Here is a 57,671-nt window from a genome sequence, read left to right as displayed (position 1 = left end):
ATACGTCTTTCAGCATGTAAGCCGTTTCGATGTTGGCCATGTAACAGTCGTCAAACATGACATACTGCATTTTAGTACCCGTCTGGGCAATGCCCTCAGCCAGCACTTCGATGTCTGTCGCATAGTTTTCCAGGTCGCTCACGCTGCCAAAAAAGCGTGTCCGTTCCCATTTGGATGCGGGTTGTCGCATCATGAAGTGGTATCTCTTCGCCTGATATGGATAGTTCTTCCAGTTGGCCTTGTAAGTCCAACCCGTTCCGTGGCACCCAATAATCATGGCATAGTTCAAGGCTTCCGCAGCCGACTTCGTGTCGTTGATGATTTCTGCGATGCCGCTTGCTGTCGTGTATGGGTGTCCCGAATAGGTTTTGATGGGTTTGTGCACAAGCACGTTGTTCTCATACCTTACCTCGTACAATTTGGATTCAGTGGCCGATTTGCTGAGAAAAACCACCAGTCGTGAGCTTCTCAACCCTTTCTGGGCTTTTATTCCCGACTCAATGCTGTCCAGGTTTTCCTTGAAAAAGTTATACAGCCCGCTGAAATTCGAATCGCCTGACCAAGGCATGTAAACCAGTATGGTCTGCTTGTTGAAGTCCTCAACGTTTACAGGCTCATCCTCGTTGCACGAAGAGAGTATTATCGTGCAGGCCAGAATCACCCACCAAAACAATCGTTTCCTTCTGTTCATCATGATGTTTTATGCTTCAACTCTGTTATTGATTGCCGCAACGAGGCAATTTTCTCCTCCGAGTCGCTCTGTTTCTTGCGCTCCAGTGCCACGACAGCTTCCGGAGCATTGGCTACGAACTTCTCGTTAGCGAGCTTTTTCTTGATGCCAGCCAAGAATCCTTCAAGATGTTTGAGCTGGTCTTCCTGCTTCTTGAGTTCGGCTGCTACGTCAATCAAGTTGCCCACTGGCACGGCAAATTCATCGGTACCCACCATGAACAAGGCTGCGTCTGATGGCTTTTCTTCCGCCACCTCAATGTCTTTCAGGTTGGCCATCTTGGTGATGATGTCGTTATAAACCGCATGGTTGTTGTTGGAGATGGCAATAAGCTCCAGTTCGTCCTTTGGTGAAATGTTCTTTTGGTTGCGTACAGTGCGCACGCCACTCACGATTTGTTTTACCTTTTCAATGTCTTCTGTCAGCGTTCGATTAGCGTCCGTAGGCTCTGCGATGTCCAACTTCTCGCGCATAATCGATGCTCCTTCACCGCGTGTGTACAGGTGTTGCCACAGTTCTTCGGTGATGAATGGCATGAAAGGATGCAGCATCTTGAGCAATACATTAAAGTACTTCAAGGTAGCCTCGTAGGTTGTTCGGTCAATGGGGGATCCGTAGGCTGGCTTGACCATTTCCAAATACCAACTGGAAAACTCGTCCCAGAACAGGCGATACACCACCATGAGGGCTTCAGAGATACGATATTTGGCAAACAGGTCGTTCACTTCTTCGTTTGTGACGCGCAGTTTTGCCTCGAACCACGCTGTCGCCAGCTTGCAGGCGTTGGGCTGTTCGCCGTCAACCACTTCCCATCCTTTTACCAATCGGAAGGCATTCCAAATCTTGTTGTTGAAGTTGCGACCTTGCTCGCACAGGCTTTCATCAAAGAGGATGTCGTTGCCCGCCGGCGCACTGAGCATCATACCCATGCGCACACCGTCGGCACCGTATTGGTCTATCAGCGAGATGGGGTCGGGAGAGTTGCCGAGGCTCTTGCTCATCTTACGCCCCAATTTGTCACGAACAATGCCCGTGAAGTACACATGCTTGAAAGGCATCTGCCCTTTATACTCGTATCCGGCCATGATCATGCGTGCCACCCAGAAGAAGATGATGTCGGGACCGGTAATCAGGTCAGCCGTGGGGTAGTAGTAGTTGATTTCCTCGTTGTCGGGATGGTTGATGCCATCAAAGAGTGAGATTGGCCACAGCCATGAAGAGAACCAAGTGTCCAGACAGTCACTGTCTTGCTCCAGCTGCTCCATGGTCAGCGCATTGTCCTTCTTTCGGGCCAGCTCCAGTGCTTCCTCCGCACTCTTGGCCACCACAACCTCTTGCTTGCCGTCTACCGTGAAGTAGTAGGCTGGTATGCGGTGTCCCCACCACAGTTGCCTACTGATGCACCAATCCTTGATGTTCTCCAGCCAGTGGCGGTAGGTGTTCTTATACTTTGATGGGTAAAATTGTATGTCATCGTCCATCACTGGCTGCAAGGCCAGGTCGGCAAAGTGTTGCATTTTGAGGAACCACTGTGTGGATAGCTTCGGCTCAATGGGCACATGGGTGCGCTCGGAATAGCCCACCTTGTTGTCATAGTCTTCCACCTTTTCCATCAATCCCGCTTTCTCCAGGTCTTTGGCAATTTGCTTGCGCACTTCCATGCGGTCCATGCCCACATACAGCCCAGCCGCTTCGGAGAGGGTACCGTTGTCGTTGAAGATGTCAATGGTTTGCAGTCCGTGTTTCAAACCCAAGGCATGGTCGTTGATGTCGTGCGCCGGTGTCACTTTGAGACAGCCCGTTCCGAACTCGATATCCACGTAGTCGTCTTCTATAACTGGAATCTCCCTGCCTACGAGTGGCACGATGACGTGCTTACCCCTCAGCCATTGATTTTTGGGATCGTTGGGGTTGATGCACATGGCCGTGTCTCCCATGATGGTTTCCGGACGCGTGGTCGCCACAACGGCATACTTGCCGGGTTCTTCCACAACGTTGTAGCGCAGGTAATACAGTTTGGAATGTTCGTCCTTATAAATCACCTCCTCGTCACTGAGGGCCGTCTGAGCCTGTGGATCCCAATTCACCATGCGCACGCCGCGGTATATGAGTCCCTTGTTGTAGAGGTCACAGAACACCTTGATGACGCTCTCCGAACGCTTCTCGTCCATGGTGAACGCCGTGCGATCCCAGTCGCAAGAAGCACCGAGGCGACGCAGTTGCTTCAGGATGATGCCGCCGTGTTCGTGCGTCCAGTCCCAGGCATGCTTCAAAAACTCCTCTCTTGACAAGTCAGTCTTGTTGATGCCCTGTTCTTTCAGTCGTGCCACCACTTTGGCTTCCGTGGCAATCGATGCATGGTCTGTGCCCGGTACCCAGCAGGCATTCTTGCCTTCCATACGGGCGCGGCGCACCAATATATCTTGAATGGTATTGTTGAGCATGTGTCCCATGTGCAAAACGCCAGTGACGTTGGGTGGAGGTATGACAACCGTATAAGGTTCGCGTCCGTCAGGTTTTGAACTGAAAAGTTTGTGGTTCAGCCAATACTCATACCATTTTGATTCCACTTCTTTGGGATCATACTTACTTGCTAATTCCATTTGATGTATTTCTGCTTAAATAATAAATTCGTATAAATCGTTGCAAAATTACGAAAATTCAATTGAAAATGATTACTTTTGCCGTAATAAAAAACACCTATATGCACACGAAAGAAGAAAAGCTGGCGGCTTTTAGTCGTTTGCTCGATGTCCAAGAGCGATTGCGAAAAGAGTGTCCTTGGGACAGAAAGCAGACCAATGAGAGCCTCAGACCCAATACGATAGAAGAGGTTTACGAACTTTGCGACGCGCTTTTGAACGATGATAAGAAAAACATTTGCAAGGAGTTGGGCGATGTCATGGAGCATGTGCTGTTCTATTCCATCTTAGGAGAGGAAACACGCGACTTCGATTTGGCAGATGTATGCAACAAGCAGGCCGACAAGCTGATGTTTCGCCATCCGTTCATCGACTGGACAGGATGGGAGGGTGATCCCAAACAAGGAAGAACGGTCGAAGTTAACGCACCGACCGACAACCCTAAAACGGAGCAACAGGTGGAACAAACCTGGGAGCAGATTAAACAAAAGGAGAAAGATGGAAACAAAACAGTGCTCTCGGGTGTGCCTGATTCACTACCATCCCTTATCAAGGCTTACCGCATTCAGGACAAAGCCCGCAACGTAGGGTTCGACTGGAAACAGCGTGAAGACGTATGGGATAAGGTTCGTGAGGAGTTAAACGAGTTGGAGGTGGAATTGAATCAGCATAGTCAAGAGAAAGCAACGAGTGAACTCGGTGATTTTCTCTTCTCCGTCATTAACGCCGCACGCTTGTATCATCTGAATCCAGAGAATGCTTTGGAGATGACTAACCAAAAGTTTATCCGTCGTTTCAACTATGTAGAACAGCAAACGTTGAAGAAAGGCAAGCAACTGACTGATATGACGTTGAAGGAAATGGATAAACTATGGGTGGAAGCAAAGATGATGGAAAGGAAAGCAACTTACGCGACCAAAAATAATGCATGCGATGCGGCTTCAAATGAAAGTCATTGACTTTGCACTCCAAAGTCATTGAGTTTGGCCTTCAAAGTCATTGAGTTTGGTGGCCAATAGCATAGGAATTGCAATGTCGAAGAAATCACTTCTTTGTTAATTCGTACAACAGGTTGGAAATCAAAGAAATAGAAAATATTAAAACAGATTATCATGAAAAAGAGTATGAAAGGCTTAGTGGTTGTGGTTTTGACCACATTTTTAGTGATGGGATGTGTAGACCGCAAGCCCAAGCAAGTTGCAGATAATAACGATGCCACTGTGGAAGAAACCAATAACGATTCTACTGTTTATGGCGTATGCGGAGACGGTACGGCCATGCACACGCTGCAAATCATATCAGATGCTGGTGATACGCTGATGTATATGTTGAACTCAGATGGCGACGTTATCTCTGATGTTCAGGGAGGTTTGATGGTTGGCGACCGACTGGCCATCGTAGGTGTTCAGTCCAACGGTGAAAGAGTGGCGCAGAAAGTCATCAATCTCACCACGCTCTTGGGCAAGTGGTCGAGCTTGGACAAGAACTTTGAGATACAAGAGGGTGGAGGCGTGCAGTCGTTCGTCAAGGCCGAGAGCAATCCATGGACAACTTGGAAGATTCTCAACGGTAAGTTGTTGCTGAATAAAGACACCTTCAGCGTGAACACCTTGGGAGCCGACAGCCTTTATCTGGAGAACAATGAGGGCATCTTTGCCTTCAGAAGACAGCAATAATCAAAGACATTGGAACCCTTCAGAATACATATTTTAGGTTGTGGCAGTGCCTTGCCCACGCTCAAACACAACGCTTCTTCGCAAGTGGTCGACATACGCGGAAAGCTTTTCATGGTCGACTGTGGCGAAGGTACGCAAGTGCAGTTGCGCCGTTCCAGAGTGAGCTTCACCCGTATTCAAGCGGTTTTTATCAGTCACCTGCACGGCGATCATTGTCTGGGACTCATCGGTATGATTTCCACTTTCGGCATGTTGGGGCGTACGGCTACGCTGCATGTCTATGCGCCAGGCGAGTTTGAGCCGATGCTTCAGATGCAAATAGACATGTTTTGCAAGGGTCTTGAGTTTGAAGTGGTCTTCCATGCTGTTGACACAACCAAGCATCAGGTGATTTATGAGGATAAAAGTTTGACGGTAGCATCCATTCCTTTGGAGCATCGAGTGCCCTGTTGTGGGTTCCTGTTTAGGGAAAAACCACTCTTGCCGCACATCCGTCGGGATATGATTGATTGCTACCAAATCCCCATTTCGCAAATCAACAACATCAAGAATGGTGCCGATTGGACCACTGAGGAGGGCGAATTGGTGGAAAATAGCCGACTGACCTATCCGGCTGAGGCACCGCGTAGCTATGCTTATTGCAGTGACACGCGGTACATCCCCACGCTCCACCAGCTGGTAAAGGGCGTGGATGTGTTGTACCATGAGTCGACATACGATTCGGAACATGAAGCCCGCGCCAAGCTATATTATCACAGCACGGCGGCACAGGCTGCCCAGGTGGCTCTTGATGCGGGAGTGGGAAAATTACTGTTGGGGCATTATAGCGCGCGGTATGATGATGAGAGCGTGATTCTACGAGAAGCACAGAGAATATTTCCAAACAGCTTTTTGACAGCCGAAGAAATGATTTTTGATGTTAAATAGAGTTAAATGCACAATAATATTTTATCGTCATCCTTGAATATTACCTATAAATAACTATCTTTGCCTTGAAGTGAACACAAATGGTAGACATAATATGGTTAAAAAGATACTTTCTATAGCATTCGCTGCAGCATTGTTCATGGCGTATCCATTGTCGGTGCAAGCTGGTCAGTCAATGGAAATCATCGAGAATGATATTCAGAATGTTTCCATTTCTGTCTCTGGATCTGTTTTGCATGTCAGTGGTGCTAATGGACAAGTATTGCAGGTATATAATGTAACAGGAGTTTGCTTAATGAGTGTCAAGGTTGATAGTCAGGATAAGCGATACGAGCTCAATGTACCCAAGGGTTGTTACATTGTCAAGGTAGGTAAAACGGTTAGAAAGATTTCTATCAGATAGTTAGACTTTGAAAGTCTTCTTCAAATTTTCACTTCTCCTTCTTCTTATCTTCCAGTTGTGTTCATGCAAGAAGAAGGAGTTGAATCCAAACCAAGCACTTCAATTAGAGGCGTTTTCCAATTTGAGAACGTCATCTTATACCATTCATCCTGGTAAAATACGACAGCATCTTGATCGGTTGATGAAGGACGATGTCGACTCCATGCAGCCCGATTATCGAACCCGAAGTTATTATGGTCAGCATGGCAGCTTCTTGTGGATAGACAGGCTGGGCGTTGATGCGCGTGCAGACACGTTGTTGGCGTATCTGCGTACCGTTGATCAGGATGGGTTTTCACCTAAAAAGTTCTATGTCAAGGATATTGAGAATGATTTGAAACGGTTGCGCACACTCGACTTTGATACAGCCAACAACACCATCAGCCAAGTGATGGCTCGATTGGAATATCATCTCACCAAAGCTTATCTACGATACGTCAATGGGCAACAGTTTGGTTATACCAACCCATTCGCACTGTTTAACAAGCTGGATGTCAGAAAGCGCGATTCCATCAATGTGGGTTATCGTGAACTTTTTGATCTTCCCATGCAGCGACCCACCAAAAACTTTTGGACCGAGGCCTTGCAGAAGATACGGCACGACAGCGTGGGCATCTACCTACAAGCCATTCAACCGCATGGAAAGTTGTACGATGACTTGAAACAACGGTTGCCCAAAGCTGTAGGTACAGCGGCCAGGCGCAAGGTGATTTGCAATTTGGAGCGTGCCAGGTGGCGACTGGATGACGAGCCTGACAAGCATGACAAGTACGTTGTCATCAATTTGCCTTCCATGCATCTCATGGCAAGAGATCACGATAAGACGCTAAGCATGCGTATAGGCATAGGTGCTATGAGTACGAAGACACCACTCATCACCAGTAGAATCATACGTATGGACATCAATCCACAGTGGGTCATGCCCAGAAGCATCATCGAAAAAAGCGTTGTTCCACAGGCGGGGAACAAAGATTATTTTGATGCTCGGCGATATTTCATTCGCGAACGAAAGACCGGAAAACGAATGGATGTCACGCAGGTGTCTGCTGACATGCTGAAAAGTGGCAATTATTTTGTCATACAAGAAGGTGGAAAGGGCAATGCCATGGGGCGCATCGTGTTCCGCTTTAAGAACAAATTCGCTATCTATCTGCATGATACGTCATCGAAAGATGTTTTTGAAAAAGAAAACCGAGGGGTTTCGCATGGCTGTATTCGACTCGAAAAGCCATTCGATTTCGCCGTGTTCCTACTAGGTGACAAGGACGAAGAGACGATAGAAAGAATCAGGTATTCGATGGATGCAGACATTCATCCCACCTATATGGACGACAATCCATCATCTGACAAGAAACAAGCGGTGGAGGCCGACAGACTAAACAGGGCCAAGTTGATTAAGTCAGTTCAAGTAAAACCGACGGTTCCGCTGTTCATCACCTATTATACTTTGTACCCTAACGAGAACAATGTGATGACAGAATATCCCGATGTCTATGGATTTGATTCGGTGATATACCATCAACTCCTCAATTACTTGCCATAAGTGTGAATGGATAGACCATACAATGAACAGAACATAGCCGATCGCTTGGCCAAAAAGGGAACACAACGTCAGGCCTTCTCACAGGTTGTTTACCAATATAGTAAACCGCTGTATTGGAAGATTCGTCGTATCGTTCTGACCCATGAAGATGCCAATGACGTGTTGCAGAATGCCTTTCTCAAGGCTTGGAACAATTTGAATGATTTTCGAAGCAAATCAAAGATATCAACTTGGATCTACCGCATTGCCATCAATGAGGCGTTGGACTTCTTGAGAAAGAAAAGCAACAACAGGGCGGTCAGCACGGATAACAACCCTTCGGTGGCCAACATGCTGATGGCCGATGACTACTTTGATGGAGATGAGACACAAGCGCAGTTGCAAGAAGCAATAGCCCAGCTGCCGGAAGTGCAGCGTGTGGTGTTCAACCTGCGCTACTATGAGGAAATGAAATATGCCGAGATGAGTGAACTTCTCAACACGAGCGAAGGTGCGCTAAAAGCCAGTTATCATTTGGCAGTCAAGAAAATAACAGCCTATTTCCAGGATCTGGATTAAACCTTTTAGTGAATTTTGCGTCATATTAGTAAAGATAATAATTATGGTAAAAGAAGACAAATACATAGAGAACCGATTTGGAAAGGTACAACCTTTCAAGGCTCCACAGGGTTATTTGGATAACTTTGCCGATCAATTCATGGCTCAGTTGCCTGATCAAGCAGCCAAAACCGTGAAGACACACCACGCCGTTTGGTTCAGAATGCGTCCGGCAATGATTGCTGCAGCCAGCGTTTTGGCTGTTGCATTGACGGCTACTATTTATTTTGCAAAGCCTTCTGCGGGCCAACAGGAACAAGTGTTCACCACAGATCAGCAAACAGAAAGCAGCATGAGTGATGGCTCTGTTGAAGAAACAGCTTTTTACTCGATGATTGACAATGGCGATATCTACGCAATATTAGCTGATGAATAAGAAAGGAGCTGAACATGAAACACGTTTTATCCGTTATTTTTTTCACCTTCTGTTTGTTGGTATCTTCCGCGACAGCTCAACCACAACGTGAGCAAGGGAGGTTTAATCCTCAGAAATTTCAAGCCGAGCTGGAACAGTTCATCACCACGGAAGCCGGGCTGACCCCACAAGAATCGGCTGCGTTTTTCCCCGTGTATCGGGACATGAGGAAAAAACAGATGACCTATTTTGCAGAAGGCCGTCGCTTTAGGCATCTGAATATCACGGATGAAAAGGCCTGTGAAGAAGCCATTCGAAAAAATGCAGCCAACGAAGTTAAAAACAAGGAAATACAGCAGGAGTATCATCTTCAGTTCTTGACCATTCTACCTGCCTGCAAAGTGTTTAAGATTATCCGTGCCGAAGAGAAGTTTCATCGCCAAATGATGAGGCGGGTGGCTATGTTTCGACAGCAGCATCAAAAAAATAAAAAGTAAGCTTTTCATGCATCGGTATTTCATATGTTTCCGCTATGACGGAACAGCTTATCATGGATGGCAGGTGCAACCCAACGGGCATTCGGTGCAAGCTGAGTTGCAACAGGCCATGTCTGTCATTCTCAGAGAACCCATCGTGACTGTAGGGGCCGGCCGGACAGATGCCGGTGTGCATGCTCGAAAGATGTTTGCACATTTTGATTTCCATGCCGAGATAGACACCAAACAATTCACCTATAAGCTCAATCGCCTGCTGCCGCGGGACATTTCGGTGTTGAACGTTATTCCCGTCGACCAGGACATGCATGCGCGCTTCAGTGCCAAGTGGCGCACCTACCATTATTATATACACCTGTCGAAAAATCCATTTCTGCGCCATTATTCGTGTCAGTTGCCTTATCAGCTCGACTTTTCATTGATGAACGAAGCAGCTTCGCATCTTTTGGAGGTGGAAGATTTCGGCGCTTTCTGCAAAAGCAACACGAATGTGAAGACAACGTTGTGTCATGTGGTGCAGGCTGACTGGGTGGAAGTTGGCGAAGATGCTTGGTACTTTGTCATCAAAGCCAATCGCTTTTTGCGCAACATGGTACGCGCCGTGGTTGGCACCTTGATAGAAGTGGGCCGTCATCGCATGACCCTTGATGAGTTTGATGCCGTCGTACGGAGTGGAAACCGTACCAAAGCAGGCGAGAGCATGCCTGCCAATGCGTTGTTTTTAGAAGACGTTGAGTACTGATGGAGTGGTTGTTGCTTGCCTTCTTGTCGGCGTTATTGCTGGGCTTTTATGATGTTTTCAAGAAAAATGCCCTGTCAGGTAATTCCGTCATCCCTGTATTATTTCTGAACACACTATTCTGTTCGTGCATTTTTTTGCCATTCATCATCCTGTCAGCAACGACGAATGTGCTTGACAACACTATCTTCCATGTTTCCTCCGGAGGGTGGGAAGTCCACCGATACATCCTACTGAAGAGTTGTATCGTACTGTCTTCTTGGATATGTGGCTATTTTGCCATGAAGCATCTTCCGCTTACCATTGTTGGTCCCATCAATGCCACACGCCCCGTGATGGTACTTGTAGGTGCCATGTTGGTGTTTGGTGAAGAGTTGAACCTGTATCAGTGGGTTGGCGTTTTGCTGGCCATTACGTCGTTCTACCTGCTGAGTAGATCGGGCAAGAAAGAAGGAATAGACTTCAAGCACAATCGCTGGTTGTTCCTTTTGGTGCTTGCCGCGTTGTTGGGAGCGGTGAGTGGCTTGTACGACAAGTACCTCATGGCGCCGGTAACGGATGGTGGAGTAGGGTTGGACAAGATGATGGTACAGGGTTGGTATAATGTTTACCAGTGTTTCATGATGGGAGTGGTCTTGTTGTTGACATGGTATCCTGCCCGTTTTCATACCACATATTTTCATTGGTCGTGGTCGATAGTGGGCATCAGTGTTTTTCTTTGTATGGCAGACTTTGTCTATTTCTATGCCTTGAGTAAGCCAGAAGCCATGATTTCCATCGTTTCCATGGTGCGAAGAGGCAGTGTTTTGGTGAGCTTCTTGTTCGGGGCTTTTGTATTTCATGAGAAGAATCTCAAGGGAAAAGCGGTCGACTTGGCCTTGGTGTTGTTGAGCATGGTGTTCTTGTTCCTAGGTAGTAAGTCGTAAATAAAATGTATTTTTTCCATCTTATGATGAGCTTTATCGGCTAAAAGTACTATATTTGCAATTAAATCGTAAGATTAAAGGCATTTATGAGATATCACATTTTTCGAGGACTTGGTGTGGCTGTAGTGACCCCTTTTACGTTGGATGGCGCAGTAGATTATGCAGCGTTAAAGCGACTCATTCGTTATCAATTGAATAGTGGTGTTGATTTCCTATGCATCTTGGCGACGACTGGTGAGACACCGTGTCTGACGTTGGATGAGAAAAACAAGATCACAAGGTTGGTTAAAGAGGAGAACAAGGGGCAAGTTCCAATCTTAAAGTATTGTGGAGGTAACAATACGGCAGCAGTGATTGAAGAGATGAAAGCCACAGACTGGGCTGGAATCGACGGTATCTTGAGTATCTGTCCCTATTATAACAAACCCTCTCAAGAAGGATTGTATCAACATTTCAAGGCCATAGCTTCAGCCAGTCCGCTTCCTGTCGTGATGTACAATGTGCCGGGGCGCACGGGTGTCAACATGAAAGCCGAAACAACGGTTCGGTTGGCCCACGACTGTGAAAACATCGTAGGTATTAAAGAGGCAGCTGGAAGCCTCGAACAGGTGGACGAAATCATCAAGGGTAAACCCGATAGGTTTGACATTATCAGTGGGGACGACGCGCTGACGTTCTCCATGATAGCCAGTGGTGCGGCCGGTGTGATATCAGTTATTGGCAATGCTTTACCAAGAGAATTTTCCAGGATGATAAGGCTTGAGTTCCAGGGAGAATACGAACCCGCGCGGAAGATACACCACATGTTTACTGAGTTATACAGTCTTTTGTTCGTTGATGGTAACCCTGCCGGTGTCAAGGCTTTGCTCAACGACATGGGGTACATTGAGAATGTGTTGCGTTTGCCATTGGTACCTACAACGATTAAAACCAAAGAAAAGATGGCTGACATCCTAAAAGAGATAAGAATTTAAGGTATAGCTGGATTGTTGGATGAATGATTTGAATGCCAATTGATGGGTATGGAGGAGGAAACGTCCCTGACTGAAAGCATTCAAGATAAATGACAAGACTTTCGCACGTGCGAGTGAAGAGTAGAGTGGATGGATATCAATAAGATGAAAGGCGATTATGACCGCTATGAGGTGGCGCAAGCCGACACGCTGTTAAACTGGTTGCTGAATCATGTCACCAACCTAAGCAAGAGTAAAATCAAAGCGACGTTGGCTGGAAAAGGCATCATCGTAAATGGCAAATGCATCACGCAGTTTGATTTTCCGCTTGAGGCGGGAATGAAAATTGCGGTGAGTAAGTCTAAAAAAAACATCAACTTCAAAAACCGCTATTTGAAGATTGTCTACGAAGATCGTTATTTGGTTGTGATTGAAAAGCACGTTGGAATCCTGTCCATGGCTGCGGGTCATTCTTCATTAAACGTGAAAAGCGTTCTCGATGATTATTTTAGAAACAGCAAACAGAAATGCACGGCACATGTTGTGCATCGATTGGATCGTGAAACAAGTGGCCTGATGATTTACGCTAAGGATATGGCGACAGAACAAGAGTTGGAACACAACTGGCACGACATTGTGTACGATCGTCGTTATGTGGCGGTGGTATCCGGTGAAATGGAAGACGACGAAGGGGTTATTACGAGTTGGTTGAAAGATAACAAGGCGTATGTCACTTATTCCAGTCCGGTAGATAATGGCGGAAAGTTTGCCATTACCCATTTTCATACCTTAGACCGTACCACCGAACACTCGCTGGTAGAATATCGCTTGGAAACGGGACGAAAGAATCAGATACGCGTCCATTCTGCCGATATAGGGCATCCTGTGTGTGGAGATCTCAAGTATGGCAATGGCGACAATCCCCTTGGTCGGTTATGTCTGCATGCCTATATGCTCTGTTTTATCCATCCAGTAACTCGTCGACCCATGGAGTTTGAAACGCAGATTCCTCCAGCTTTCAGGAAGTTATTTAAATAATCGAATGAGTATTTGATGTTTGAAAATCTTGTAGCAAACACAAGTAGGAACATGTTTTTAGAGAAATTAATTCAATGAGTTCTAACTTTTCTTTGTATATCTTTTGCATAGTCATCATAGCTATGGCCATCTTTTTTATTAAAAAAGTGACCAGTTGCCTATTCAAAACTATCTTATTCTTGATTTTATTAGCTGTGCTGGTCTATATAGCGTTCACCCTTGGGGTGTTGTAGGCATTCCAAGTGAATTGTTGGTTCTTTGAACGACATCATACATGGACGTGGTTCTTTGGGATATCTTAATAAATCTTAAAGCTATTGACGTGTAAGATAATATTCTATATATTTGCAAAGTGAGTTAGATACTCATGCAAGTTGTTTTCCTGTTAGCCGATAGTTACGAATAAACTACTTTGCAAAACGCATAAAAAGCAATTTTGAAAGATTCGTGTAATCCTATTAATAACATATCATCTCGTTATGACAAATTGTGAATAGTGGTTTTTAGGAAATTTATTTTTTAATACTCTTTACCAGTTACGAAGAGTATTCTAAAATGTCAAGCGAGATACAAACTGACCTTATTCTTCAATAGGGTTTAACGGAGGGTCGGTGGAGTGGAGCTGATATCATATCAAGGCTCCACTTTTTGTGTCAAATAGGAATTGGTTAATTCTTGATACTTGTGTTGTAGTTAGGAAATATTTATTTTGCTGAATATTTTGCAATATTCAGTTTAAAATTTTATTTTTATTTGCATGATATTTTGGAAAAAATAGCTACTTTTGCAGACGATTTGAATAATTATATCAATTAACAACAACTTTTTTTTATTTATGAACACAAAATTACAATTATTTTGCGCTATCCTTCTATATTTTGCAATCAAATGGAATGCTGTATTTGCAGCAGGTCATGACATCGGCATACAAGAAGCAACAACCAAAGAGATAAAGTCTGATCTAAATATCGTTTACGATGCAGTGACTACCCGTTCGACAGAAAGTGGTAACGTGATACAACCAAACGATTTGATATTGCCAAAGTTGTTGCTGACTTTTAAGGGTGTAGGATACCCAAAGGCAAATGCTCAAAGTCGTATCGCCCTTAGAAAAATTTGTGATGCACCGAAAAACTATACCAAGGAAGAATTGGAAACAGCCAGACAGGCATATCTTGACGATGATGATGTAGAAAAGCCAGAGCATGGCAAACGCTACACCATTAAGTTTTTTGACCATAACCCCCAAAAGACTTTTTTGCTTGACTATTTGAATGGTAAGTTGGTTACCCATGAGGTAACAGCAAGGCAGTTGCCTGATGAGTCGGCCTGTTTCACGGCTCATGTCTTGAAGAATGGAAAAGTTGCTTTCAAGACTATCGATAACAAGTGGTTAAGTTACCCTGTCATGACACCCGCTCCCACTTGGCTTACCAACTTCTCCGTGAACGGTGTGACGGACGAATTGGATGAGTATGTCAACAGACTTGAGTTGCAAAAGGCACGCACTGGTGCAAAAGCCCAAACCACAAATGTACTTAATCTTTTTGGTAAATTCTTTATAAAATCCAAAAGAGGAACACATGCCAACTCTTATGCTGAGGTACTGGGCTATTGGTTGTTGAATACAAAGAACAATACCTTTGATGGGGCCGGTGATCCTTACTATGCCGAGGAACTCTCATCTGTAATTCTTATTGAATCAGTAACAAAAACAACAGGTATACAGCAGATAGAAACCACAGCGAAACGTACAAGCGAGAATAAAATCTACACGCTGTCAGGACAGCGTGTATTTGCAGAAAAACTCTCAGATCTGCCTCGAGGCATTTACATTGTAAACGGTAAAAAGCTATTGGTGCAATAGTATTTTGAAATTCTCCTCAAATAGTGTTATTGGGCATAGCCAAGTTTATTTGACACTATTTGAGGCAGGATATGATTGCTCGCAGCCTTCATTTTCTGTCTTCTTCCTTAATTCCTGCGTAGGGATTTTGCTCTGAATTTATTTGTGATAAAATGGGAAGAGGTAAATATTGTAAACTTTTATGCTTGTTTTTAAGCATCTTTCCCCTTGTTAAAGCATTGAGATAAATAAGAAAAATTAGTCCGAGTTTTCTTTGTTTTAGCATTTTTGAAGGTGTTAAGATAGTGAGTTACCACCTTATTTCTATGCTTTAATCATCATATCTGCATGCTTTAGTCGTGCTAAAAGATAGCTTTTGCACCCTTATAGCATGGTTCTAAGATGCCAATTTCGCCCTTTTTGATGCCTAAGGCATAGAGTTAACCTCTGTTCTTTCTGCTTTCAGGTTCGTAAGTCTATCTATATCAGCATTTTGTAAAATTCGCATATTTGCCGTCGACCATGAGGTTGATTGAAAATATCGCCAGGATTTTGCCCTAAAATCCGAGAGTTTTCTAATGCCTTGTGTTAAGAATTTTCAAATATTATATGCCTTCAAATACTATCAACTTTTTACTTTTATTTGTATGATGTTAGTGGAAGTTAAACAAGTGCATTGTTGCTCAGAAAATAAAACAATCACTCGAGAATCATATTTTGCAATCTGAAGTTAGCAATTTAATCTATTTTTTTTGTCATATCTTGTAAAAAATCTCAAAATAATGATTAACTTTGCATCGCATTAGTAAAAATGTATGTGTTTCGACAGAAAGCGAGAACAATTATAATTATAATACTTTTTATGAATTTTACTTTATTCGTTACCGTTTTGTTGACGGCCGTAACCTTGGTAGTGGCAGCTTATGTCATCGCAAAGTTAATTGGTCCGCGCTCGTATAATGCGGTAAAAGGCGAACCCTATGAGAGTGGTATCCCAACGAGAGGTTCTTCGTGGCTTCCCATGCACGTTGGTTATTACCTATTCGCTATCCTTTTCCTCATGTTCGATATCGAGACTGTACTGCTCTATCCATGGGCGGTAGTTGTGCGAGATTTTGGAGCTATGGCTTTGGTTAGCATCGGTTTCTTCCTCATGGTACTTGTCTTAGGCTTGGCGTATGCTTGGCGGAAAGGAGCTTTGGAATGGAAATAAAGAAACCGTATATCAAGAGTATTCCTTACGGGGAGTTTAAGGACAACGAATCGTTGGAACGCATTGTTGACGAACTCCATGAAGGAGGCGTGAACGTTGTCACTGGGTCGCTGGACCAATTGATTAACTGGGGACGTGCCAATTCGCTCTGGAGCTTGACCTTCGCCACCAGCTGTTGCGGTATTGAGTTTATGGCAGTGGGATGCGCTCGTTACGATTTCGCTCGTTTCGGATTTGAGGTGACGCGTAACTCTCCACGACAAGCCGATCTGATTATGTGTGCTGGAACCATTACTAACAAAATGGCACCTGCTTTTAGACGTCTATACGATGAAATGGCAGAACCCAAGTACGTTATTGCCGTGGGTGGATGTGCCATTTCTGGCGGTCCGTTCAAGAGCAGTTATCACGTGGTAAGAGGAATTGATGAGATTGTTCCTGTTGATGTCTTCATACCGGGATGTCCGCCACGTCCAGAGGCTATCATGTATGGCATGATGCAGTTGCAGCGCAAAATCAAAGTAGAAAAATTCTTCGGAGGTGTCAACCATAAGCAAGAGGCTCACCAACACGGATTGAGTAACGCAGAGGTGTACCAACAAAAACTGAAGGAAAACAAGCCTATCGTAGTGACTCATGTTCCCGAAGACTTTCATCCTCAAGAAGAGTTAGAACATCAACATTAAATAAGGTATATCGGATATGAAATTAGAAAATATAGAAATTGCATTCAGTAACTTGGCACAAGAGATGTCGAAACTGAAGAACGACAAGCATTTCGATTACCTTGTTACCATTGTTGGCGAAGACTTTGGCGAAGAAGGGTTAGGATGTATTTATATTTTAGAAAACACACAAACTCACGAACGTACATCGGTCAAGGCGATAGCGCAGCAAATAGGGGAGGAGTATGTACTCGATACTGTTTCCAACCTATGGAAGGCTGCCGATATCTTAGAGCGTGAAGTGTACGACTTCTTAGGTATTAAGTTCTTGGGGCATAAGGATATGCGCCGTCTTTATTTGCGCAATGATTTCAAGGGCTATCCACTTCGTAAGAACTTCGATGTCTCGCCCGAGAACAACCAGTACACTTTGGAAGAGGATGTGGAGTTGGATTACACGTTCCAATACTCACTCGACAAGAACGGTAACTTGGTAGAGACCCGCGTTCCGTTGTTTACAGACAACGATTTCGTGATCAACATTGGTCCTCAACACCCCAGTACGCACGGTGTACTTCGTTTGCAAAGTGTGTTAGACGGTGAAACCGTGAAGCACATCTATCCGCATTTTGGATATATCCACCGTGGAATGGAGAAGATGTGCGAGGCGTACACCTATCCTCAAACCTTGGCGTTGACCGACCGAATGGATTACCTCAGTGCCATGATGAACCGCCATGCGTTGGTGGGCGTCATTGAAGAGGCGATGGAGATAGAACTGACCGAGCGCATACAGTACATCCGTACCATCATGGACGAGTTGCAGCGTATTGACTCGCACTTGCTATATTTAGGTTGTTGCGCACAGGATTTGGGTGCTTTGACAGCCTTCTTGTACAGCATGCGCGACCGCGAACACGTGTTGAACGTCATGGAGGAGACTACGGGTGGACGACTCATCCAAAACTATTACCGCATTGGCGGTTGCCAGGATGATATCGATCCCAACTTTGTAGATAACACCAAGAAACTGTGTGCTTATCTCAAACCCATGTTACAAGAGTACATGGATGTGTTTGGAGATAACGTCATCATGCAACAACGCTTCAAGGGAATTGCGCCCATGAATCTTGAAAACATCATTAGTTATGGTGTAACAGGTGCTTCTGGACGTGCTTCTGGCTGGAAAAACGATGTGCGCAAGAATCATCCCTATGCCATGTACGACAAGGTGGAGTTTGATGAAGTTCTCAACGAGCATTGTGATTCGTTTGGTAGATACCTCAATCGTATTGAGGAAATCAAGCAAAGCATTCGCATCATCGAACAGCTCATTGATAATATTCCTGCAGGCGACTTCTATGTAAAGCAGAAGCCAATCATCAAAGTGCCTGAAGGACAATGGTATTTCTCATGCGAAGGCTCGCGTGGCGAAATAGGAGTTTACTTGGATTCTAAAGGAGACAAGATGCCTTACCGCTTGAAATTCCGCCCAATGGGCTTGAATCATGTTGCTGCGATGGATGAGATGCTACGAGGACAAAAGATAGCTGACCTTGTTACTGCAGGTGCGGCGCTCGACTTTGTCATTCCAGATATTGATAGATAGCAGGTATATATAAGTTGAAAACTTGTAGCAATGCTTTGCTCCATGATAGCAACTTGTTCAATATAAATAACTTAAATAGATCATGTTTGATTTTAGTATAGTAACCACATGGTTCGACACGCTACTTCGACAAACCTTAGGTTTGAACGATTTTTGGACGATATTCATTGAATGTGTTGTCGTTGGTGTCGCCATTCTCACTGCCTACGCCTTGTTGGCGATAGTGTTGATATTCATGGAACGTAAGGTGTGTGCCTACTTCCAATGTCGTCTCGGGCCTATGCGTGTGGGCTTTTGGGGAACGCTTCAGGTGTTTGCCGACGTGTTTAAGATGCTCATTAAAGAAATCTTTGCCGTTGACAAGGCCGACAAATTCTTGTATTATATTGCACCATTCTTTGTTGTGATTGCCTCAGTGGGTACTTTCTCGTTCCTTCCTTGGAATAAGGGAGCGCACATTCTCGATTTTAACGTGGGCATCTTCTTGGTGACTGCCATATCGAGCATTGGTGTGTTAGGCGTCTTTTTGGCAGGATGGGGATCAAATAACAAATATTCTGTTCTGTCTGCCATGCGTGGAGCGGTGCAGATGATTTCGTATGAAATGACCTTGGGACTGACTCTCATTGCGGCTGTTGCCTTGACGGGAACGATGCAAATGAGCGGAATTGTGGAAGCACAGACAGGACCATGGAACTGGTTAATTATTAAAGGACACCTTCCTGCTATCATTGCATTCTTGTTGTTCTTGGTAGCTGGCAATGCTGAAGCGAACCGTGGACCGTTCGACTTGGCAGAGGCAGAGAGCGAGTTGACTGCTGGATACCATACTGAGTATTCGGGTATGGGCTTTGGTTTCTACTATTTGGCAGAATACCTCAATCTATTTGTCATCGCAGGATTAGCAACTGCCGTGTTCTTAGGCGGTTGGGCACCTTTCAATATTGGTGTCGAAGGCTTCGATGCGGTGATGAATTATATTCCAGGCATTGTGTGGTTCTTAGGTAAGACTTTTGTTGTAGTTTGGCTTCTGATGTGGATTCGCTGGACGTTCCCACGTTTGAGAATTGACCAAATCTTAACTTTAGAGTGGAAGTATCTCATGCCATTGGCATTGGTAAATCTCATACTGATGACCATTTGTGTGGCTTTTGGTATCCACGGTTAAATCGTTTCATTTCTTGAAGATTCAGTAAGATGGAAAATAAACAATCATATTTTAGCGGAATCTGGTATGCTATCACGTCGCTCGTAACGGGTTTGAGGGTTACCTTGAAGGAATACTTCACCCCAAAGAGCACCGAACAATATCCAGAGAATCGCAAGACGACACTGCATGTGGCTCAACGTCACCGCGGACGCTTAGTGTTTAAGCGTAACGAAGACGGCACTCACAACTGTGTAGCGTGCACTATGTGCGAGAAAGCATGTCCCAATGAGACCATACTCATTAAGAGTGAAATGGTTGTCAACGAAGAGACGGGCAAGAAAAAGAAACAATTGGTAGACTATCAGTACAAATTAGGCGATTGTATGTTCTGCCAACTCTGTGTCAACTCTTGCAACTTCAACGCCATTGAGTTTACCAACGACTTTGAAAACAGTGTGTTCGAGCGAGATTCCTTGACCATGCACCTTGACAAGGAAGTGTATCAAGGCGGAAGTTTGCCAGGCTTGATAGACGGTGGGGCACCGCTGACCATTGGACAATTTAATACCAAAACCAAATAAAAGTAGTAACGTATATGGCTAATTTAATCATGTTTTGCATTTTGGCAGTCGTCATCTTGGGCTCTGCCATCATGTGTGTACTAACAAAAAGGATTATGCGGGCGGCTACCTTTCTGATATTTGTTTTATTTGGTGTTGCAGGTATCTATTTCCTTTTAGGATATACATATTTGGGAGCAGCACAGATTGCTATTTATGCAGGGGGCATCACGATACTCTATATCTTTGCAATACAGTTGGTATCCAAGCGTACGCTCCAAGGATTAGTAGAACATCTCAAAGGTTCACGCGTCATTCAGGGGGCTTTGCTCTCATTGATAGGACTGGCTACCGTGATAGGTGTCTTGGTGAAGAATCAGTTTATTCATCAAGCAACGCAGGTTGCCGATGCAGAAGTCCCGATGAATGTCATTGGACAAGCATTGGTAGGCTCTGAAAAATATCAGTATGTTTTGCCCTTTGAACTCATTTCTGTGTTCTTGTTGGCATGTATCATTGGCGGTTTGTTGATTGCCAGAAAGGAGGATGATAAATGATACCCGTTGAATGTTTGATAGGTCTGAGTGCGCTATTGTTTTTTATTGGCGTATTTGGCTTCGTTACTCGTCGAAATTTGTTGGCAATGTTAATCTCCGTAGAGTTGGTTCTTAACTCCGCAGACATCAACTTTGCTGTATTTAACCGCATCCTGTTCCCCGAACAGTTGGAGGGCTTTTTCTTCACGTTGTTCTCCATTGGCATCAGTGCTGCCGAGACAGCGGTGGCGATTGCCATTATTATAAACGTTTACCGAAACTTTGGTAGTGATCAGGTGAACAGTATTGAAAATATGAAATTATAAGATGATGGATTACAGTTATGTATATTTAATACTTCTTCTACCTGCACTCAGTTTCCTGATACTTGGACTGTTGGGTATGAAGATGAGTCATAAGGTGGCTGGACTCATTGGCACCGTGGTGCTTGGTACGGTGTTCTGTCTTTCTTGCTACACCGCTTATGAATATTTTATAGGCGTAGGGCGTGGCGTTGACGGATTATATCCCACCATTACACCTTTTAATATTACGTGGTTGAAGTTTACCGAACTGCTTACCTTTAACATCGGTTTTAGGTTGACACCTATTTCTGTGATGATGTTAGTGGTTATCTCTACGGTCAGTTTCATGGTGCACATCTATTCCTTTGGCTATATGCACGGAGAGAAAGGTTTTCAGCGTTATTATGCTTTCCTTTCGCTCTTCACCATGTCAATGTTGGGCTTGGTAGTGGCAACCAATATTTTCCAGATGTATTTGTTTTGGGAGTTGGTGGGCGTTAGCTCTTACCTGCTCATCGGTTTCTATTATCCCATGCACACAGCTGTGGCGGCTTCTAAGAAAGCTTTCATTGTGACACGCTTTGCCGATTTGTTCTTTTTAATCGGTATCCTGTTTTATAGCTTCTATGTAGGTACATTCAATTACGATTTAACTGCTACGCCAGAATTGGCAACTCATGCTGCTCATGCCGCTTGGGTGATGCCGTTAGCGCTGTTCCTGATGTTTATTGGTGGTGCAGGTAAATCAGCCATGTTCCCTTTACACATTTGGTTGCCTGATGCCATGGAAGGTCCAACTCCAGTTTCTGCATTGATTCACGCTGCTACGATGGTGGTGGCAGGTGTGTATTTGGTGGCAAGTATGTTCCCCTTGTTCGTGGAATATGCGCCCGAGCAGTTGCATTGGATTGCTTATATTGCTGCCTTTACCGCCTTTTATGCAGCTGCCGTGGCGTGCGCACAGAGTGACATCAAGCGTGTCTTGGCATTCTCAACCATTTCGCAGATAGGTTTTATGCTCGTTGCTTTGGGCGTTTGCTTACCCGATCCTACCACAGGTGCGGTAGCAATGACCGAAGAATATGCCGACGTACAAGGCTTAGGATATATGGCAAGCATGTTCCATCTGTTTACGCATGCCATGTTCAAGGCTTGTTTGTTCTTGGGTGCAGGATGTGTGATTCATGCCGTACACTCCAATGAGAAGTATTATATGGGAGGACTTCGCAAGTACATGCCCATCACCCACATTACGTTCTTGATTTCATGTCTTGCTATTTCGGGCATTCCACCTTTCTCTGGATTCTATTCAAAGGATGAGATATTGGTGGCTTGTTACAACTTTCACCCCGTCATGGGAATGGTGATGAGCGGTATTGCCATGATGACCGCCTTCTATATGTTCCGTTTGTATTACGTTATCTTCTGGGGCAAGAGCTATTACGAGTCACATCAGGGCGAACCCAACGTGCATGCGCCTCACGAAGCTCCTGCAGTAATGACCTTTCCGTTGATATTCTTGTCGCTCATCACTTGTACCGTCTTCCTTTGGGGGACACGTGCAGGACAGTTGGTGTCTGCCAACGGCATTGGGTTTAATACGCATACCAACTGGTCAGTGGCGATTACCAGTACCGTATTGGCATTGCTTGCCATCGGTCTTGCTACCTTTATGTATAAAGGAGAGAAAACGCCAGTGGCAGACAAGTTGGCAAGTACTTTCCCTACCTTGCACCGCGCTGCTTACAAACGTTTCTATATGGACGAGGTTTGGCAGTTTGTGACACACAAAATTATCTTCCGTTGTGTTAGTCGTCCCATTGCTTGGTTCGACCGTCATGTTATTGATGGCTTCTTTAACTTCTTGGCATGGGGTACTCAGGAGGCAGGCGAAAGCATCCGACCTTGGCAGAGTGGCGATGTGAGACAATATGCCATTTGGTTCCTTACAGGTAGTGTAGCATTGACGTTGGCATTGATCTGCTTGCTGTAATGCTTTAGTTAGAAAGATTTAATGAATAAAATACAAAAATGAGTATATTAACATTATTCGTCGTTATTCCCGTCTTGATGTTGTTCGGGCTTTGGTTGGCTCGCAACATCCGTCAAGTACGTGGTGTCATGGTGGCTGGCTCTACCGCTTTGCTGGCACTCTCTGTTTGGCTTACTATTGCATTTATCCAAATGCGTCAAGCAGGAAATACCGAAGCCATGCTGTTTATGTACAGTGCACCTTGGTTCAAACCGCTCAACATAGCCTACACGGTAGGAGTGGATGGTATCTCGGTTGTCATGTTGCTCTTATCGAGTATCATCGTCTTTACGGGTACCTTTGCCTCTTGGCAGCTCAAGCCCATGACTAAAGAATACTTCCTTTGGTTTACCTTGTTGAGCATTGGTGTGTTTGGCTTCTTTATCTCTATCGATTTATTTACCATGTTCATGTTCTACGAGGTGGCACTTATCCCGATGTATCTGCTTATAGGTGTATGGGGTAGTGGTCCTAAAGAATATGCCGCTATGAAGTTGACGTTGATGCTCATGGGCGGAAGTGCCTTGCTGATTATCGGTATCTTGGGCATTTATTTCTATAGTGGAGCCACCACGATGAACGTGCTTGAGATTGCTGCCCTGCACAATATCCCTGTTGATGTTCAGAAGATATTTTTCCCATTGATATTCATTGGCTTCGGTGTGTTAGGCGCTTTGTTTCCTTTCCACACATGGTCACCCGATGGACATGCTTCAGCACCCACCGCTGTTTCTATGCTCCATGCTGGTGTGTTGATGAAGTTGGGAGGCTACGGTTGTTTTCGCATCGCTATGTTCTTGTTGCCCGAGGCGGCACAAGAGTTGGCTTGGATCTTCCTTATCCTCACCACCATCTCTGTTGTCTATGGTGCTCTCTCGGCTTGTGTGCAAACCGACTTGAAATATATCAACGCCTATTCTTCGGTAAGTCACTGTGGTTTGGTGTTGTTCGCCCTGTTGATGATGACCAAAACCGCTTGTACGGGAGCCATTCTCCAAATGCTCTCGCACGGTTTGATGACCGCTTTGTTCTTTGCGCTCATTGGTATGATTTACGGACGTACGCATACTCGTGATGTTCGTCAGTTGGGCGGATTGATGAAAATCATGCCTTTCTTGGGTGTAGGTTATGTAGTGGCAGGTTTGGCGAACTTGGGATTACCTGGTTTCTCGGGCTTCGTTGCGGAGATGACTATCTTTGTAGGCTCGTTTGCCAATAACGACACCTTTCACCGCACCGCTACTATTATCGCTTGTACCTCCATTGTTGTCACCGCAGTTTATATCTTGCGTGTTGTTGGAAAGATACTTTATCAGAAGGTAGCCAATCCTCATTTTGAGCAACTCACTGATGCTACATGGGACGAACGTGTGGCTGTGATGTGTTTGATATTCTGTGTAGCTGGCTTAGGTATCGCACCTCTGTGGGCAAGCAATGTCATCAATGATGCCGTAGGACCTATCCTACTCAATATAATACACTAAAGTTTAGAAGAAGATGAATTACAGTCAATTCCTATATATGATGCCAGAGGTCACCTTAGTGGTGCTTTTGCTGGTTACGTTTGTTGTCGACTTTGCTACATCGCAGAAGATTAGGACGCTTGCGCCCACCGACAAGCGTCGCTCATGGTTCAATCCCATGATTTGTCTGCTTATGTTTGCGCACATCCTCATCAACCTGTTCCCTATAGAAACGCACACTGTTTTTGGAGGAATGTACATCGCTACGCCTGCCATTGGGGTGATCAAGACGATTTTGGCTTTTGGAACGCTCATCGTTCTCATTCAGTCCAAAGAATGGTTGTCGCGTCCCGATACCGCTTTTAAGGAGGGAGAGTTCTACTTATTGGTGATAGCAACGCTGTTGGGAATGAACATGATGGTAAGTGCCAACCATTTCTTGCTCTTTTTCTTGGGCTTGGAAATGGCGAGCGTACCTATGGCTTGCTTGGTTGCGTTTGACAAATATCGTCACGACTCAGCCGAAGCAGGAGCCAAATTCATATTGACAGCCACCTTCTCAAGTGGAGTGATGCTCTACGGTATCAGCTTTATCTATGGTGCGGTAGGCACGCTTTACTTTGAAGACATTGCCACTCAGCTCACTGCCACACCGTTTACCATTCTTGGCATGGTGTTCTTTTTCAGTGGATTGGGCTTTAAGATTAGCTTGGTGCCTTTCCATTTCTGGACAGCCGACTCGTACCAAGGTGCGCCAACCACCGTTACTGGCTATCTCTCGGTAGTGAGTAAAGGTGCAGCAGCTTTTGCCCTTTGCACTATCTTGATGAAAGTTTTTGCCCCCATGGTCATCTATTGGCAATATTTGTTGTACATCGTTATTGTGTTGTCAATCACGGTAGCCAACTTGTTCGCCATTCGTCAAACCAACCTGAAACGCTTCATGGCGTTCAGTTCTATCTCTCAGGCAGGTTATATTGTTTTGGCGATTGCTGGTAACTCGGCGTTGAGTGTCACTGCATTGAGCTTCTATGTGTTGATTTACGTGGTAGCCAACATGGCAGTGTTTACCATTATCAGTGCGGTAGAGGAACATAACAACGGTACGGTGATGATGGACAGTTACAATGGTTTTTACCAAACCAACCCCAAGCTGGCGTTCCTCATGACCTTGGCGTTGTTCTCGTTGGGCGGTATTCCACCATTTGCGGGAATGTTCTCTAAGTTCTTTATCTTTATGGCAGCCGTGCAGGATGCCGATTTAAGCACTTCAGTAGGGGCATGGGCGTACATTGTGTTGTTCATCGCGTTAATCAATACGGTCATCTCCTTGTATTATTATCTCTTGATAGTGAAGGCGATGTACATCAAGAAAAGTGAAAATCCGTTGCCCACGTTCAAGAGCCACGCCAATACCAAGTTGGCATTGGCTGTATGCACAGCCGGTGTAGTGTTGTTTGGCGTGTGCTACATGGTATTCGATTGGATACATGCGGCTTCGGTAGCCATTTCGTAGTTTTACGAATATATACATAAATAAAGTCCCTAACCTTTGGTATTTGAAATACCATCGGGTAGGGACTTTTTTCGTTGCGTGAACACCCTTAATAACAGGCATGTATTCTACCTCAGGTAAACTCATGCTAATTGGTATCCAAAGTCATACAGATTGAACGCTAAAGTCATGTAGATTGATGACCAAACTCATGGCTATTGAAAGGACGACAATATGAAGGCAGTAGATCGGTACTTGTGAAATCTCGAATACGAATAGTACACTGTCAGAATTAATATGTATTTACTCCAGCTAATTGATGCTTTTTTCTTTAAAAATTTTGAGTTAAAGAGTTGTTATATTGAATATTTAAAGCTAACTTTGTCCTAAGAGAATGCGTGTATAGCTATATTGCAAAGCACTTTTAATAAAAGTAAAATTTTAAACTTCTGTTGTTCTTTAAACATCTTAATAACCAGGGTATAATGAAATTGTACCTATTAAAAAATAAAACTATGGAACAAAATTCTATTCGTGAGGCATCGCCCAAGCTGTCGTTTACCGATGCCGTTCGTCAAGTTTTTAACAAGTATGCAACCTTTAAGGGGCGTGCGCGCCGGTCAGAGTATTGGTGGTTCGTGTTGTTTTACAGTTTGGTTTTAATTGCAGCTGCTGTATTGGATAGCCTTTTTGGCATCACCATTGAGTACGCCTTTTACGGAGCGATTTATTGTATTGCGGCACTCGTATTGTTCTTACCCAATTTAGCTGTTACAGTTCGTCGCTTGCATGACATTAACAAAAGCGGTTGGAATATTCTTTGGGGAATCATTCCGTTGATTGGAAGTATCTTATTGATTGTTTGGTGCTGCCAAGATTCAGATATAGAGGCCAATCAATACGGTGAGTCTCCAAAATATTTGTAATATTTAGGTATAATAAAATATGGAAGCGGGCACGTGCCTGCTTCCATGAAATTAGGCTGGCTCTCTCGGAAGAGGGGTTAGCCTTTAAGTTCTTGTTTTAAGAATTTTGGGGTGTGTCCTTTACGGCTTTTGGCCACTTCTTCAGGCGTTCCCGTGGTTAAAACCATGCCGCCGCCACGTCCACCCTCTGGTCCCATGTCAATGATGTAATCGGCCAACTTGATGACATCCAGGTTGTGTTCGATGATGATAACCGTGTTACCGCGATCAACCAATTGTTGAAGCACGTCCATCAAGATGCGGATGTCCTCGAAGTGCAGTCCTGTGGTTGGCTCATCAAGGATGTACAGCGTTTTTCCCGTGTCGCGTTTAGATAATTCGGTAGCCAACTTCACCCGCTGACTCTCACCGCCCGAAAGGGTAGTGGAGGGCTGTCCCAATTTGATGTAGCCTAAGCCAACATCCTGAATGGTTTTGATTTTGTGTAGAATGTTAGGCACGGCATCGAAAAATTCTACTGCCTGATTGATGGTCATATCCAGCACGTCGGCAATGCTTTTGCCCTTATATCTCACTTCAAGTGTCTCGCGGTTGTAGCGTTTGCCATGGCAAACCTCGCATGGCACCATCACATCGGGCAGAAAGTTCATTTCTATCGTCTTGTAACCATTGCCACCGCAGGCCTCACATCGTCCACCTTTCACGTTAAACGAAAAGCGTCCAGGTTTGTAACCACGTATTTTAGCCTCAGGTAGGTTGACGAAGAGCGACCGAATGTCACTGAACACGCCCGTATAGGTGGCTGGGTTGCTGCGAGGAGTTCGCCCTAACGGACTTTGATCTACATCCACCACCTTATCTATATAGTCGATGCCTTCTATCGAATCGTACGGCATAGGCTTTTTCAGCGAACGATAAAAATGCTTCGACAGTATGGGTTGCAGCGTTTCGTTGATGAGAGTGGACTTGCCAGAGCCAGACACACCCGTGACGACAATGAGTTTTCCAAGCGGAAACTCCACGTCAATGTCCTTCAGGTTGTTACCTTTTGCTCCCTTTACCCAAATGCTTTTGCCGTTGCCTTCGCGCCGTTTCGCGGGTAACTCAATGGCTCGTTTACCATTTAGATAATCGGCCGTGATGGTATGTTGCTGGAGCATTTGCTGCGGAGTGCCTTGAAAGACAACCTCACCTCCTTTGCGTCCAGCCTTTGGGCCAATGTCTATAATGTAATCGGCAGCCAACATCATGTCTTTATCGTGTTCCACGACAATGACAGAGTTGCCCATGTCGCGTAATTCTTTCAGTGAGTGGATGAGCCGTTCGTTATCTCTTTGGTGCAAACCAATGCTGGGTTCGTCGAGAATATACAGCACATTGACCAGTTGTGAGCCAATTTGAGTGGCCAGTCTGATGCGCTGGCTCTCGCCTCCGGACAAAGAGGCAGATGCGCGGTTGAGTGAAAGATAGTCGAGACCAACTTCCAGTAAGAAGCTCACGCGTGCTCTCAATTCCTTCACTATCTCTGTAGCAATGGCTCTTTGCTGTTTGTCCAGATGTTCCTCCACATGGTCGAGCCACTCTTTCAGTTCGGTGATGTCGAGGTTGGCAATCTCTGAAATGTTTCGGTTCCATATCTTGTACGACAACGATTCTCGCTTGAGCCTCATCCCGTTGCATTCAGGACAAGTGGTCGTGGCAAGAAACTGGTCTGCCCATTTTTGCCCGGCTGTCGAATCATCATTCTCCATGACCGTACGCAGGTATTTGATGATGCCTTCAAAAGTCACAAAATAGTCACTGCTGGTACGAACTAAGTCTTTGGAAATCTTGATGTTTTCAAGGCTTCCGTAAAGTATTTCGTCAACCACATCCTGCGGTATGTCTTTGAATGGAGTTTTGAGTGTCAGGTCGTATTTGTGCAAGATGGCATCGATTTGCCAGAATATCATCTGGTTCTTGTATTTACCCAATGGAACGATGGCACCATCATGTATGCTAAGTTTATCATTCGGAATGACTTTTGAAAGGTCAATCTCGTTGACATAGCCCAAACCTTTGCAACGCTGACAGGCACCCTCTGGCGAGTTGAAAGAGAAAATGTTGGGCGCTGGTTCACCGTATGAAATGCCGCTGACGGGGTCCATGAGGCGTTTAGAGAAGTTGCGTATCTCGCCCGTTTCTTTGTCCATAATCATGATGACACCGTCGCCTTGCCTCATGGCTATCTGTACTGTTTTCTTCAGTCGCTCATCATCTTTGCCACGCACCTGCAACTTGTCGATCACCACCTCAATGTTGTGGTTCTTGTACCGGTCAACCTTCATGCCGCGAACAATCTCCGTGATTTCTCCATCTACCCGCATATAAAGATAGCCTTTGCGCCGCATACTCTCGAAAAGTTCGCGATAGTGGCCTTTTCTTTGCTTTACCAAGGGAGCCAAAATATAGATGCGCTTGTCCGCATAGTCGTTGAGAATCATCTCAATAACCTTCTCCTCGGTGTATTTTATCATTTTTTCACCCGACAGATAGCTGTATGCCGTACCGGCTCGGGCATAGAGAAGGCGCAGGTAGTCGTATATTTCAGTGGTTGTACCTACAGTAGAGCGGGGACTTTTATTGGTGGTTTTCTGCTCGATGCTGATGACAGGAGATAGTCCTGTGATTTTATCTACGTCGGGTCTTTCCAGGTTACCGAGGAAGTTTCTGGCGTATGCCGAGAACGTTTCGATATACCTTCGTTGTCCTTCGGCAAAAATAGTGTCGAATGCCAAGGATGATTTTCCTGAACCTGATAAGCCTGTAATAACGGTGAGTGCATTGCGTGGAATCTCTACATCGATGTTCTTAAGATTGTGTACGCGTGCACCCCATATATTAATCTTTTCGTCTTCGCGAGTCATTTGTATCTTGTTGCTTCCTAAATTGTTTTATTTACCCATCTTGGTGCCACCATCTTCATTGTATCCTCTCAGTAAATTCACGTCTGTTTTGATGTTGAAGGTTCTTCCGTCGGCACCCTTTGCTTTGACTAAACAGAAGTAAACGCCTTGCTTCACGTCTTTGCCTTGGAACTTTCCATTCCAACCATCGGCTGGATTTGTCCACTCGAACAACTTTTGTCCCCACCGGTTAAAAATGTATGCCTTGAACTCTGTCAGACTTTGCCAGCCGTCTTTGGCTTTATAGATGTCATTGATGCCATCACCATTAGGAGAAAAAGCATTAGGCATTTCCAGCTTACTTTCTGAAATAGAAACAGTTATCGGTGATGCGTCAGCCCAATATTCCTCCGTATACTTCACCGAGTCAGTGTCATGAGTGAAGATGGCGTAGAGCACAACTCGATGCGACCCTGCCTTGGTGAAAGTCGCTTCAGTATCTTGTTCGTAGCGTATGAGATATGGTTTCTCTTCACCTTCAAGGGCAAATCGCCATTCGTAATAAGCGTTCCAGTCGCCTTGGTTTGCTACATTTGCAGAAAATTTGGCCTGTAAAGGTGCTGAACCACTAAATTCGGTGACCGCCTCACTCGTTTCGCCATCTACTGTTGTGAAGACGGCAGATGGACTTATCGTGGGTGTCTCTTGTGCTATAATGTGCAAAGAGGTTAGCAGCAAGAGGATGAATAGGGCTGTCTTAATTTTCATTTTTGATTCGTTTTGAACAATGAGAATGGTGCAATCCGAAGACAAAGATAGTAAAAGATTCATGACTAATAGTGAGGTGTTGAATATTTTTTTGTATTTTTGCAGTTAAATAAGGATGAAAACGATGAACATGAAATCTATATTTGAAAATATATTACTTGCAATTTTAATGCTTTTCAGCATTGAATCCATTGCGCAAGTTAACCAATGGCGTGACATATATGAAGCTAAAAAGAAAGATACCGTATTCGGTATTGCTCGAAAATATGGTATTTCCGTTCCTGATTTGATGGATGCCAATCCTGAAATGAAAAAAGAAGGATATGAGTTAAAGAAAGGGGATACCGTTTTCATACCATTTGTTAAGAATCAGACTGCTGCGACAACAAGGTCGGTCAAGACACAAACACCTGCGACAAAAGCATCTGCCAAACCTCAATCGGTTAGCAATATGGACATTACCAAGCGTGCCATTCGCATCGGTGTGATGCTACCTTTGCACGATGTTGATGGTGATGGCAGGAGAATGGTGGAGTATTATCGTGGCATGTTGCTGGCATGTGATGATTTAAAGGCAAAGGGCATTTCGACCGATATCCATGCGTGGAATGTTCCGATTGATGTTGACATCCGCCAAACGTTGTTGGATCCGAATGCCAAAAGTTGTGACATTATTTTCGGTCCGTTATACACCAAGCAAGTGAAACATCTGGGAGATTTTTGCAAGAAGTTTGGAATTAAAATGGTCATTCCGTTCTCTATCGAAGGTGATGAGGTGGCCAATAATCCTCAGATATTCCAAATATATCAGTCGGCAGACAGTCAAGCACAAGACGCCATACGTGCTTACCTGGATCGTTTCCCTAACCATCATCCGGTATTCATTGACTGTAATGATGCTACGAGTACAAAAGGCATCTTCACTTTTCCGTTAAGAAAGCAGCTGGAAGCCAAAGGTATCAAGTATAACATCACCAACTTGAAGTCGAGCGAGGAAGCTTTTGCAAAGTCGTTCAGCTTAACAAAGCCTAATGTTGTCATTCTGAACACCGGCCGTTCACCTGAACTGAATGTGGCTCTGGCAAAGATTGATGGACTGAAGGCAGCCAATCCCGCACTGTCTGTGTCGTTGTTTGGTTACACAGAGTGGCTGATGTATACGAAAGTGTACTTCGATTACTTCTGCAAGTACGAAACTTATATACCGACAGTTGCTTATTATAATGCGCTCTCTCCTCAGACCAAGCGGATTGAATACAAGTATCGTCAGTGGTTTAAGGAAGAGATGCAAGGTGCTCTACCAAGATTTGCACTAACAGGTTACGACCAAGCAAGCTATTTTTGTCAGGGACTTCATCGATATGGTATGAACTTCTCAGGAAGCAAAGCGGAGAATATGCATACGCCATTGCAAACTCCATTACATTTCAAGCAGGTCGCTAACGGTGGCAGGCAGAATGCCAATTTCATGTTGATTCATTATAAGAGCAACCGAACCATCGAGAGTATCACTTATTAATGAATCGCTTTTGAAAGATTTTTAAATGAAAAAATCGGTATTTTCTCTACTGTTCATCTTGTTTCCTTTGTGGCTTTTTGCCCAAGTAGGCAACTATCGTAACGAGTTTGCTGTGGGCGTGAATGGCGGCTATGTCCTCAGTAATGCCGGCTTCGTACCCAAAGTGACGCAAGGCTTGCATGGTGGTATGACAGGAGGACTCACGTTACGTTATACATCAGAGAAGTATTTCAAAACCATTTGTTCCATTTATGCTGAGGTGAACTTTACACAAGGTGGATGGAAAGAAAATATAGTTGACTTGAAAGATCAACCGGTTGTGAACAGTGAAACAGGTCTCACCGAAGAATATAGCAGAACCATTAACTATATGCAAGTACCCGTTTTCGCCCATTTGGCATGGGGAAAAGAGGGCAGAGGTTTTCAATTTTTCTTTCAAGCTGGTCCCCAGTTCGGTTATATGCTGAATGAAAATACCAGTCTAAACTTTGACTTGGACCATGCAAACCTGAATGATAGAGCCAATAAAGAAACAACACAATACAGCATGCCCGTGGAACACAAGTTTGATTATGGAATTGTGGCAGGCATCGGGGTGGAGTATTCGTTACCAAAGGTTGGGCATCTCTTGCTTGATGCGCGTTATTATTATGGGTTGGCAAATATCTATGGTGATACCAAAAGAGATTATTTTGCCAAGTCCAACTTGTCTAACATTGTAGTAAAGCTGTCTTATCTTTTTGACATAACTAAAACCAATAATAAAAAATAAGCTTATGTTTGAAAATCAACCTAAAGGCCTTTTTGCTTTGGCACTGGCCAACACAGGCGAACGATTTGGTTATTACACCATGATTGCCGTGTTTGTATTGTTTTTAAGAGCTAACTTTGGATTGGATCCTGGTACGGCTGGTATGATTTACAGTGTGTTTCTTGGACTGGTTTACTTCCTCCCATTAGTGGGTGGTGTGCTTGCCGACAAGTTTGGTTTTGGCAAGATGGTCACCATTGGCATTGTGGTGATGTTCCTGGGATACCTGTTCTTATCCATCCCATTGGGCGGTGAGACGTTTGCACTCTTGGTAATGTTACTGGCTTTGCTGTTCATCAGCTTTGGTACAGGCTTGTTCAAAGGCAACTTGCAAGTAATGGTAGGTAACCTTTACGATGATCCAAAGTATGCCGACAAGCGCGATTCAGCTTTCTCCATCTTCTATATGGCTATCAATATTGGTGCTTTGTTCGCACCAACGGCAGCTGTACGCATTAAGGAGTGGGCCGAGTCTGTTGGTTATGCCGAGAACGATGCTTACCATTTCTCCTTCGCCGTAGCATGTGTATCCTTGATTATTTCTATGGCTATATATTATGGTTTCCGTTCAACGTTCCGTCATGTGGAAGGAAATGGCACGGCAGCCAAGACAGATGATGGGAAAGCCATCGAGACCGAGGAATTGAGCAAGAAAGATGTAAGGGATAGAGTAGTGGCACTATTGTTGGTGTTTGCTGTAGTTATTTTCTTCTGGATGTCATTCCACCAGAACGGACTCACCCTGACTTACTTTGCCAATGAGTTTACTCAAAAAACCTCTTCTGGCGTTCAGAGCATGGCGTTCGATGTTGTGAATCTTGTGATGATTATCTTTATTGTCTATGCAGGATTCTCATTCTTCCAGTCAAGAGCACAGAAAGCTAAGGGAATTTCTTTAGCTGTCATCGTGGCAGCAATCGCTGTGTTGATTTATAAGTACACGCAAGTAGAAGAAGCTATTGACGTGAGTGCACCTATTTTCCAACAATTCAACCCATTCTATGTAGTTGCCCTGACACCAGTCAGCATGGCCATCTTCGGTTCGTTGGCTGCCAAGGGCAAAGAACCTTCTGCTCCACGTAAGATAGCTTATGGTATGGTGATTGCTGCATTTGCCTATACCATCATGATTATTGGTTCACAAGGCTTGCTCACTCCTAATGAACAGGCAGTGGCTGCCGAGGCAGGAACAGCCAGTTACGCATCAGCCAACTGGTTGATTAGTACTTATTTGGTATTGACATTCGGTGAATTGTTGTTAAGTCCGATGGGAATTAGTTTTGTGAGCAAGGTTGCACCTCCCAAGCTCAAGGGTGCCATGATGGGTGGTTGGTTTGCTGCTACCGCTATTGGTAACTTGTTGGTGAGTGTAGGTGGATATCTTTGGGGTGACTTACCTGTATGGGCTGTTTGGTCTGTATTCATTGGTGTCTGCTTGCTTTCTGCTTTGTTCATGTTCTCTGTCATGAAGCGATTGGAGAAAGTTTGTTAGTCAAATAACACCATTAAATGAAAAGGCGTTTCGAACATCATGCTTCGAAACGCCTTTTTATCTTGATGATTAGATATCTATTCTACATCATTCAACATGATTCATGTGGTATTATTCAACGGTGTACAACCAGATGACAGCTATCATGATGAGTGCTGCAACGATGGATAAGGAAATGAACAGAACGTTACTAATCATTTTTCTTCGTTTCTTAGAAAAACGATTGTTGTTTTTTAACTGTGATGATTCGTAGGTTCTTCGATGGTGATGGTGCTGAGAATGAGAATGATGTCCATGATCTCCATCTCTCGGTGTAGATTGATTAGGGTTATGTTCTGGCATTATCGTTGTTATTGTTTCTGTTGCAAAGGTAATGAAATATTCTTTGCAAACACGAATTACCCCAAGAAACTCATCCAATTTTATGTCATTGACTGAGTTTCTTGGGGCAATTTTCAAGCATTGATGTTCTATGTGTTTAAATCAGAGCAGCTGTTAGTCCAGCCATCACGATGCTGACCATCGACATCAACTTAATCAGAATATTCAAGCTTGGTCCGCTGGTGTCTTTAAAAGGATCACCTACGGTATCGCCAACAACGGTAGCCTTATGACATGTCGAGCCCTTGCCACCGAAGTTACCTTCTTCAACCATCTTCTTGGCATTATCCCATGCGCCACCTGCGTTTGCCATGAATATGGCCAGCGTAAAGCCTGCAGACAATCCGCCTACTAACAAACCTAACACGCCTGCGACACCTAATACGATGCCAACAACGATAGGAATGGCTATAGCCAATATGGATGGTAACAGCATCTCGCGTTGTGCCGACTTGGTACTAATCTCCACACACCTGCTATAGTCGGGAGTAGCTTTGCCCTCTAAAATACCTTTGATTTCTCGGAATTGTCGACGAACCTCATCAACCATCGCACCTGCCGCTCTACCTACAGCCCCCATGGTGAGTCCGCAGAATAAGTATGCAGCCATGGCACCAATGAAAGCACCTACCAAAACGCGTGGGTTCATCAGGTTCACTTGGAAGAAATCCATGAAATCTGACATGGTTGCCGTGTTGGGTGTAAATCCATTGCCGGCGGCATTTACAAATTGATGCCCCTCGTCAACCATTCTGACCATGGCTATTTTCACCTCTTCTATATAGGATGCCAAAAGCGCCAATGCTGTCAGTGCAGCCGATCCGATGGCAAATCCCTTACCAGTGGCTGCCGTGGTGTTACCCAAAGCGTCGAGAGCATCGGTGCGTTCTCTCACTTCTTCGCCCAGTTCGCTCATTTCAGCGTTACCACCTGCATTGTCTGCAATGGGGCCATAGGCATCCGTAGCCAAGGTAATGCCTAAGGTAGAAAGCATGCCTACTGCCGCAATGCCAATACCATACAGTCCATGACTGATAGATTCGGCACTCATACTCATATCAAATCCGTTGGCACAGAGATAGCTCAGCATAATGGCTACCGATATGGTTACCACAGGAATGCAGGTACTTATCATTCCTGTTCCAATGCCCTTGATTATCACGGTAGCCGCACCTGTTTGCGAAGCAGCTGCAATCTCTTTGGTTGGCTTGTAGCTGTGTGAGGTGTAATATTCGGTGGCTTGGCCGATGATGACACCTGCAGCAAGACCCGATATAACCGAGCAACTAATGCCTAACCAATTGTTAATTCCTAAGAGATAGAGAATGACGAACGTTGCGATGGCAATCAGCACGGCCGAAAAGTTGGTACCAAGGCTCAATGACTTCAGCAAATCCTTCATGGTAGCCTCTTCCTTCGTACGCACCATGAAGATACCAGCCAAACTTAAGAATATACCCACGGCAGCAATAATCATGGGCGCCACTACTGCTTTCATTTGCATTTCACCGCTTGCCGCAAAGGCAGTGGCACCCAGTGCAGCCGTTGAAAGAATGCTTCCGCAGTAGCTTTCATACAAGTCAGCACCCATACCAGCCACATCTCCTACGTTATCACCTACATTGTCGGCAATGGTTGCGGGATTTCGAGGGTCGTCTTCAGGAATATCTTGCTCTACCTTGCCCACCAAATCAGCTCCAACGTCGGCTGCTTTGGTATAGATACCTCCACCAACACGTGCAAACAGTGCTTGGGTTGAGGCACCCATACCAAAGGTAAGCATGGTTGTGGTGATGGTGATGAGAGCCATGTTGTTGCCTGTGTAAAACACCGAAAGTATCATAAACCAGACGGCAATGTCCAATAGTCCAAGGCCTACCACCACAAGTCCCATCACAGCGCCCGAGCGAAACGCAATCTGTAAACCTTGGTTCAAGCTCTTTCGTGCTGCGTTAGCCGTTCGACCAGAGGCGTATGATGCAGTTTTCATGCCAAAGAACCCACAGAGTCCGCTAAAGAATCCACCAGTAAGGAATGCAAAGGGAACCCATGGGTTCTGAACTTTCAGCACATACGCCATGAATGCAAATAACAGTGCCAATGCGATAAAGACATAACCAACAACCTTGTATTGTTGTTTAAGATAGGCCATGGCTCCTTTACGAACGTGTAGAGCAATTTCACGCATGCGTGGGGTACCTTCATCGGCCTTCATCATGTTACTAAAGAAATACCAGGCCATGGCCAATGCAATGATTGAAGCTACTGGTACAAGCCAAAAAACAATCGGAATGTTCATGGTTTTAATGTGTTTTAAGTTAGTAGATTTGTCGCAAATGTAGTGAATAATTTTAAGTTTGCAAATATTTCTTACATATTTTCCCACTTTGAAAACCAGAATGTTTTGAATGGCGAAATATGGATTGTTCAGCTAACGGAATGTGATGAATCGCACCAGCGCAAGAGAACTGAGCGAACATTTGTTCATTATTTTGCTCACTTTTAGTCCTTAAAATGGCCCTTCAGCACGCTCAATTTAGAGAAAAACAATAGGCACGGAGGATGCAAACAAGGTATCAACGACGCTGAAAAATCGTGTTTTTGCTGCAATGTTAATGAGTTTTTCGCTGAATAAACATCATTTCGCTTGGCAAGTTGTAGCTTATTGCTCGCCAAAAGCATGTGAATTCCTTGCTTAATTCAATGCTTTTGCCAGAAAAAAAGATGTTGATAGGTAGATAAAACATAAGGAAGACTCGCAAGCTGTTGTGTATGAACTATATACAAAGAATGCTCATGCTTGCCGTATTTGCAACACCCGGCATGTTTGTTTGCAAATACGCGAAATATGAACGTGTACGTTGTCAAGAAAATTCAGTAACGTTGGCAGTCATGATTTGTATAGGACCAACGAGCATATCTTTTGATAGAAAGGTGATGCTTAGATGGGGTTTTCAATGGATTAGTCCATCCTGTTGTACCAGGAATCGCCCACGGCGTTTTGATCGCTATTGCATGATAGGGGAGCGATTCCTCATGTTCAGTCGACTGTAACCAGGGTTAAAAATTAAATGCCATACCGAATGAAAAGCTGGGTTGGTGTATGGGGGTTCGACGTTTAAAGGTGTCAGTAAGATAAGTTCGTGTGCCATCCTGTGATTCTTGCACACGGTTCCTCAGTTCATACGTGTATTCGGGTTCAGCGTAGTCATAATTGACATCTGCCTTGAATGACATGCCATGCTTGTAGGCCCACGTCAAGGAGAGTCCCGTGCTGTATAGGGGCGTTTTGTTCGACTTGATTGTTAAAAACTTACCGTCATGGATGCCCTGTCCATCACCCAGGTTGTCTAACCATTTGGTCAACTCTTCCTTTTCTTCAGGATTCTTAAAATACTGTTTGTCATTTGCGGAAATTGGGATGAGGGCATTGCGTAGACCCTCAACATCAACATTGGTGATGGCATCGATGTCATAGTCAGTCGTGTGTCTTCTGCCAATCAGTACCTTGCTGCCTAAGCGTAATCGGCTGGTAAGGGGATAAGAGAAATAGACACCCGCACTGAAATCGAACATGCCTACATGATTGGATTCCAGTCCTACGAAGTTCACGAATCTCTCTTTTAAATCATCTTGCAGGCCATGTGCGTACATATTATATTTGAACCCATGGGACAAATCAACGGTAGCAGTAACAGGCATGGTCGTTACGCGAAGTCTACCGCCTACTCCGATGTAGTCGTTCAAGAAATAAGCACTCTCAACCGCAACGCCCATGCTGGCACCCAAGTTCAGTTTCAAGCCTAAAGGATGGCTCGAGTCTTGCGTGCTGCTTAGGGCATATGGTTGCATACTCTCATCATAGTGGTCGTATACTTCTGGTGCTTTGAAGCGTTGCATCCTGGGCGCCATGTCTATATTGATGGCAAAAAATGAGGGTCGGTTTAAAATGTTGGGTGTTATATCTTCTAAATTACTGCGGTACAGTCCTTTATCCTTGTATATCAGGTCACCCAGGGCATAGCCTATATCAGTGGCTAAAATACCTATTCCTGCTCCAACCAACACGTCGCTTACCCAATGCCTGTTGTTCAAAATGCGGCAAATGCCTGTTGCCGTGGCTACTGAATACCCTGCTATGCTGTACCATGGGCTACTCGTAAGTCCATATTCTTTGTGCAAGATGGTTGCGGCAGCAAACGCTGTAGCCGTGTGTCCTGATGGGAAAGAGTTGCGTGAACTGCCATCTGGGCGAAGCTCTTTTGTGGTGTGTTTCACTGTGTTGACTATTCCTGCCATCATGACAAACGACAAGGCGTTGCTTACCGCAAGACGTTGAAGTGAACTGCGTCCTTGAACGCCAGCCGTGTTCAGTACCCACGTTGTTAGCAGAGGGCTGTATTGTGCGTAGTTGTCCCAAGTGGTCTTGAACGTTGGTTGAAAATAATGTCGGAGAGAACGAAAGTCTTCTTTCCGAGATTTAACAATAAATCCCGAGGCGATGAATCCCAGTCCCATGTAAGTGAAATCCTGTTTCATTGCCTTCTTCGCATTGAAATTAGTAACAGGTGTGAGAATGGGGGATGGTGTTAATGCCGTAGTGTCTGTTACAGCGGGAAAAACGGCTTTCGATAGCAGCAAAAACAGCGTCACGCATACGATGAATTGACGTGAAACAGGGTGATGAATGTTCATTTAAGATGTTATAATAGTTGCTCACAGACCATTGTAGAATAATGGAATCTGTTTGAGTGTGCAAAGTTACATCATATTTTTGTAGTACACAACCAGATGGAAAATGAAGATGATAAATTTTGCATATTTCATGACATTATCAAATAATTTTTCTACTTTTGTACAACAAATATTACTCGATAATACGAAAATGCCATTGCTACACCATGTGGCTTTCAGCGTTTTCACCATCGTAACACGCACAAGACAAACATGCGATCATACCTATTTATCCTCAGTTGCATCATTGCTTTTTGCTCCTGTTCGCACAAAAAGACAGAAGAAAATATCAGTTCTATGGACACGATCCCAACCATGGTGATGCAGATACAAAAGTGTTCAAAACTATATACCACCGAAGTTCATGTTCACAAAATCATTACACATGACGACCAGCTGAAGCTCAACGGTTCTTTCATGAAGAAAGATTTCAGTATTAACCTGCCGTTGGGCAAGCGTAAGATTGCTATTCCGATGGATGCCACCCTGAAAGCCTACATTAATTTCAGTAATTTCAGCGAAGAAAACGTGCACAAGAAGGGGCAAAAGATTGAGATTATCCTGCCGGATCCTCGGGTGACACTCACGTCTACCCGCATTAATCATGAAGAAATTAAACAATATGTTGCCCTCACTCGTAGCAACTTCTCCGACGAAGAACTCGCCAGCTACAGTCAACAAGGGCGTGATGCCATCATCAAAGACATCAATTCACTGGGCATTATCGACCTGGCTCGTGAAAGTGCTGCCCGCACGTTGATACCGATGATTGAGCAAATGGGGTATCGTGAGGAAGACATCACCATCTCTTTCCGAAAGCAATTCACATTGGAAGACATCAAGACACTTCTCGACAAAACAACGATTGAACATGGAAACAAATAACAATAAAAGGCACAACTTGCTCAACTGCCTGTCTAAGATATCAAGGAAGACTATTTTTTTCGTGATTATGGTCTTGCTGTTGGTGGGCATTGTGTTGGTGTATCTTAATAAAGACAATAGGTTCGAACTGTCAAAGGATGACAAAATCAAGATTACTCCCACGCAGATACAGAGCATTCGTGACATTGGACAATGGGAGTTTTTGACCATCAACAACGAAGAAATCATCGATACCGTTAGGCATGGTTTCTTTGGTGATGCCGAATTGGTTCGTATTTATTATGGCACTTTGCGACTGGGGATTGATTTACAAGATGCAGGTGAAGATTTTATAGAGCCTCAAGGAGATTCTATCGTTGTAATGTTGCCACCCGTCAAGCTGTTGGATCACAACTTTATTGACGAGGCTCGCACTAAGTCTTTCTTTGAAAAGGGCGAGTGGAAGGCTAAAGATCGTGACGATCTTTACCGAAGAGCCTATCAAGCTATGATTGACCGATGCTTGACAACACCAAACATCAAGAGTGCAGAACGCAACGCCACCCGCCAGTTTTACCAGTTGATGAAATCCATGGGATTCGAAAACGTCATCATTCGTACCAAGCCATACACAACAGAAAAGCGCAGCCAATAAGCCATACTCGATAGCTAAATACACACAATAAAGCCCATGTTTAATTTCGGAGAGGTAAAGTTTCTTGCGTATATTTTCATGATATAATTTGGTAGAATCACCAAATTCGTTTAACTTTGTGCACATCTTGAAAGGTTTTATAACAAATAAATATCATTGCCTATAGATACACATTTACTTAGAATCAATTTTTAAGAAAATGAGGAAACTGAATGAGCTGTCAGATGAGGAATTGGCAGTAGCCTATATCAATGGTAATAACTACGCTTTTGATTTATTATTGTCGCGCAATCAGTCAAAGATATTCTCTTATATCCTGTTTGTTGTAAGAGATAGGGATGTGGCTGACGATGTCTTTCAAGAAACTTTTGTGAAGGTCATCACCAAGTTACAGCAGGGGAAGTATACCGTTACGGGTAAGTTTTGCGCATGGGTCATGCGCATTGCCCATAATATCATCATGGACATGTATCGCGAACAGAAATCTGAAAAGATTGTTGAGGCTACAGAAGACAATGACCTGTCAAACTTTGGCAGTAAGGAATTGTTGGACGAGAACATCGAGAGTAAGTTTGTCAACGAACAAATTCTCTGCGATGTCAAGAAGATGATGAACCTTTTGCCTACCGCTCAGCGTGAAGTGGTGTACATGCGATTCTATCAACAGCTGTCATTTAAAGAGATAGCTGCCACCACGAATGTAAGTATCAATACGGCTTTGGGGCGCATGCGTTATGCCATCATCAATCTGCGTAAGATGGCTCAGGAGCATCAGATGGAATTACGAATGATGTAATCAGGCCGTTCATGCACTCCATTTGAGCAAGAAGAATGCGAATTTGTCTTCTTCTTGCTCCATGATTATGTTAAGTTCTCGAGGGTCATTCTTCACTTTCTTGGCTTGCAGAAAGTGACTTCAATTGTTTAATAGTCTTCTCTGGATTCTCTGATTTGAATACATAGCTACCACTTACCAGCACGTCTGCTCCCGCTTGAACAAGTCGCGGAGCGGTTTCACCCTGTACACCTCCATCTACTTCAATAAGAGCTTCAGATCCGCATTCATCCATGAGTTTGCGGAGGCGCTTTACCTTGTTGAGGGTGTTCTCGATGAATGTTTGTCCACCAAAGCCAGGGTTGACGCTCATAAGCAGTACCAAGTCAACGTCACAGATGATGTCTTCCAACAGATGAACAGGCGTGGAAGGGTTTAGTACCACGCCGGCTTTCATGCCAGCCGCATGGATTTGCTGAACGGTACGGTGCAGATGGGTGCACGCTTCGTATTGAACGGACATGATGTAGGCACCAGCTTTGGCCGTTTGTTCGATGTATCGCTCGGGTTGTACAATCATCAAATGAACGTCGAGCGGCTTCTTACAGATTTTCGAGACGGCACTGATGACAGGGAAACCAAAAGATATGTTCGGCACAAACACGCCATCCATGACATCCATGTGAAGCCAGTCGGCCTCACTGCGGTTAATCATTTCGACGTCTGATTTGAGGTTCGTAAAGTCAGCCGATAGGAGGGAGGGAGAAATAAGAATGTTCTTCATTTGCGTTTTTGGGCATTAATTCAGACAATAGGATGTCTTCTTGTTGTCAATGTCTACTACCCTGTATGTACGAGCCAACTGTCTAATCAAGTTCAGCGTGACCTCCGAGGGGTTCAGTTCTTCCGGTGTAAAGTATTTCATAGGCTATATCTTTGATAATGTCTTTGTTAATATCATAACGTTCCAGCTATGTCTTTATTACATTATAGTATCAATTTTTTCGTGTGGCGTTTAATCATGAGCCTCTTATATAATAAGGTGAAAGCTGTTTTAGCGGCTCAAACCAGATTCATTTCACGCTCTTTCTGGCCTATTGTCGTCTTCTGTAGGCGTTTAGCGAGTGGGGTAAGAACGTCCAAATCTAATTTATATGAGTCACTTCAAGATGTTTGTCGAAATAAATTCGTACATTTGTCGAGTTCAACATCATTTTAACATTGAATGAACAAAATGAATATAAAAGTGTGCGGTATGCGTGATACCGACAACATTCGCGCCGTGTCAGCCTTAGACATCAATATGATGGGCTTCAACTTCATTCCCCATTCTCCTCGTTACGTGGAGATGATCAGCAGCATGGCTGGCATCATACCCGATTATAGTGAAGAACGATTGGCCAAAGGAATGCAAAAACAGGAACCTCAACCTGTCGCTAATCGCATTGAACGGGTGGGTGTGTTCGCAGACGACATGCCGCAGACCATCGTGACGCGCGTCTACAATTACAGTCTTGATTACGTTCAGTTGAACGGAAGTGAAAGCAGGGTGATGATAGAGAATCTGCTTCGCACGCTCAAACCAGACATCCAACCGAACATCAAGATTATCAAGACCTTGTCCCTAACGACCCAACAAGATTTGGAACAGTGTAAAGAGTTTGAGGGCGTAGTCGACCTGTTTCTTTTCGTTCCGTCTGCCGATGAAGAGAAATGCCAAGGTAAAAAGCCCGACTGGTCATTCTTGGAGAAGTACGAGGGGACTACGCCATTCTTGTTAGGAGGCAGCATTGGCCCCGAAGATGCGCAACACCTCAAGCAGTTCAATCATCCTTTGTTCGCAGGGGTTAACTTGAATCGTTGTTTTGAAACATCAACTGGCGTGAAAGATGTTGCGATGCTGTGTTCTTTTATCCAAGCAATACGGTCGTAGTTATGGAAAGCAAGCCAGATTGTCAACCGGGGGAAAATGCGTCATCAGTTTCCATCTTGCCTCAGCAGAGTGAAGAAGATACGGCACCATGGTTTGCCGCGAGGCTATTCATGTCAAAGCCTCAGTTGGTGATGGATTATCTGGATGAGCAGCACTTGCCGTATTTTATACCGATGGAGTATGTGGACGTTGAGGACAAAGACCATCACATCCGTCAACAACTGCGGCCTGTCGTTCGAAATTTGGTATTCATCAAGAAAAGCCAACCCGAAAAGAAAATACAGCAGTTGCTGACAGAGGCACCCTTCAAATCGTCTGTCATCCGCAAAAGCAAGGATGACAGTCGGTATTATGAGATTCCGGCCAAGCAGATGTTTGAGTTCCAAGCCATGTGCAATCCCGAGATTGCCATGCGTAAATTCTTAAGCGAGGAGCAAGCAAAATTAAAGCCAGGCACTCCTGTTTATGTCAAGTATGGCCCTCTGAAAGGCTTGAGCGGCAGGTTGGTCCGCAGCAACAAAAAGTATTTTCTCTTGAAGGAGATACCCTGTATGGGCGTGATGTTGAAGGTGGCCCGCTGGTGTTGCAAGCCTTTGCAGCCTTGATGAAACCACAAATTAATCCAGCATTAACCGAGTATCTGCTGGGCGTGTTCCTTTACCTTGATTTCTTTCGGCGTGATGATGCGCTCTATCTTTCCTTCCTCATCAATGATGAAGGTGGTGCGGAAGGTTCCCATGTACTTTCTTCCATACATGCTTTTCTCGCCCCAAACACCAAAAGCGTTGTTGAGTGTCTTTTCCGTGTCGGCAATCAGCGGGAAGGGTAGCTGGTGCTTCTCAATGAACTTCTTGTGCGATTTCTCGTCCTGCACGCTAACGCCTACCACTGCATAGCCTTGGGCTAAAAAGCGTTCATAGTTGTCGCGCAGGTTACAAGCTTCTGTAGTACATCCGGGCGTGCTGTCTTTTGGGTAGAAATACAGCACCAACTTCTTGCCTTTGAAGTCATCCAACTTCATTTCATTACCGTCTTGGTCGCGTCCCAATATCTCGGGCGCCTTGTCTCCTATCTTCATATCTGTATTGTTTTAAACATTCGGGTCTATGCCCGAGCGTGCGATGAATATTGATGTTACGAAGATAAGCAAAATATATGATATATCCTTTGTACGTTGCTCTTTTCTTTGAGTTTTCTGTATTTGTCCAATAAAATAAACAAAAAACTACCTTTGAAAAATCTCCAAATAGAAAAAATCAATAGGCCAACAGGGAGTAAGAATGCTCGTTTTTTGGGAAAAAAGGACGAACGGTGGTGCTAAAGCATGGAGATTATGCTGATAGATGTAGCTTTTTAAGTGCTAAGTGTCATGCCATTGAAGGACAATAGCTATGACTTTAGGCTCTTAAAGCAATGCTTTTGTTCCGTAAAAGCGTAGTGAACGGTCTGGAAATTAGGTGATGGCTCCGCAATAAATTGTGCTTCAATGAGATAGAAAAGTGAGTCATATTTCGCTTATTTGCGCCGTGCTGACCGTTTGCTTGTTTACAAGCGAAATATGAGCGGGGTGTTGTCAAGAAAATTCAGCATTGAAGAAGATTGCGAACATCATTCAACATCCATGGTGATATTTGCGGATGGATGCCATAACTTTCCTTGCCATGTGTTCCTTTCAATCATTCTTTGGGTCAACAAATTCATCCATTCATACGGCTTCAGTCCCCATTTAGGTGCAACAACCCTGTCGGCAGGTGATGTGCTGACAAAGCGTTCGAGTACCAAATCATTTCGAAGACGCTCTATGTAGCGGATGATGACGTCAAGATATTGGTCTACCGTGTAGGTGTGGAATGGGGCTTCAGCGTACTGTTGAGCCAGTTGCGTGTGCTGTATCACCTGCATTTGGTGAATTTTCAGCACATCGATGGGTAGCGATGAGATAATGGGAGCTTGCCCAATGCTGTCTTCGGCCGACTCGCCCGGCAGTCCGATGATGACGTGTGCGCCTGTCAGGATGCCCCGCCCGTGTGTCCTTTCAATGGTCGCTTTGCTGCATTCAAAGGTGTGTCCTCGGTGAATGCGCTGCAACGTGTCGTTGTTGGTCGTCTCTACACCATATTCTATTAAGAGAAAAGTCTGCTTGTTCAGTTGTTCCAAATAGTCCAACAGTTGGTCGCTCATGCAGTCGGGACGGGTTCCTATGACGATGCCCACCACGTCTTCCACCTGCAAAGCCTCCTCATACATGCGCTTGAGTGATTCGATAGAAGCGTAAGAATTGGTGTAAGCTTGGAAGTAAGCGAGGTATTTCATGCCGTGATACTTGCGCGAGAAGAACGCCTTTCCATCTTCCAACTGTTCTTGAATGTTCTTCCTGGGGTTGCAATAAGAGGGATTGAACGCTCGGTTGTCACAGTAAATGCAGCCGCCTGTTGACAGTTTGCCGTCCCGATTAGGGCAGGTAAAGCCCGCGTCAACGGAAATCTTCTGCACCGGACCATCAAAATACGTGCGAATCCACGAGCCAAAGTCACGATATAATTGTTTCATTCACTTGCAAAAATACGCAAAATTGCCTATCTTTGCAATCATTAGCATTAAGAAATCAAGCAGAATGAAGAAGATTATTTTAGGGATTATAGCATTGTTTATGGCAACCTCAACCATCCATTCGGCCGAACGAATCACGCTGAAAGCCATCCAAGATGGTGCCTTTGCGGCAGAGCGTTTGAGCGGAATCAAACCCATAGCGGGTACCGACCAGTATGCAAGAATCAGCAAAGACGGCAAACGTGTTGTCAGGTACTCGTTCAAGACGGGGAAGCAGACAGCCGTGCTGTTTGACGTGAACCATACGATGGGTTCGAAAATCGATTCGTTCGACGGGTACATCCTCTCGCCGGACGGTGCGAAAATGCTCATCCAGACTAAGACCGAACGTATTTATCGCCGTTCGTTCAAGGCACAATATTATATCTATACCATTGCCAGTACGAAGTTGGAACCCCTTTCGGAGGGAGGACCGCAGCAGGTTCCGGTGTGGTCGGCAGACAGTAGGCAGATTGCTTTCGTGCGCGACAATAACATCCATCTCATTAAACTCTTGTACGACAACGCCGAAAGTCAGGTCACGAAAGATGGTAAGTTTAACGAAATCATCAATGGAGTGCCTGATTGGGTGAATGAAGAAGAGTTTGGACACAATCTTTCGTTCTGCTTCAACGCCGACGGAACCAAGATCTGTTGGATTAAATACGACGAGTCTAAAGTGAAGAGTTATGCCTTGCAGCTTTTCAAGGGCTTGCAACCCGAGCAGCCTCAATATGCTGATTACCCGGGACTATATACTTATAAATATCCAAAGGCTGGTCAGGACAATTCAAAGGTGACGGTGTGGAGCTATGATGTGAAGAGTCATCAAACCCGCCAGTTGCAGGTTCCGTTGGATGCTGATGGTTATGTTCCCCGCATCAAGCCAACGACTGATCCCAACAAGATTATCGTTTACACCTTGAATCGCCATCAGGACGAAATGCATTTGTATGCCGTTAACCCATCGAGTACCGTGGCTACGCTGTTGATCAAGGAGCGTGTTCCGAAGTATGTCAAGGAAGAGGCTATGGAAGGTGTCATCATTGGTGAGAACAGCATCCTGCTGCCCAGCGATCGGGACGGGTACATGAAAGGATATTTGTATAACATGAACGGTCAGATGATTAGAACCATCGGGGATGGTTCCTACGACATTACAGCCTGGTATGGCTACGACGAAAAGACCGGCGATGTTTTCTATCAGGCTGCCGCACTGAATGCACACGACCGTCAGATTTATGTTTCGCATAAGAACGGTAAGACCGATCGACTGACGCAACAGCAGGGTTGGAACGTTGCGCAGTTCTCTGGCGACTATCAGTATTTCATCAATACATGGAGCGATTACGATCATCCGTATGTGTACACCGTTCGGGACAGAAAAGGAAAGGTGATGTCCACGCTGATTGACAACGCGTCATTGCGGAAAAAAATAGCGAACTACGGTTGGACACCCAAGGAAACATTTTCTTTCACCACGTCTGAAGGCGTAAAGTTGGATGGATGGATGGTGAAGCCAGCTCAATTCAATGCTTCTAAACAATATCCGGTTATCCTCTTTCAGTATAGCGGACCGGGCAGCCAACAAGTGACCAACTCCTGGAATGCGGGTTCCATGGGGCAGGGAGGTGCTTTTGATTATTACCTGGCACAACAGGGTTTCATTGTTGTTTGTGTTGATGGCAGAGGTACTGGCGGCAGAGGTTCTGAGTTTGAGAAAGTGGTTTATCAGCGGTTAGGAGAATTAGAATCCAAAGATCAGGTGGAAACAGCCCTGTGGCTTGGCAAGCAGTCGTACGTTGACAAGAATCGCATTGGCATCTGGGGATGGAGCTATGGCGGCTTCAATACATTGATGAGCATGAGCGAGGGGCGTGGTGTGTTCAAGGCTGGTGTTGCCGTAGCGCCTCCTACCAATTGGAAGTTTTATGACACGGTTTATACAGAGCGATACATGCGAACACCTAAAGAAAATCCCGATGGATATGCCGTTAACCCGATAGAGCGGGCGATGCAGCTGCACGGTGCCTTATTGATTTGTCATGGTTTGGCCGATGATAACGTGCATCCGCAAAACACATTTGAGTATGCAGAGGCGTTGGTTCAGGCAGACAAAGACTTTAAAGAGATTTATTATACCAATCGCAATCATAGTATTTATGGCGGTAACACCCGCAATCACTTGATGCGGCAGATAGCAAACTTCTTTATTGACGAACTGAAATAACCCAATCGGGTGGTCTGTTGATTGAACGTTTGTAAACAGTAACGCCATGGCATAGACATTTGTCTTATCGCCATGGCGTTACTGGTTAATAGATGAGAGAGAATGAACTATTCGCAAATTCCAGCTTCGAGCCATTGGTTGGCCAAGACTTGTGCGTCTTTGCGAGCCGTCTGTTCGTCTACATCATACTCTTGCATAAGCAATTTTACCAAATCGTCAACGGTAAAATCTTTGTCCTGAATGGCATTCCACAAGTAAGCTGAGGTTTCATTCATGGATATGATATTACTGAAGTCGATGTTTTCTCTACCTTCTGCAACGATGACTTGCTCACCACAAACGTTGCGTAGATTGAATCCTGTTTTTGCTTTCATATTATTTATTATTGTTTTCTGATTAAATAGGCCCAAATAGCGGAATCCATATTCTTCTGTACGCAGCCAACAGGTAGCGTCTGATGGGATAAAGAGCCGTCCAAATGTGCGAATAGGTGCGCCATTTGATACCGTTGGTCTTATCGAGTTTGGCGCGGCCTTTGCGGTAAAAGCCAATCACATACCCATGTACGTCATTGACATGGCAAACCTCTGTGCCTAAGTTTCCGTCTCCTCTTAGTGTGACCGTTTCTCCTTGAATCTTGATGATTCGGTGCAAGACATAATGCTTAGGGGCTGTTTCTGCTAAAACCGCATCACCCACTTGTATGTCTTTAGCCTTGGACAGGAGTGCTTTGTCACGATTGTCCTCAAGGAAAGGGCGCATGCTGAAGCCTCTCAATTGCAAAGTTACCGTATGCCCTTCTTCCAACAGCTTGATAACTTCAGGGAGAAGCTTACGGTTCTCAATCTGCAACTCTTTAGCAGCAGGTTGATGACTATGCGTTTTTGGGGAAATTGAAGACATGGTCACTCTCTTTTGTTATCCTCCTTTTATTGTTTTGCAATAGCCTTATGGCAAACGTTATCCTCCTTTTATTGTTTTGCAATAGCCTTATGGCAAACTTCGGCAGCCTCTTTGTTGGGGAGACAGTGCAGGATGTAGATGCCAGTTGTTTCGATAATGTGGGTGACGGTGTCACAGATGCGGTTGAATATGTCTTTGTCCCATTTCATCATGGAGCATGAAACGAGCATGGAGGCAAAGGCTTCGACGGGTTTAAGTGGCTCAATGCTGTTTGCACTGGCACGGTCTATTTGTGTGATGGCACCCAATTTGGCTTTCACATTTCTATAACAAGGCGTCTTCCCGCTCCACGGACTGCCATAAATATAGGGCTTGCCGTCAATCATTCTGATGACGGGATTGTCGTCGTTCATCAAGTCGCATCCTTCAAGATATCGCAACCACATGCTCACTTGTGTACTTTTTCCAGTTCCACTCTTGGCGATAAAGGCATATCCATAGCCTGCCTGTCGAACCAGTGAAGCGTGAATGAGGAGGGTTTCTTTGCGGCTTCCTGCAAAAGCAAAGATTAACATAAGTGCGTTACTCAGTCCAAAACAGCGCATGTTATAGTTGCCATTGAGTGCGCACTTGCAGTGTTTGAAGTCTTTGTCGGTTTGTAGCATGCAGCAATCTGCACCCTTTACATTCTTAATAATATACTGATAGCCGCCGTTGTCAAGCAAATCTACTGTGGTATCGCCATTCCCTGTTTCGAACTTTCTGATGAGTTCGCGCTTGTCTTTGGCGATGGGTTTCAGATTGTCATCTATTGTCAGTTCAAAAAAAAGCTCATCATCTTCTCCGAATTTTTCACTTCTGAAAGGTTCGAAAGAAGGGATGAGGTGCATATTATTCTTCTGTGATGGAAGAAAACTGATACAGAGATGATGGTCAGCTATGGTGAAATAATTTGTTTGCAAGTCCATGAACGCTGGTTTTCTTCAGGAAAAAATCTATTGTTTTGTATCTTTAGCTGCCGCAGGATGGTTCGTTTCAATGATTCCTTTCTCAGGCAATCTTTGTTTTCTTTTAGCTTGTTTCTTAGCTATCTTTGCCGCTTTTTTAGCCTCTTTGGCTTTTCTTTTAGCCGCTTTTTCTTGTTCCAAGTCGCTTGCCTGTGGCATTATGCCTTGATATCTGAAGTTTGATGCTGTAATATATTTGATGGTATACTTTCCACTCTTCTCATATTTCTTCCGCATGGAAAGATATTTTTTTTCAATCTTCTTCTGATCTTTGGCGAAAGTTGTGATGCAAGTGGGGTTTACAGCACCGATGGAACGTAGGTAATTTTGCAGTTGATAGGAATAATTCTCTCTGCTGAACAAGAAGTTTGATTTGCCAATATAGGCCGAATCGACATATTGTATCTCCGTCATGTAGATGGTAGAATCGTTAAACGATGCAGCGAAACCGAACATGTGTGTGCCTGTTGTTTCTTTTGCGGCATTGACATGCATCGAAATCACAATGGTGAAAATAATCAATATGAGTTTTCTGACTTTCATTTTTCTAACTGTAAAGATGCTTTTCCATAGGTGAAATAGCATCTAAAAAAATAATCTTTTTACCTGTTTACACTCATCTGCCTAAGTAGGCTTTGAGCTGTTTACTCTTCGTATTTTGTCTGAGCCGGCGTAAAGCCTTCTCCTTGATCTGTCTGACGCGTTCGCGTGTTAGACCAAATTTATCCCCAATTTCTTCCAGTGTCATCTCTCTTTGATTGATACCATAGAAACATTCGATGATGTTCCGTTCACGTTCATTCAGGACATTCAATGCACTGGCAACCTCTTCTCGCAATGATTCCATCACCAACTCGTTGTCTGCCATGGGTGATTCTGTGTTGGGAAGCACGTCTAAGAGACTGCTATCCGCTCCTTCCATGATGGGTGCGTCCACGGAGATGTGCTTGCCATTGACTTTCATGGCCTCTACAATCTTGTCTTCTGGTAGGTCTATCTGGTCAGATATCTCGTCAACATTTGGTCTTCTTTCGTGTTCTTGCTCGAATTTATTCAGAATCCGATTGATTTTGTTGACCGAGCCTACTTGATTCAAAGGAAGCCTTACGATTCTACTTTGTTCGGCTATAGCTTGCAAGATGCTTTGTCTAATCCACCAAACGGCATACGAAATAAATTTAAACCCACGTGTTTCATCAAATTTTTCTGCGGCCTTGATCAGTCCCAAGTTACCTTCATTAATCAAATCGGGCAAACTTAAACCTTGATTCTGGTACTGCTTTGCCACTGAAACCACAAATCTCAAATTGGCTTTGGTCAACTTCTCTAATGCTTTTCTGTCACCTTTTTTGATGCGTTGAGCCAATTCAATTTCTTCTTCAATGGAGATTAGGTCTTCATGTCCAATCTCTTGAAGATACTTGTCGAGAGCAGCACTTTCCCGATTCGTAATTGATTTTGTGATTTTCAGTTGTCTCATTGTTGGTTTGCCCAATTTGATGGATAGTTGCAAATGTAGTTGTTTTCAATGGAATGAACAAATTTTGTCCCATAAAAATACTTTTATAATTCCGATTTTAGAACAAATGATGTTGTCCATGGCAAGTATGTATATAAAGAAGAAGAGAATGCATGTGTGGAAACTTGCATTCTCTTCTTATCAAAAATCTCATTAGCGAGATTCTCAACTTTGTTTGAGAGATTATGGATTAACCGTCACAGCAAAGTAGTCTCTCTTGCCAGAAGGCCAGATACCCTTGATGTAAAGCACGGGATCTTTGCTTGTTGATGCCTTTTTTACGGCAGTTTGCAAGTCCTCTAATGACTTCATTGGCATGTCATTCACTTCCATAATGATGAAACCTTTCGAGATACCGGCCTCTTTTAGTGCCCCATTATTAATCTTAATCACTTCCAATCCGTAGCTCGTGCGCATCTGTTGCTTCTGTGCAGAGGTTATTTCTCTGAAGTTTCCTCCAAGCACATCAAGGTCTGCCACCTTAACAATGCTTGTGTTGCCCTGTGCGTTTTTCAGTGTAACGGTCTTGGTATTCTTTTTCTTGTTGTGCAGATAAGTGATGGTTATCTTCTCGCCAGGCCGCTTGCTGTAGATAATTTCCTGCAACTCGGCCATCTTGTTGATCTTTTTTCCATCCAGATTGGTAATGACGTCGCCTTCTTGCAGGCCAGCTTCAGCACCCGCTCCTTCGCTCTCAACCTTGGCAACGTATACGCCAGAGTTGGTTCCCAGGTCCACATCCTTGTCCTGGTCTTTTTGCATGTTGATGTAGTTCAACATGTCTTGTCCTTGAATTCCGAGCATTGCACGCTGCACAGTTCCAAATTTCTTGAGGTCGCTCACCACTTTGTTCATGATACTTGTCGGGATAGCGAATCCATAACCGGCATACGAACCCGTTTGAGAATACAGCATAGCATTGATGCCTACCAGCTCTCCTTGTGCGTTAACCAGGGCACCACCCGAGTTGCCAGCGTTGATGGCAGCATCGGTTTGGATAAAGCTTTCAACACCATTGGCATACAGGGATCTTGCTTTTGCACTGACAATTCCGGCCGTTACCGTATTGTTTAGTCCAAATGGGTTGCCAACGGCAATGACCCATTCGCCAATTTTCAGTTTGTCAGAGTCACCAATGGGGAGGGTAGGAAGTTTGCTGCCTTCAATTTTGATGAGTGCCAGGTCGGTCGTTTTGTCCGTACCTACCACTCTTGCTGAAAATTCTCTGTTGTCTGTCAATGTGACAGTTAGTTCATCAGCACCCTCAACTACATGGTTATTCGTAACGATATATCCATCTTCTGAAATCAGTACGCCCGAACCAGTTGCTCTCTTCGGTGGAGTTTGCATTTGTCGCTTTTGTGTTCCACCTTGTCCTTGTCCGAAGAAATCGAATGGAAAGCCAAAGAAATCAGAGAATGGATTGCTAGGTACTTCCACAGTTGTGGTCTTTGAGTTCTGTACATATTTGATGTGAACCACTGCCGGCAACGCTTTATCAGCAGCATAAGTTAAGTCTACTGGTTGTCCTGCAGCGGGAACTTGATCGCCAGCTGCGTTCACCTTAATAAACGAGCCGGCTGAAAAAGCAAGTGCGATGAGGCACATTGCTGTTAGCAAATAGTTAGAATACTTTTTCATTTAAATATGATTTAATTGTTCTTTATTTCTTTCTTCGAGAATGTTCTGCCTTCAAAGCGGCAAGCAATATTCTGTCATTTGTTTATAACTGATGCAAATTTAAGCGCAAAAAACGTTAATCTGCCATTTTGTCCTGTTTCTTTATTCCAATTTAACAATTCGATTTAACACATTAACGGCTCTTAAGTCATTGTCATGTGTTTTTACAAATATTGAAGATTCCAGGGCATTTATTTTTCAATTATCTTCAAAGATTTAGGTTCGTCCACACGATTAAGCGATGACCATGTCAGACGTTTGGACACATGTGTATAATGGTTTTCTGTTGGTGTGCTTCCTTTTAGCAATTCAATGACCCAGAAGTAAAAACTTTTTGTTTCCACACTTCATCTCTGTATTTTTTACTATCTTTGCGCTCATAAGTAAGTGTTCCGGCTCTGCCGCTGGTATCTTTTGGATGCGAGAGGAAAGTCCGGGCAACACAGGACGCTCCACTTCTGAAAATAGAAGCTATTGGTGACAGTAGGTGTCGGTAGAAGAGAATAACCGCCCGCAAGGGTAAGGGTGAGAAGGTGGTGTAAGAGACCACCAGCTGATGGGTGATCATCAGGCTGTACCATCTGGAGGTTGCAAGTTCGCGTATACCATTGTTTGAAGGTTGTCCGCCTGAACGTTCGCGTACAATGGAGGGTAGAATGCTAGAGTTGGAGGGTGACTTCCAACGTAGATAAATGGCAGAGCGCCAACATCGTTGGTTACAGAACCCGGCTTATAGGAACACTTCTTATTTTTATGATATCAAATCACATCATCAAGGCATGACACGAGAGCTTTGTCTTGTAATGAAGTAAAATCTATGAACAAGTATATACAGCAAGTTAAGCGCTTCCTGACGGTAGATATCTGGCGCATTACCCCCAAAGACGTGTCGCCTTTGCAATATCTGCTCATCAGCATCGTCAAAAAACTATCATTGGCCGTTAAGTTCTTCTTCACTAAAGGAACCAGCGACTTAGCTGCCGCACTGACCTATTCCACATTGTTGGCCCTTGTTCCAATCTGTGCGGTTGTGTTTGCTGTGGCGCGAGGTTTTGGTTTTTCTAAGTACATCGAAGAGTGGTTCCGCAATGCCTTGTCAGGGCAGTCACAAGCAGCCGAAATCATTATTGGCTTCGTCAATTCGTATTTGGTGCACACGCAGAGTGGCGTCATCCTTGGCGTTGGCTTGCTCTTCATGTTGTGGACGGTGCTTCGGCTGACGCGAACCATTGAGCAAACATTCAACAACATTTGGCAGGTCAAGCACGAACGCACACTGTTTCGCACCGTCACCGACTATCTTGCCATGGTGTTTTTGATGCCCATCTTGATAGTCTTGATTTCGGGTATCTCCATCTTCATGACCGCATTTGTCGACCGTGCGCAAGGCTATATGCTGCTCGCACCCATGTTGCAGATAGGGTTGAAGGTTATGCCTTTTATCATCATGTCATGCGTGTTCATCGGCTTGTACGTCTTTATGCCCAACACCAAAGTCAAAATTACCGCAGCCATCGTGCCAGGCATCCTCGCCGGCGTGGCCATGCAGGTGCTTCAGTTATTTTATATCCATGGCCAGATGCTGCTGTCCAGTTACAATGCCATTTACGGATCGTTTGCCGCACTGCCATTGTTCATGCTCTGGGTGCAAATTTCGTGGACCATTTGTTTGTTTGGCGCGCAACTGTGCTACACCAATCAGAACTTGGAAGATTTAGCCTTTATGGCCAATCCAAATGAAATCAGTCATCGCTATCGGCTCTTGATGAGTGCTGTGTTGCTCAGTAAAATATGCAACCGATTCGTTGAGGGGAAGAAACCCTATACCGCTCTTGAATTAAAACTGGAAACAAACATTCCGATTCGCGTCACCAACGACTTGTTGTACAATTTGGTGCAGGTGAATCTCATCAATTCGAGCGTTTGCCATGAAGATCATGATGGCGACTTAATCTACCAGCCTGCACAGACGTTGGATCATATAACGGTAGGCGACATGGTCGATAAATTGGAAGCATTGGGGCGGTGGGACATGCAACTTGATTTGCACGAACAACTCACTTCAACGGATTGGAAGCATCTGTTCGATTTGCGCAAAACCTATTTGGATCAGTTGCGGGATGTTCCAATCAGGGTGTTGTTTCCCCAAGAAGTCATGCAAACAAATAATAATGCGTGAAAATACCCGTTATTTAATTAGGTATTGGTATCTTACCAACCAATTATAAACTAAATGATTGTTGAGTTTAATCTGCTTCATCATTATAACAGTAGAAAGGATTAACGTATGGAAATGAATTTGCCAGATTTTATGAAGTATAAAGACAAGTTCTCTAACTCTGGTTTTGTCGAAAAAATATCACGCATTGCAAAGCGTGCGGGTGCAAAGCTTGTCTATGCCGCACTCATTCTTTATTACACCTTAGAGAACGACAAGGTGTCGGTTAGGGATAAAGCCATCATTATTGGAGCGTTGGGCTATCTCATCAGTCCGCTTGATGTTGTGCCAGATGCCATTCCCATTGCGGGTCTCAGTGACGACTTGGCGGTATTGATTTACGTACTCCATAAGGTTTGGGGGGATGTGTCTGACGAGGTTAAGCAAAAGGCCAAGGCAAAAATGAATCAGTGGTTCGACCTTGATGAAATCACCTCTGCCGACGATATTTTTACTGAAAAGCCCGAAGACACGCCTGTTTAGAAAGCTGTACAGCTTTTAGATACATTAAAAATCAGTAGGACAGGAGTTCACTTTGAGGTGCTAAAAAATCATAGATGGAATCCAAAAACTTGAAAGAAGTAAGTCTATTTTTGGTTCGTGTCACATAGCCGCTTTTCATTTCACCGTGTTACACCTTTTTTACTGTCACGCATGCAAACGTGTATACAGACTGAATCTGTGGCCCGTGTATAATGAATTTTCTTGACAACCAACATCTCTGTGCTTGGCGTATTTGCAAGTAGTACTATCTGTTGTTGCAAATAAGCCAAGCACGAGCTGGTTTTGTATGTGTTTATGAGTCAGAACGTTATGTGAAAACTGGCATCCTTTGTGCTTGTCTTTCATGTGCTTTCTTGCCAAAAGCATTGTTTTAAGGTGCTAATGTGTATGCTCTTGTGAGGCAATCACCTATCTATTATGCTGCAAAGTGTTGTTTCTATTGGAATAAAAGCATTGCTTTTCCCCGTTAATAGCCAATTTTTCCAACCAAATCTCTTTTGTTTGATTCCTCTGTACCTATCGTTTTTCTCTATAATGAAAGTTTTCATGTGCCGTTTTAAGGGCAAAAAACGGTTAAAAAACCGTACATTTCTTGAGCCTTGTGTCCCGTGATACATCCTCGTTTTTGTGTGGTTATCAGGGACAAGATTATCGTTTTACTCAACTATTTATGGTATCAGTCCAAGTACAAACAGTCGTTGTGCTTATTTTACGAGGAGAAAATGAAATAGGGTAGAGGCATCAAGGCAAGATAAAAGAAGATGTATAATTTGTATTTTTTTCACATTGTTATTGTTGTACCATTCTTTTATTTTCAGTATCTTTGTGACATCAACATTATAGAATACTAAGATTATGACAAAAAGAAATGAAATTTACAGATGTGAAAAAAGTGGTAATATGGTAGAAGTGGTGAATGAGGCTGCTGGCGAACTTACCTGTTGTGGTGCTCCAATGACACTTTTGAAAGAGAACACCGTTGACGCTGCTACGGAAAAGCACGTTCCTGTGATCGAAAAGATAGAAGGTGGCTACCGCGTAACCGTGGGTGAGGTAGAGCATCCTATGACGGAAGGACACTACATCCAGTGGATAGAGCTGATTACACCGACAGAAGTTCTTCGCAAATATCTTACACCATCAGACAAACCTGTGGCTGAGTTCAAGACCTGTGCGAAAGAAGTTTGTGCACGTGAATACTGCAATCTGCACGGTTTGTGGAAAGCTGAATAAGACATTGATTTGTCTTTCGCTTTGAATCATATAAAAAGAGACAATCACCAGCGTGGTTGTCTCTTTTCTTTCACTTTCATTTTTTCTTATTCTGTAAGGCTGAAAAACG

Annotated in this window: 52 protein-coding genes and 1 other RNA gene (1 of these 53 running past the window's edge); 37 read left to right on the top strand and 16 right to left on the bottom strand. The window is 44.3% G+C overall.

Features of this window, described 5'->3' with window-relative positions:
• Positions 1–694: the 5' portion of a clostripain-related cysteine peptidase gene (locus HMPREF1254_RS10995; protein WP_051331323.1), read on the bottom strand. Its footprint begins 533 nt before the window's first position; the window shows 694 of its 1,227 coding nt (coding positions 1–694); its start codon is at positions 692–694; the stop codon falls past the left edge of the window.
• Positions 691–3,333 (bottom strand): valine--tRNA ligase, encoded by a 2,643-nt coding sequence (locus tag HMPREF1254_RS10990; protein WP_023058797.1) that lies wholly within the window; start codon positions 3,331–3,333, stop codon positions 691–693. The genes HMPREF1254_RS10995 and HMPREF1254_RS10990 overlap by 4 nt, the downstream gene beginning before the upstream one ends.
• 101 nt (positions 3,334–3,434) lie before the next feature.
• Between HMPREF1254_RS10990 and mazG the strand changes: the two genes are divergently transcribed.
• From mazG to HMPREF1254_RS10870, 24 genes are all read left to right on the top strand, one after another.
• Complete coding sequence (mazG, locus tag HMPREF1254_RS10985; protein WP_051331322.1) at positions 3,435–4,331, top strand: nucleoside triphosphate pyrophosphohydrolase; 897 nt, start codon at positions 3,435–3,437, stop codon at positions 4,329–4,331.
• 153 nt (positions 4,332–4,484) lie between these two features.
• The gene (locus HMPREF1254_RS10980; RefSeq protein WP_023058728.1) at positions 4,485–5,048 is read left to right on the top strand and encodes a hypothetical protein; all 564 of its coding nucleotides are present in this window, start codon (positions 4,485–4,487) and stop codon (positions 5,046–5,048) included.
• Positions 5,049–5,057: 9 nt separating this feature from the next.
• Complete coding sequence (locus HMPREF1254_RS10975; RefSeq protein ID WP_023058786.1) at positions 5,058–5,975, top strand: ribonuclease Z; 918 nt, start codon at positions 5,058–5,060, stop codon at positions 5,973–5,975.
• Between the two features lie 94 nt (positions 5,976–6,069).
• Positions 6,070–6,378: a T9SS type A sorting domain-containing protein gene (locus HMPREF1254_RS10970; RefSeq protein WP_023058712.1), complete on the top strand. Its 309-nt coding sequence runs from the start codon at positions 6,070–6,072 to the stop codon at positions 6,376–6,378.
• 121 nt (positions 6,379–6,499) lie between these two features.
• A complete protein-coding gene (locus tag HMPREF1254_RS10965) occupies positions 6,500–7,960 on the top strand; it encodes a L,D-transpeptidase family protein (protein ID WP_309546495.1) in 1,461 nt (486 codons plus the stop codon).
• Positions 7,961–7,966: 6 nt separating this feature from the next.
• Positions 7,967–8,518 carry an RNA polymerase sigma factor gene (locus HMPREF1254_RS10960; protein ID WP_023058755.1) on the top strand — a complete coding sequence of 184 codons (552 nt, stop codon included), beginning with the start codon at positions 7,967–7,969 and terminating at the stop codon, positions 8,516–8,518.
• A gap of 43 nt (positions 8,519–8,561) precedes the next feature.
• A complete protein-coding gene (locus tag HMPREF1254_RS11505) occupies positions 8,562–8,933 on the top strand; it encodes a hypothetical protein (protein WP_023058720.1) in 372 nt (123 codons plus the stop codon).
• A gap of 14 nt (positions 8,934–8,947) precedes the next feature.
• Positions 8,948–9,409, top strand: coding sequence for a hypothetical protein (locus HMPREF1254_RS10950; protein ID WP_023058805.1), 462 nt, complete (start codon positions 8,948–8,950; stop codon positions 9,407–9,409).
• Positions 9,410–9,416: 7 nt separating this feature from the next.
• The gene (gene truA / locus HMPREF1254_RS10945) at positions 9,417–10,148 is read left to right on the top strand and encodes a tRNA pseudouridine(38-40) synthase TruA (RefSeq protein WP_023058833.1); all 732 of its coding nucleotides are present in this window, start codon (positions 9,417–9,419) and stop codon (positions 10,146–10,148) included.
• Positions 10,148–11,071, top strand: a complete 924-nt coding sequence (locus HMPREF1254_RS10940) for a DMT family transporter (RefSeq protein WP_023058754.1) — start codon at positions 10,148–10,150, stop codon at positions 11,069–11,071. Before truA ends, HMPREF1254_RS10940 begins: the two co-directional genes overlap by 1 nt.
• Positions 11,072–11,157: 86 nt before the next feature.
• Positions 11,158–12,045 (top strand): 4-hydroxy-tetrahydrodipicolinate synthase, encoded by an 888-nt coding sequence (gene dapA / locus HMPREF1254_RS10935; RefSeq protein WP_023058813.1) that lies wholly within the window; start codon positions 11,158–11,160, stop codon positions 12,043–12,045.
• A 129-nt stretch (positions 12,046–12,174) separates the two neighbouring features.
• Positions 12,175–13,062, top strand: coding sequence for an RluA family pseudouridine synthase (locus HMPREF1254_RS10930; protein WP_036872582.1), 888 nt, complete (start codon positions 12,175–12,177; stop codon positions 13,060–13,062).
• Positions 13,063–13,897: 835 nt separating this feature from the next.
• The gene (locus tag HMPREF1254_RS10925; protein WP_023058726.1) at positions 13,898–14,929 is read left to right on the top strand and encodes a hypothetical protein; all 1,032 of its coding nucleotides are present in this window, start codon (positions 13,898–13,900) and stop codon (positions 14,927–14,929) included.
• Between the two features lie 841 nt (positions 14,930–15,770).
• Positions 15,771–16,121, top strand: coding sequence for an NADH-quinone oxidoreductase subunit A (locus tag HMPREF1254_RS10920; RefSeq protein WP_025071546.1), 351 nt, complete (start codon positions 15,771–15,773; stop codon positions 16,119–16,121).
• Positions 16,112–16,807: an NADH-quinone oxidoreductase subunit B gene (locus tag HMPREF1254_RS10915; protein ID WP_023058788.1), complete on the top strand. Its 696-nt coding sequence runs from the start codon at positions 16,112–16,114 to the stop codon at positions 16,805–16,807. The genes HMPREF1254_RS10920 and HMPREF1254_RS10915 overlap by 10 nt, the downstream gene beginning before the upstream one ends.
• A gap of 16 nt (positions 16,808–16,823) precedes the next feature.
• On the top strand, positions 16,824–18,395 hold the full coding sequence (locus HMPREF1254_RS10910; protein ID WP_023058762.1) for an NADH-quinone oxidoreductase subunit C: 1,572 nt from the start codon (positions 16,824–16,826) through the stop codon (positions 18,393–18,395).
• An 82-nt stretch (positions 18,396–18,477) separates the two neighbouring features.
• A complete protein-coding gene (gene nuoH, locus HMPREF1254_RS10905) occupies positions 18,478–19,563 on the top strand; it encodes an NADH-quinone oxidoreductase subunit NuoH (RefSeq protein ID WP_023058792.1) in 1,086 nt (361 codons plus the stop codon).
• 29 nt (positions 19,564–19,592) lie between these two features.
• Positions 19,593–20,126 (top strand): 4Fe-4S dicluster domain-containing protein, encoded by a 534-nt coding sequence (locus HMPREF1254_RS10900; RefSeq protein WP_023058781.1) that lies wholly within the window; start codon positions 19,593–19,595, stop codon positions 20,124–20,126.
• A gap of 14 nt (positions 20,127–20,140) precedes the next feature.
• Complete coding sequence (locus tag HMPREF1254_RS10895) at positions 20,141–20,662, top strand: NADH-quinone oxidoreductase subunit J family protein (protein ID WP_025071550.1); 522 nt, start codon at positions 20,141–20,143, stop codon at positions 20,660–20,662.
• Positions 20,659–20,967, top strand: coding sequence for an NADH-quinone oxidoreductase subunit NuoK (nuoK, locus tag HMPREF1254_RS10890; RefSeq protein WP_004348632.1), 309 nt, complete (start codon positions 20,659–20,661; stop codon positions 20,965–20,967). The genes HMPREF1254_RS10895 and nuoK overlap by 4 nt, the downstream gene beginning before the upstream one ends.
• 4 nt (positions 20,968–20,971) lie before the next feature.
• Positions 20,972–22,939, top strand: a complete 1,968-nt coding sequence (locus HMPREF1254_RS10885) for an NADH-quinone oxidoreductase subunit 5 family protein (protein WP_023058705.1) — start codon at positions 20,972–20,974, stop codon at positions 22,937–22,939.
• 38 nt (positions 22,940–22,977) lie between these two features.
• A complete protein-coding gene (locus HMPREF1254_RS10880; protein WP_023058716.1) occupies positions 22,978–24,462 on the top strand; it encodes a complex I subunit 4 family protein in 1,485 nt (494 codons plus the stop codon).
• Between the two features lie 13 nt (positions 24,463–24,475).
• Positions 24,476–25,957, top strand: a complete 1,482-nt coding sequence (locus HMPREF1254_RS10875) for an NADH-quinone oxidoreductase subunit N (RefSeq protein WP_036878138.1) — start codon at positions 24,476–24,478, stop codon at positions 25,955–25,957.
• A 494-nt stretch (positions 25,958–26,451) separates the two neighbouring features.
• Positions 26,452–26,862, top strand: a complete 411-nt coding sequence (locus HMPREF1254_RS10870; RefSeq protein ID WP_023058713.1) for a DUF805 domain-containing protein — start codon at positions 26,452–26,454, stop codon at positions 26,860–26,862.
• Positions 26,863–26,939: 77 nt separating this feature from the next.
• Here HMPREF1254_RS10870 and uvrA read toward each other — a convergent pair whose 3' ends face one another.
• Complete coding sequence (uvrA, locus tag HMPREF1254_RS10865) at positions 26,940–29,768, bottom strand: excinuclease ABC subunit UvrA (protein ID WP_023058750.1); 2,829 nt, start codon at positions 29,766–29,768, stop codon at positions 26,940–26,942.
• A gap of 27 nt (positions 29,769–29,795) precedes the next feature.
• Positions 29,796–30,515, bottom strand: a complete 720-nt coding sequence (locus HMPREF1254_RS10860; protein WP_036878136.1) for a gliding motility-associated C-terminal domain-containing protein — start codon at positions 30,513–30,515, stop codon at positions 29,796–29,798.
• A gap of 124 nt (positions 30,516–30,639) precedes the next feature.
• On the opposite strand from HMPREF1254_RS10860, the gene HMPREF1254_RS10855 reads away from it, so the two are divergent.
• Genes HMPREF1254_RS10855 through HMPREF1254_RS10845 form a run of 3 tightly spaced genes read left to right on the top strand, consistent with a single transcriptional unit; the run spans position 30,640 to position 34,337 of the window.
• Positions 30,640–32,034 carry an amino acid ABC transporter substrate-binding protein gene (locus tag HMPREF1254_RS10855; RefSeq protein WP_036878134.1) on the top strand — a complete coding sequence of 465 codons (1,395 nt, stop codon included), beginning with the start codon at positions 30,640–30,642 and terminating at the stop codon, positions 32,032–32,034.
• A gap of 25 nt (positions 32,035–32,059) precedes the next feature.
• Positions 32,060–32,806 carry a porin family protein gene (locus HMPREF1254_RS10850; RefSeq protein ID WP_023058798.1) on the top strand — a complete coding sequence of 249 codons (747 nt, stop codon included), beginning with the start codon at positions 32,060–32,062 and terminating at the stop codon, positions 32,804–32,806.
• Positions 32,807–32,810: 4 nt separating this feature from the next.
• Positions 32,811–34,337: a peptide MFS transporter gene (locus HMPREF1254_RS10845; protein WP_023058790.1), complete on the top strand. Its 1,527-nt coding sequence runs from the start codon at positions 32,811–32,813 to the stop codon at positions 34,335–34,337.
• A 478-nt stretch (positions 34,338–34,815) separates the two neighbouring features.
• On the opposite strand, the gene HMPREF1254_RS10840 is transcribed toward HMPREF1254_RS10845, so the two are convergent.
• Positions 34,816–37,017, bottom strand: a complete 2,202-nt coding sequence (locus HMPREF1254_RS10840) for a sodium-translocating pyrophosphatase (protein WP_036891243.1) — start codon at positions 37,015–37,017, stop codon at positions 34,816–34,818.
• A gap of 761 nt (positions 37,018–37,778) precedes the next feature.
• Positions 37,779–39,413: a phosphatase PAP2 family protein gene (locus HMPREF1254_RS10835; protein ID WP_023058779.1), complete on the bottom strand. Its 1,635-nt coding sequence runs from the start codon at positions 39,411–39,413 to the stop codon at positions 37,779–37,781.
• A 336-nt stretch (positions 39,414–39,749) separates the two neighbouring features.
• On the opposite strand from HMPREF1254_RS10835, the gene HMPREF1254_RS10830 reads away from it, so the two are divergent.
• From HMPREF1254_RS10830 to HMPREF1254_RS10820, 3 genes are all read left to right on the top strand, one after another.
• Positions 39,750–40,337, top strand: coding sequence for a DUF4230 domain-containing protein (locus HMPREF1254_RS10830; RefSeq protein WP_231385855.1), 588 nt, complete (start codon positions 39,750–39,752; stop codon positions 40,335–40,337).
• Positions 40,324–40,971 (top strand): DUF4230 domain-containing protein, encoded by a 648-nt coding sequence (locus tag HMPREF1254_RS10825; RefSeq protein WP_023058730.1) that lies wholly within the window; start codon positions 40,324–40,326, stop codon positions 40,969–40,971. Before HMPREF1254_RS10830 ends, HMPREF1254_RS10825 begins: the two co-directional genes overlap by 14 nt.
• A 199-nt stretch (positions 40,972–41,170) precedes the next feature.
• Positions 41,171–41,767, top strand: coding sequence for an RNA polymerase sigma factor (locus tag HMPREF1254_RS10820; protein WP_023058806.1), 597 nt, complete (start codon positions 41,171–41,173; stop codon positions 41,765–41,767).
• Positions 41,768–41,852: 85 nt separating this feature from the next.
• Here HMPREF1254_RS10820 and rpe read toward each other — a convergent pair whose 3' ends face one another.
• Positions 41,853–42,530, bottom strand: a complete 678-nt coding sequence (gene rpe, locus HMPREF1254_RS10815) for a ribulose-phosphate 3-epimerase (RefSeq protein WP_023058741.1) — start codon at positions 42,528–42,530, stop codon at positions 41,853–41,855.
• Positions 42,531–42,545: 15 nt separating this feature from the next.
• Complete coding sequence (locus HMPREF1254_RS12430; protein ID WP_023058819.1) at positions 42,546–42,671, bottom strand: hypothetical protein; 126 nt, start codon at positions 42,669–42,671, stop codon at positions 42,546–42,548.
• Positions 42,672–42,980: 309 nt separating this feature from the next.
• Here HMPREF1254_RS12430 and HMPREF1254_RS10810 point away from each other — a divergent pair, with 309 nt between their 5' ends.
• Together HMPREF1254_RS10810 and HMPREF1254_RS10805 are read left to right on the top strand one after the other, a co-directional pair.
• On the top strand, positions 42,981–43,679 hold the full coding sequence (locus HMPREF1254_RS10810) for a phosphoribosylanthranilate isomerase (protein WP_036878172.1): 699 nt from the start codon (positions 42,981–42,983) through the stop codon (positions 43,677–43,679).
• A 2-nt stretch (positions 43,680–43,681) separates the two neighbouring features.
• Complete coding sequence (locus HMPREF1254_RS10805; RefSeq protein ID WP_023058737.1) at positions 43,682–44,284, top strand: UpxY family transcription antiterminator; 603 nt, start codon at positions 43,682–43,684, stop codon at positions 44,282–44,284.
• A 23-nt stretch (positions 44,285–44,307) separates the two neighbouring features.
• Here the strand turns inward: HMPREF1254_RS10805 and bcp are convergent, their stop codons facing one another.
• Positions 44,308–44,757 (bottom strand): thioredoxin-dependent thiol peroxidase, encoded by a 450-nt coding sequence (gene bcp / locus HMPREF1254_RS10800; protein WP_023058803.1) that lies wholly within the window; start codon positions 44,755–44,757, stop codon positions 44,308–44,310.
• Positions 44,758–45,287: 530 nt separating this feature from the next.
• Positions 45,288–46,229 (bottom strand): TIGR01212 family radical SAM protein, encoded by a 942-nt coding sequence (locus tag HMPREF1254_RS10795; RefSeq protein ID WP_023058771.1) that lies wholly within the window; start codon positions 46,227–46,229, stop codon positions 45,288–45,290.
• A 64-nt stretch (positions 46,230–46,293) separates the two neighbouring features.
• On the opposite strand from HMPREF1254_RS10795, the gene HMPREF1254_RS10790 reads away from it, so the two are divergent.
• A complete protein-coding gene (locus HMPREF1254_RS10790; RefSeq protein WP_023058725.1) occupies positions 46,294–48,498 on the top strand; it encodes a S9 family peptidase in 2,205 nt (734 codons plus the stop codon).
• Between the two features lie 107 nt (positions 48,499–48,605).
• Here the strand turns inward: HMPREF1254_RS10790 and HMPREF1254_RS10785 are convergent, their stop codons facing one another.
• The 6 genes from HMPREF1254_RS10785 to HMPREF1254_RS10760 all read right to left on the bottom strand — a co-directional run bounded on the left by HMPREF1254_RS10785 (position 48,606) and on the right by HMPREF1254_RS10760 (position 53,568).
• Positions 48,606–48,872: a PqqD family protein gene (locus tag HMPREF1254_RS10785; protein ID WP_023058814.1), complete on the bottom strand. Its 267-nt coding sequence runs from the start codon at positions 48,870–48,872 to the stop codon at positions 48,606–48,608.
• 22 nt (positions 48,873–48,894) lie between these two features.
• Positions 48,895–49,401 carry a S24/S26 family peptidase gene (locus HMPREF1254_RS10780; protein ID WP_023058759.1) on the bottom strand — a complete coding sequence of 169 codons (507 nt, stop codon included), beginning with the start codon at positions 49,399–49,401 and terminating at the stop codon, positions 48,895–48,897.
• A 68-nt stretch (positions 49,402–49,469) separates the two neighbouring features.
• Positions 49,470–50,369, bottom strand: coding sequence for a hypothetical protein (locus HMPREF1254_RS10775; protein ID WP_023058831.1), 900 nt, complete (start codon positions 50,367–50,369; stop codon positions 49,470–49,472).
• A 27-nt stretch (positions 50,370–50,396) separates the two neighbouring features.
• Positions 50,397–50,951, bottom strand: coding sequence for a hypothetical protein (locus HMPREF1254_RS10770; RefSeq protein WP_051331321.1), 555 nt, complete (start codon positions 50,949–50,951; stop codon positions 50,397–50,399).
• Positions 50,952–51,024: 73 nt separating this feature from the next.
• A complete protein-coding gene (locus HMPREF1254_RS10765) occupies positions 51,025–51,888 on the bottom strand; it encodes a sigma-70 family RNA polymerase sigma factor (RefSeq protein WP_036878125.1) in 864 nt (287 codons plus the stop codon).
• A gap of 222 nt (positions 51,889–52,110) precedes the next feature.
• Positions 52,111–53,568, bottom strand: a complete 1,458-nt coding sequence (locus tag HMPREF1254_RS10760; protein WP_023058783.1) for a Do family serine endopeptidase — start codon at positions 53,566–53,568, stop codon at positions 52,111–52,113.
• A gap of 423 nt (positions 53,569–53,991) precedes the next feature.
• Between HMPREF1254_RS10760 and rnpB the strand changes: the two genes are divergently transcribed.
• From rnpB to HMPREF1254_RS10745, 4 genes are all read left to right on the top strand, one after another.
• Positions 53,992–54,356: RNase P RNA component class A (rnpB, locus tag HMPREF1254_RS11515), an RNA gene on the top strand.
• 68 nt (positions 54,357–54,424) lie between these two features.
• Positions 54,425–55,786, top strand: coding sequence for a YihY/virulence factor BrkB family protein (locus HMPREF1254_RS10755; protein ID WP_023058715.1), 1,362 nt, complete (start codon positions 54,425–54,427; stop codon positions 55,784–55,786).
• Between the two features lie 114 nt (positions 55,787–55,900).
• Positions 55,901–56,308: a YkvA family protein gene (locus HMPREF1254_RS10750; protein WP_023058767.1), complete on the top strand. Its 408-nt coding sequence runs from the start codon at positions 55,901–55,903 to the stop codon at positions 56,306–56,308.
• 876 nt (positions 56,309–57,184) lie between these two features.
• Positions 57,185–57,562, top strand: coding sequence for a desulfoferrodoxin (locus HMPREF1254_RS10745; RefSeq protein WP_023058785.1), 378 nt, complete (start codon positions 57,185–57,187; stop codon positions 57,560–57,562).
• Positions 57,563–57,671: the final 109 nt, after the last annotated feature.

Origin of the sequence: Prevotella sp. BV3P1, from assembly GCF_000479005.1 — a bacterium.
Taxonomy (GTDB): Bacteria; Bacteroidota; Bacteroidia; order Bacteroidales; family Bacteroidaceae; genus Prevotella.
Note: the sequence above shows the minus strand (reverse complement) of the source record. Positions and strands in the feature narration are given on the sequence as shown.

What these genes read in the sequence shown, in the direction of transcription:
- HMPREF1254_RS10990 (WP_023058797.1), bottom strand. Translation starts at nt 3,333, where the DNA reads ATGGAATTAGCAAGTAAGTATGATCCCAAAGAAGTGGAATCAAAATGG.
- mazG (WP_051331322.1), top strand. Translation starts at nt 3,435, where the DNA reads ATGCACACGAAAGAAGAAAAGCTGGCGGCTTTTAGTCGTTTGCTCGAT.
- HMPREF1254_RS10980 (WP_023058728.1), top strand. Translation starts at nt 4,485, where the DNA reads ATGAAAAAGAGTATGAAAGGCTTAGTGGTTGTGGTTTTGACCACATTT.
- HMPREF1254_RS10970 (WP_023058712.1), top strand. Translation starts at nt 6,070, where the DNA reads ATGGTTAAAAAGATACTTTCTATAGCATTCGCTGCAGCATTGTTCATG.
- HMPREF1254_RS10960 (WP_023058755.1), top strand. Translation starts at nt 7,967, where the DNA reads ATGGATAGACCATACAATGAACAGAACATAGCCGATCGCTTGGCCAAA.
- HMPREF1254_RS11505 (WP_023058720.1), top strand. Translation starts at nt 8,562, where the DNA reads ATGGTAAAAGAAGACAAATACATAGAGAACCGATTTGGAAAGGTACAA.
- HMPREF1254_RS10950 (WP_023058805.1), top strand. Translation starts at nt 8,948, where the DNA reads ATGAAACACGTTTTATCCGTTATTTTTTTCACCTTCTGTTTGTTGGTA.
- truA (WP_023058833.1), top strand. Translation starts at nt 9,417, where the DNA reads ATGCATCGGTATTTCATATGTTTCCGCTATGACGGAACAGCTTATCAT.
- HMPREF1254_RS10940 (WP_023058754.1), top strand. Translation starts at nt 10,148, where the DNA reads ATGGAGTGGTTGTTGCTTGCCTTCTTGTCGGCGTTATTGCTGGGCTTT.
- dapA (WP_023058813.1), top strand. Translation starts at nt 11,158, where the DNA reads ATGAGATATCACATTTTTCGAGGACTTGGTGTGGCTGTAGTGACCCCT.
- HMPREF1254_RS10930 (WP_036872582.1), top strand. Translation starts at nt 12,175, where the DNA reads ATGGATATCAATAAGATGAAAGGCGATTATGACCGCTATGAGGTGGCG.
- HMPREF1254_RS10925 (WP_023058726.1), top strand. Translation starts at nt 13,898, where the DNA reads ATGAACACAAAATTACAATTATTTTGCGCTATCCTTCTATATTTTGCA.
- HMPREF1254_RS10920 (WP_025071546.1), top strand. Translation starts at nt 15,771, where the DNA reads ATGAATTTTACTTTATTCGTTACCGTTTTGTTGACGGCCGTAACCTTG.
- HMPREF1254_RS10915 (WP_023058788.1), top strand. Translation starts at nt 16,112, where the DNA reads ATGGAAATAAAGAAACCGTATATCAAGAGTATTCCTTACGGGGAGTTT.
- HMPREF1254_RS10910 (WP_023058762.1), top strand. Translation starts at nt 16,824, where the DNA reads ATGAAATTAGAAAATATAGAAATTGCATTCAGTAACTTGGCACAAGAG.
- nuoH (WP_023058792.1), top strand. Translation starts at nt 18,478, where the DNA reads ATGTTTGATTTTAGTATAGTAACCACATGGTTCGACACGCTACTTCGA.
- HMPREF1254_RS10900 (WP_023058781.1), top strand. Translation starts at nt 19,593, where the DNA reads ATGGAAAATAAACAATCATATTTTAGCGGAATCTGGTATGCTATCACG.
- HMPREF1254_RS10895 (WP_025071550.1), top strand. Translation starts at nt 20,141, where the DNA reads ATGGCTAATTTAATCATGTTTTGCATTTTGGCAGTCGTCATCTTGGGC.
- nuoK (WP_004348632.1), top strand. Translation starts at nt 20,659, where the DNA reads ATGATACCCGTTGAATGTTTGATAGGTCTGAGTGCGCTATTGTTTTTT.
- HMPREF1254_RS10885 (WP_023058705.1), top strand. Translation starts at nt 20,972, where the DNA reads ATGGATTACAGTTATGTATATTTAATACTTCTTCTACCTGCACTCAGT.
- HMPREF1254_RS10880 (WP_023058716.1), top strand. Translation starts at nt 22,978, where the DNA reads ATGAGTATATTAACATTATTCGTCGTTATTCCCGTCTTGATGTTGTTC.
- HMPREF1254_RS10875 (WP_036878138.1), top strand. Translation starts at nt 24,476, where the DNA reads ATGAATTACAGTCAATTCCTATATATGATGCCAGAGGTCACCTTAGTG.
- HMPREF1254_RS10870 (WP_023058713.1), top strand. Translation starts at nt 26,452, where the DNA reads ATGGAACAAAATTCTATTCGTGAGGCATCGCCCAAGCTGTCGTTTACC.
- uvrA (WP_023058750.1), bottom strand. Translation starts at nt 29,768, where the DNA reads ATGACTCGCGAAGACGAAAAGATTAATATATGGGGTGCACGCGTACAC.
- HMPREF1254_RS10860 (WP_036878136.1), bottom strand. Translation starts at nt 30,515, where the DNA reads ATGAAAATTAAGACAGCCCTATTCATCCTCTTGCTGCTAACCTCTTTG.
- HMPREF1254_RS10855 (WP_036878134.1), top strand. Translation starts at nt 30,640, where the DNA reads ATGAACATGAAATCTATATTTGAAAATATATTACTTGCAATTTTAATG.
- HMPREF1254_RS10850 (WP_023058798.1), top strand. Translation starts at nt 32,060, where the DNA reads ATGAAAAAATCGGTATTTTCTCTACTGTTCATCTTGTTTCCTTTGTGG.
- HMPREF1254_RS10845 (WP_023058790.1), top strand. Translation starts at nt 32,811, where the DNA reads ATGTTTGAAAATCAACCTAAAGGCCTTTTTGCTTTGGCACTGGCCAAC.
- HMPREF1254_RS10840 (WP_036891243.1), bottom strand. Translation starts at nt 37,017, where the DNA reads ATGAACATTCCGATTGTTTTTTGGCTTGTACCAGTAGCTTCAATCATT.
- HMPREF1254_RS10835 (WP_023058779.1), bottom strand. Translation starts at nt 39,413, where the DNA reads ATGAACATTCATCACCCTGTTTCACGTCAATTCATCGTATGCGTGACG.
- HMPREF1254_RS10830 (WP_231385855.1), top strand. Translation starts at nt 39,750, where the DNA reads ATGGACACGATCCCAACCATGGTGATGCAGATACAAAAGTGTTCAAAA.
- HMPREF1254_RS10825 (WP_023058730.1), top strand. Translation starts at nt 40,324, where the DNA reads ATGGAAACAAATAACAATAAAAGGCACAACTTGCTCAACTGCCTGTCT.
- HMPREF1254_RS10820 (WP_023058806.1), top strand. Translation starts at nt 41,171, where the DNA reads ATGAGGAAACTGAATGAGCTGTCAGATGAGGAATTGGCAGTAGCCTAT.
- rpe (WP_023058741.1), bottom strand. Translation starts at nt 42,530, where the DNA reads ATGAAGAACATTCTTATTTCTCCCTCCCTCCTATCGGCTGACTTTACG.
- HMPREF1254_RS12430 (WP_023058819.1), bottom strand. Translation starts at nt 42,671, where the DNA reads ATGAAATACTTTACACCGGAAGAACTGAACCCCTCGGAGGTCACGCTG.
- HMPREF1254_RS10810 (WP_036878172.1), top strand. Translation starts at nt 42,981, where the DNA reads ATGAATATAAAAGTGTGCGGTATGCGTGATACCGACAACATTCGCGCC.
- HMPREF1254_RS10805 (WP_023058737.1), top strand. Translation starts at nt 43,682, where the DNA reads ATGGAAAGCAAGCCAGATTGTCAACCGGGGGAAAATGCGTCATCAGTT.
- bcp (WP_023058803.1), bottom strand. Translation starts at nt 44,757, where the DNA reads ATGAAGATAGGAGACAAGGCGCCCGAGATATTGGGACGCGACCAAGAC.
- HMPREF1254_RS10795 (WP_023058771.1), bottom strand. Translation starts at nt 46,229, where the DNA reads ATGAAACAATTATATCGTGACTTTGGCTCGTGGATTCGCACGTATTTT.
- HMPREF1254_RS10790 (WP_023058725.1), top strand. Translation starts at nt 46,294, where the DNA reads ATGAAGAAGATTATTTTAGGGATTATAGCATTGTTTATGGCAACCTCA.
- HMPREF1254_RS10785 (WP_023058814.1), bottom strand. Translation starts at nt 48,872, where the DNA reads ATGAAAGCAAAAACAGGATTCAATCTACGCAACGTTTGTGGTGAGCAA.
- HMPREF1254_RS10780 (WP_023058759.1), bottom strand. Translation starts at nt 49,401, where the DNA reads ATGTCTTCAATTTCCCCAAAAACGCATAGTCATCAACCTGCTGCTAAA.
- HMPREF1254_RS10775 (WP_023058831.1), bottom strand. Translation starts at nt 50,369, where the DNA reads ATGGACTTGCAAACAAATTATTTCACCATAGCTGACCATCATCTCTGT.
- HMPREF1254_RS10770 (WP_051331321.1), bottom strand. Translation starts at nt 50,951, where the DNA reads ATGAAAGTCAGAAAACTCATATTGATTATTTTCACCATTGTGATTTCG.
- HMPREF1254_RS10765 (WP_036878125.1), bottom strand. Translation starts at nt 51,888, where the DNA reads ATGAGACAACTGAAAATCACAAAATCAATTACGAATCGGGAAAGTGCT.
- HMPREF1254_RS10760 (WP_023058783.1), bottom strand. Translation starts at nt 53,568, where the DNA reads ATGAAAAAGTATTCTAACTATTTGCTAACAGCAATGTGCCTCATCGCA.
- HMPREF1254_RS10755 (WP_023058715.1), top strand. Translation starts at nt 54,425, where the DNA reads ATGAACAAGTATATACAGCAAGTTAAGCGCTTCCTGACGGTAGATATC.
- HMPREF1254_RS10750 (WP_023058767.1), top strand. Translation starts at nt 55,901, where the DNA reads ATGAATTTGCCAGATTTTATGAAGTATAAAGACAAGTTCTCTAACTCT.
- HMPREF1254_RS10745 (WP_023058785.1), top strand. Translation starts at nt 57,185, where the DNA reads ATGACAAAAAGAAATGAAATTTACAGATGTGAAAAAAGTGGTAATATG.